The sequence below is a fragment of the Candidatus Nitrosotalea sp. TS genome, from assembly GCF_011319465.1.
GTDB lineage: Archaea > Thermoproteota > Nitrososphaeria > Nitrososphaerales > Nitrosopumilaceae > Nitrosotalea.
This window is the reverse complement of record NZ_RCMB01000001.1, coordinates 1-54,542: the sequence shown is the minus strand read 5'-3', so window position 1 is coordinate 54,542 and position 54,542 is coordinate 1. Positions and strand designations below refer to the sequence as shown.

At 40.2% G+C, this 54,542-nt stretch carries 73 protein-coding genes, 3 tRNA genes and 2 pseudogenes (1 of these 78 running past the window's edge); 42 read left to right on the top strand and 36 right to left on the bottom strand.

All coding sequences use genetic code 11. The features are described 5' to 3' along the window. The 5 genes from DYY67_RS00385 to DYY67_RS00365 all read left to right on the top strand — a co-directional run. On the top strand, positions 1-119 hold the end of the coding sequence (locus DYY67_RS00385) for a hypothetical protein (RefSeq protein WP_166389805.1). The gene continues 772 nt to the left of window position 1, outside the view; 119 of the gene's 891 nt are visible here — the last part of the coding sequence; its start codon lies beyond the left edge, outside the window; its stop codon occupies positions 117-119. 55 nt (positions 120-174) lie between these two features. Beyond that, positions 175-360 carry a hypothetical protein gene (locus DYY67_RS00380; protein ID WP_166389803.1) on the top strand — a complete coding sequence of 62 codons (186 nt, stop codon included), beginning with the start codon at positions 175-177 and terminating at the stop codon, positions 358-360. A gap of 49 nt (positions 361-409) precedes the next feature. After that, the gene (locus DYY67_RS00375) at positions 410-856 is read left to right on the top strand and encodes a hypothetical protein (RefSeq protein WP_218584669.1); all 447 of its coding nucleotides are present in this window, start codon (positions 410-412) and stop codon (positions 854-856) included. A gap of 393 nt (positions 857-1,249) precedes the next feature. Beyond that, positions 1,250-1,480 carry a hypothetical protein gene (locus DYY67_RS00370; protein ID WP_166389799.1) on the top strand — a complete coding sequence of 77 codons (231 nt, stop codon included), beginning with the start codon at positions 1,250-1,252 and terminating at the stop codon, positions 1,478-1,480. 241 nt (positions 1,481-1,721) lie between these two features. Next, positions 1,722-2,675, top strand: a complete 954-nt coding sequence (locus DYY67_RS00365) for a hypothetical protein (protein ID WP_166389797.1) — start codon at positions 1,722-1,724, stop codon at positions 2,673-2,675. Positions 2,676-2,722: 47 nt separating this feature from the next. Here DYY67_RS00365 and DYY67_RS00360 read toward each other — a convergent pair whose 3' ends face one another. After that, positions 2,723-3,448: a radical SAM protein gene (locus tag DYY67_RS00360; protein ID WP_320415871.1), complete on the bottom strand. Its 726-nt coding sequence runs from the start codon at positions 3,446-3,448 to the stop codon at positions 2,723-2,725. Positions 3,449-3,739: 291 nt separating this feature from the next. Between DYY67_RS00360 and DYY67_RS00355 the strand changes: the two genes are divergently transcribed. The 6 genes and pseudogenes from DYY67_RS00355 (at position 3,740) to DYY67_RS00330 (ending at position 8,921) form a co-directional block, all read left to right on the top strand. Beyond that, complete coding sequence (locus DYY67_RS00355; protein WP_166389795.1) at positions 3,740-4,042, top strand: ArsR/SmtB family transcription factor; 303 nt, start codon at positions 3,740-3,742, stop codon at positions 4,040-4,042. A gap of 27 nt (positions 4,043-4,069) precedes the next feature. After that, a complete protein-coding gene (locus DYY67_RS00350; RefSeq protein ID WP_166389793.1) occupies positions 4,070-4,354 on the top strand; it encodes a hypothetical protein in 285 nt (94 codons plus the stop codon). 35 nt (positions 4,355-4,389) lie between these two features. Continuing rightward, a complete protein-coding gene (locus DYY67_RS00345; protein ID WP_166389791.1) occupies positions 4,390-4,839 on the top strand; it encodes a hypothetical protein in 450 nt (149 codons plus the stop codon). Then, the gene (locus DYY67_RS00340) at positions 4,832-5,185 is read left to right on the top strand and encodes a reverse transcriptase-like protein (RefSeq protein ID WP_166389789.1); all 354 of its coding nucleotides are present in this window, start codon (positions 4,832-4,834) and stop codon (positions 5,183-5,185) included. The genes DYY67_RS00345 and DYY67_RS00340 overlap by 8 nt, the downstream gene beginning before the upstream one ends. Before the next feature lie 72 nt (positions 5,186-5,257). Continuing rightward, positions 5,258-7,361 (top strand): annotated as a pseudogene (locus tag DYY67_RS00335) (4-hydroxybutyrate--CoA ligase). Positions 7,362-7,412: 51 nt separating this feature from the next. Next, positions 7,413-8,921 (top strand): 4-hydroxyphenylacetate 3-hydroxylase family protein, encoded by a 1,509-nt coding sequence (locus tag DYY67_RS00330; protein WP_168711804.1) that lies wholly within the window; start codon positions 7,413-7,415, stop codon positions 8,919-8,921. Between the two features lie 11 nt (positions 8,922-8,932). Here DYY67_RS00330 and DYY67_RS00325 read toward each other — a convergent pair whose 3' ends face one another. Both DYY67_RS00325 and DYY67_RS00320 read right to left on the bottom strand, forming a co-directional pair. Next, complete coding sequence (locus tag DYY67_RS00325) at positions 8,933-9,568, bottom strand: signal peptidase I (RefSeq protein WP_166389787.1); 636 nt, start codon at positions 9,566-9,568, stop codon at positions 8,933-8,935. Between the two features lie 52 nt (positions 9,569-9,620). After that, complete coding sequence (locus DYY67_RS00320) at positions 9,621-10,340, bottom strand: hypothetical protein (protein WP_166389785.1); 720 nt, start codon at positions 10,338-10,340, stop codon at positions 9,621-9,623. Between the two features lie 227 nt (positions 10,341-10,567). On the opposite strand from DYY67_RS00320, the gene DYY67_RS00315 reads away from it, so the two are divergent. The 3 genes from DYY67_RS00315 (at position 10,568) to DYY67_RS00305 (ending at position 12,819) form a co-directional block, all read left to right on the top strand. After that, a complete protein-coding gene (locus DYY67_RS00315) occupies positions 10,568-11,836 on the top strand; it encodes a DEAD/DEAH box helicase (protein WP_166389783.1) in 1,269 nt (422 codons plus the stop codon). A 69-nt stretch (positions 11,837-11,905) separates the two neighbouring features. Further along, a complete protein-coding gene (trxA, locus tag DYY67_RS00310; protein WP_166389781.1) occupies positions 11,906-12,238 on the top strand; it encodes a thioredoxin in 333 nt (110 codons plus the stop codon). A gap of 65 nt (positions 12,239-12,303) precedes the next feature. Further along, positions 12,304-12,819: a zinc ribbon domain-containing protein gene (locus tag DYY67_RS00305; protein WP_166389779.1), complete on the top strand. Its 516-nt coding sequence runs from the start codon at positions 12,304-12,306 to the stop codon at positions 12,817-12,819. A 3-nt stretch (positions 12,820-12,822) separates the two neighbouring features. Here DYY67_RS00305 and DYY67_RS00300 read toward each other — a convergent pair whose 3' ends face one another. Continuing rightward, a complete protein-coding gene (locus DYY67_RS00300) occupies positions 12,823-13,191 on the bottom strand; it encodes a zinc ribbon domain-containing protein (RefSeq protein ID WP_166389777.1) in 369 nt (122 codons plus the stop codon). A gap of 74 nt (positions 13,192-13,265) precedes the next feature. Further along, positions 13,266-13,943: a fibronectin type III domain-containing protein gene (locus tag DYY67_RS00295; protein ID WP_166389775.1), complete on the bottom strand. Its 678-nt coding sequence runs from the start codon at positions 13,941-13,943 to the stop codon at positions 13,266-13,268. A gap of 208 nt (positions 13,944-14,151) precedes the next feature. Between DYY67_RS00295 and DYY67_RS00290 the strand changes: the two genes are divergently transcribed. Further along, positions 14,152-14,535 (top strand): response regulator, encoded by a 384-nt coding sequence (locus DYY67_RS00290; protein WP_166389773.1) that lies wholly within the window; start codon positions 14,152-14,154, stop codon positions 14,533-14,535. Positions 14,536-14,557: 22 nt separating this feature from the next. Here DYY67_RS00290 and DYY67_RS00285 read toward each other — a convergent pair whose 3' ends face one another. The 3 genes from DYY67_RS00285 to DYY67_RS00275 form a co-directional block, all read right to left on the bottom strand. Next, the gene (locus tag DYY67_RS00285; RefSeq protein ID WP_166389771.1) at positions 14,558-15,151 is read right to left on the bottom strand and encodes a hypothetical protein; all 594 of its coding nucleotides are present in this window, start codon (positions 15,149-15,151) and stop codon (positions 14,558-14,560) included. Positions 15,152-15,316: 165 nt separating this feature from the next. After that, positions 15,317-15,724, bottom strand: coding sequence for a response regulator transcription factor (locus tag DYY67_RS00280; protein WP_166389768.1), 408 nt, complete (start codon positions 15,722-15,724; stop codon positions 15,317-15,319). Positions 15,725-15,797: 73 nt separating this feature from the next. After that, positions 15,798-16,871, bottom strand: coding sequence for a sensor histidine kinase (locus DYY67_RS00275; protein WP_166389766.1), 1,074 nt, complete (start codon positions 16,869-16,871; stop codon positions 15,798-15,800). A gap of 244 nt (positions 16,872-17,115) precedes the next feature. On the opposite strand from DYY67_RS00275, the gene DYY67_RS00270 reads away from it, so the two are divergent. After that, the gene (locus tag DYY67_RS00270; RefSeq protein ID WP_166389764.1) at positions 17,116-17,559 is read left to right on the top strand and encodes a response regulator; all 444 of its coding nucleotides are present in this window, start codon (positions 17,116-17,118) and stop codon (positions 17,557-17,559) included. 104 nt (positions 17,560-17,663) lie between these two features. Here DYY67_RS00270 and DYY67_RS00265 read toward each other — a convergent pair. Then, positions 17,664-17,736: transfer RNA gene (locus tag DYY67_RS00265), tRNA-Ala, on the bottom strand. A 77-nt stretch (positions 17,737-17,813) separates the two neighbouring features. Between DYY67_RS00265 and DYY67_RS11305 the strand changes: the two genes are divergently transcribed. Genes DYY67_RS11305 through DYY67_RS11295 form a run of 3 tightly spaced genes read left to right on the top strand, consistent with a single transcriptional unit; the run spans position 17,814 to position 19,208 of the window. Then, the gene (locus DYY67_RS11305; RefSeq protein ID WP_320415869.1) at positions 17,814-18,077 is read left to right on the top strand and encodes a hypothetical protein; all 264 of its coding nucleotides are present in this window, start codon (positions 17,814-17,816) and stop codon (positions 18,075-18,077) included. Between the two features lie 5 nt (positions 18,078-18,082). Beyond that, a complete protein-coding gene (locus DYY67_RS11300) occupies positions 18,083-18,709 on the top strand; it encodes a hypothetical protein (protein ID WP_320415868.1) in 627 nt (208 codons plus the stop codon). Then, complete coding sequence (locus DYY67_RS11295; protein WP_320415867.1) at positions 18,696-19,208, top strand: amidohydrolase family protein; 513 nt, start codon at positions 18,696-18,698, stop codon at positions 19,206-19,208. Before DYY67_RS11300 ends, DYY67_RS11295 begins: the two co-directional genes overlap by 14 nt. On the opposite strand, the gene rpiA is transcribed toward DYY67_RS11295, so the two are convergent. The 8 genes from rpiA to DYY67_RS00220 form a co-directional block, all read right to left on the bottom strand. Beyond that, positions 19,200-19,874 carry a ribose-5-phosphate isomerase RpiA gene (gene rpiA, locus DYY67_RS00255; RefSeq protein ID WP_166389762.1) on the bottom strand — a complete coding sequence of 225 codons (675 nt, stop codon included), beginning with the start codon at positions 19,872-19,874 and terminating at the stop codon, positions 19,200-19,202. The two genes, DYY67_RS11295 and rpiA, sit on opposite strands and share 9 nt — an antisense overlap. After that, a complete protein-coding gene (locus DYY67_RS00250; protein WP_166389760.1) occupies positions 19,875-20,180 on the bottom strand; it encodes a hypothetical protein in 306 nt (101 codons plus the stop codon). It abuts the gene before it with no gap. After that, the gene (locus DYY67_RS00245; RefSeq protein WP_166389758.1) at positions 20,177-20,893 is read right to left on the bottom strand and encodes a hypothetical protein; all 717 of its coding nucleotides are present in this window, start codon (positions 20,891-20,893) and stop codon (positions 20,177-20,179) included. The genes DYY67_RS00250 and DYY67_RS00245 overlap by 4 nt, the downstream gene beginning before the upstream one ends. A 1-nt stretch (position 20,894) precedes the next feature. Next, positions 20,895-21,062 (bottom strand): 50S ribosomal protein L37e, encoded by a 168-nt coding sequence (locus DYY67_RS00240; protein ID WP_166389756.1) that lies wholly within the window; start codon positions 21,060-21,062, stop codon positions 20,895-20,897. A 7-nt stretch (positions 21,063-21,069) separates the two neighbouring features. Beyond that, positions 21,070-21,300, bottom strand: coding sequence for an LSm family protein (locus DYY67_RS00235; RefSeq protein WP_166389754.1), 231 nt, complete (start codon positions 21,298-21,300; stop codon positions 21,070-21,072). A 66-nt stretch (positions 21,301-21,366) separates the two neighbouring features. After that, positions 21,367-22,074 carry a creatininase family protein gene (locus DYY67_RS00230; RefSeq protein ID WP_166389749.1) on the bottom strand — a complete coding sequence of 236 codons (708 nt, stop codon included), beginning with the start codon at positions 22,072-22,074 and terminating at the stop codon, positions 21,367-21,369. Next, positions 22,071-22,928: a phosphoribosylglycinamide formyltransferase gene (purN, locus tag DYY67_RS00225; RefSeq protein WP_166389747.1), complete on the bottom strand. Its 858-nt coding sequence runs from the start codon at positions 22,926-22,928 to the stop codon at positions 22,071-22,073. The genes DYY67_RS00230 and purN overlap by 4 nt, the downstream gene beginning before the upstream one ends. A gap of 345 nt (positions 22,929-23,273) precedes the next feature. Beyond that, a tRNA-Leu gene (locus tag DYY67_RS00220) sits at positions 23,274-23,358 on the bottom strand. Positions 23,359-23,405: 47 nt separating this feature from the next. Here DYY67_RS00220 and DYY67_RS00215 point away from each other — a divergent pair. The 7 genes and pseudogenes from DYY67_RS00215 to infB all read left to right on the top strand — a co-directional run bounded on the left by DYY67_RS00215 (position 23,406) and on the right by infB (position 27,809). Further along, on the top strand, positions 23,406-24,332 hold the full coding sequence (locus DYY67_RS00215) for a hypothetical protein (RefSeq protein ID WP_255492555.1): 927 nt from the start codon (positions 23,406-23,408) through the stop codon (positions 24,330-24,332). A gap of 1 nt (position 24,333) precedes the next feature. After that, the gene (locus tag DYY67_RS10185; protein WP_255492554.1) at positions 24,334-24,753 is read left to right on the top strand and encodes a hypothetical protein; all 420 of its coding nucleotides are present in this window, start codon (positions 24,334-24,336) and stop codon (positions 24,751-24,753) included. A 60-nt stretch (positions 24,754-24,813) separates the two neighbouring features. Continuing rightward, the gene (gene rpl7ae / locus DYY67_RS00210) at positions 24,814-25,200 is read left to right on the top strand and encodes a 50S ribosomal protein L7Ae (RefSeq protein ID WP_166389745.1); all 387 of its coding nucleotides are present in this window, start codon (positions 24,814-24,816) and stop codon (positions 25,198-25,200) included. After that, entirely contained in the window at positions 25,197-25,403 is a 207-nt protein-coding gene (locus DYY67_RS00205; protein WP_166389742.1) for a 30S ribosomal protein S28e, read from the top strand. The genes rpl7ae and DYY67_RS00205 overlap by 4 nt, the downstream gene beginning before the upstream one ends. A gap of 7 nt (positions 25,404-25,410) precedes the next feature. Beyond that, on the top strand, positions 25,411-25,614 hold the full coding sequence (locus DYY67_RS00200; RefSeq protein WP_166389740.1) for a 50S ribosomal protein L24e: 204 nt from the start codon (positions 25,411-25,413) through the stop codon (positions 25,612-25,614). Between the two features lies 1 nt (position 25,615). Next, a complete protein-coding gene (gene ndk, locus DYY67_RS00195) occupies positions 25,616-26,017 on the top strand; it encodes a nucleoside-diphosphate kinase (protein WP_166389738.1) in 402 nt (133 codons plus the stop codon). Between the two features lie 27 nt (positions 26,018-26,044). Next, positions 26,045-27,809 (top strand): annotated as a pseudogene (gene infB / locus DYY67_RS00190) (translation initiation factor IF-2). On the opposite strand, the gene trxA (DYY67_RS00185) reads toward infB, so the two are convergent. Together trxA (DYY67_RS00185) and DYY67_RS00180 are read right to left on the bottom strand one after the other, a co-directional pair. After that, positions 27,803-28,186 (bottom strand): thioredoxin, encoded by a 384-nt coding sequence (trxA, locus tag DYY67_RS00185; RefSeq protein WP_255492552.1) that lies wholly within the window; start codon positions 28,184-28,186, stop codon positions 27,803-27,805. The pseudogene infB and the gene trxA (DYY67_RS00185) overlap by 7 nt on opposite strands. A gap of 39 nt (positions 28,187-28,225) precedes the next feature. Further along, positions 28,226-28,642, bottom strand: a complete 417-nt coding sequence (locus DYY67_RS00180) for an archease (RefSeq protein ID WP_166389736.1) — start codon at positions 28,640-28,642, stop codon at positions 28,226-28,228. 123 nt (positions 28,643-28,765) lie between these two features. Here DYY67_RS00180 and hisS point away from each other — a divergent pair, with 123 nt between their 5' ends. Next, complete coding sequence (gene hisS / locus DYY67_RS00175; protein WP_255492551.1) at positions 28,766-30,025, top strand: histidine--tRNA ligase; 1,260 nt, start codon at positions 28,766-28,768, stop codon at positions 30,023-30,025. Here hisS and DYY67_RS00170 read toward each other — a convergent pair. Next, positions 30,009-30,680, bottom strand: coding sequence for a translation initiation factor IF-6 (locus DYY67_RS00170; protein ID WP_166389732.1), 672 nt, complete (start codon positions 30,678-30,680; stop codon positions 30,009-30,011). The two genes, hisS and DYY67_RS00170, sit on opposite strands and share 17 nt — an antisense overlap. 158 nt (positions 30,681-30,838) lie before the next feature. Here DYY67_RS00170 and DYY67_RS11290 point away from each other — a divergent pair, with 158 nt between their 5' ends. The 4 genes from DYY67_RS11290 (at position 30,839) to DYY67_RS00150 (ending at position 33,420) form a co-directional block, all read left to right on the top strand. Beyond that, the gene (locus DYY67_RS11290; RefSeq protein ID WP_320415866.1) at positions 30,839-31,285 is read left to right on the top strand and encodes a 4Fe-4S dicluster domain-containing protein; all 447 of its coding nucleotides are present in this window, start codon (positions 30,839-30,841) and stop codon (positions 31,283-31,285) included. A 53-nt stretch (positions 31,286-31,338) separates the two neighbouring features. Continuing rightward, entirely contained in the window at positions 31,339-31,869 is a 531-nt protein-coding gene (locus DYY67_RS00160; RefSeq protein ID WP_166389730.1) for a 4Fe-4S dicluster domain-containing protein, read from the top strand. A gap of 118 nt (positions 31,870-31,987) precedes the next feature. Further along, positions 31,988-32,071 (top strand) — tRNA-Ser (locus DYY67_RS00155). 104 nt (positions 32,072-32,175) lie between these two features. After that, positions 32,176-33,420, top strand: a complete 1,245-nt coding sequence (locus DYY67_RS00150; protein ID WP_166389728.1) for a tyrosine-type recombinase/integrase — start codon at positions 32,176-32,178, stop codon at positions 33,418-33,420. A gap of 327 nt (positions 33,421-33,747) precedes the next feature. Here the strand turns inward: DYY67_RS00150 and DYY67_RS00145 are convergent, their stop codons facing one another. Further along, positions 33,748-34,746 (bottom strand): TFIIB-type zinc ribbon-containing protein, encoded by a 999-nt coding sequence (locus tag DYY67_RS00145; RefSeq protein WP_166389726.1) that lies wholly within the window; start codon positions 34,744-34,746, stop codon positions 33,748-33,750. 73 nt (positions 34,747-34,819) lie between these two features. Between DYY67_RS00145 and DYY67_RS00140 the strand changes: the two genes are divergently transcribed. Both DYY67_RS00140 and DYY67_RS00135 read left to right on the top strand, forming a co-directional pair. Next, positions 34,820-35,425, top strand: coding sequence for a hypothetical protein (locus DYY67_RS00140; protein ID WP_166389724.1), 606 nt, complete (start codon positions 34,820-34,822; stop codon positions 35,423-35,425). Between the two features lie 71 nt (positions 35,426-35,496). Next, on the top strand, positions 35,497-35,949 hold the full coding sequence (locus tag DYY67_RS00135; RefSeq protein ID WP_166389722.1) for a GNAT family N-acetyltransferase: 453 nt from the start codon (positions 35,497-35,499) through the stop codon (positions 35,947-35,949). Here DYY67_RS00135 and DYY67_RS00130 read toward each other — a convergent pair. Further along, positions 35,921-36,148 (bottom strand): hypothetical protein, encoded by a 228-nt coding sequence (locus DYY67_RS00130; RefSeq protein WP_166389720.1) that lies wholly within the window; start codon positions 36,146-36,148, stop codon positions 35,921-35,923. The genes DYY67_RS00135 and DYY67_RS00130 overlap by 29 nt on opposite strands. A 306-nt stretch (positions 36,149-36,454) precedes the next feature. Between DYY67_RS00130 and DYY67_RS10040 the strand changes: the two genes are divergently transcribed. Together DYY67_RS10040 and DYY67_RS00120 are read left to right on the top strand one after the other, a co-directional pair. Then, positions 36,455-37,237 (top strand): hypothetical protein, encoded by a 783-nt coding sequence (locus DYY67_RS10040; protein WP_168711803.1) that lies wholly within the window; start codon positions 36,455-36,457, stop codon positions 37,235-37,237. Positions 37,238-37,271: 34 nt separating this feature from the next. Next, positions 37,272-38,144, top strand: coding sequence for a ParM/StbA family protein (locus DYY67_RS00120; protein WP_166389718.1), 873 nt, complete (start codon positions 37,272-37,274; stop codon positions 38,142-38,144). On the opposite strand, the gene DYY67_RS00115 is transcribed toward DYY67_RS00120, so the two are convergent. Both DYY67_RS00115 and DYY67_RS10180 read right to left on the bottom strand, forming a co-directional pair. Beyond that, on the bottom strand, positions 38,104-38,403 hold the full coding sequence (locus tag DYY67_RS00115; protein ID WP_166389716.1) for an AbrB/MazE/SpoVT family DNA-binding domain-containing protein: 300 nt from the start codon (positions 38,401-38,403) through the stop codon (positions 38,104-38,106). The two genes, DYY67_RS00120 and DYY67_RS00115, sit on opposite strands and share 41 nt — an antisense overlap. A 482-nt stretch (positions 38,404-38,885) precedes the next feature. Continuing rightward, the gene (locus tag DYY67_RS10180; RefSeq protein ID WP_255492549.1) at positions 38,886-39,014 is read right to left on the bottom strand and encodes a hypothetical protein; all 129 of its coding nucleotides are present in this window, start codon (positions 39,012-39,014) and stop codon (positions 38,886-38,888) included. Positions 39,015-39,514: 500 nt separating this feature from the next. Here DYY67_RS10180 and DYY67_RS10045 point away from each other — a divergent pair, with 500 nt between their 5' ends. The 3 genes from DYY67_RS10045 (at position 39,515) to DYY67_RS00085 (ending at position 44,503) form a co-directional block, all read left to right on the top strand. Beyond that, positions 39,515-42,823: an Ig-like domain-containing protein gene (locus DYY67_RS10045; RefSeq protein ID WP_178084783.1), complete on the top strand. Its 3,309-nt coding sequence runs from the start codon at positions 39,515-39,517 to the stop codon at positions 42,821-42,823. Positions 42,824-42,831: 8 nt separating this feature from the next. Then, on the top strand, positions 42,832-43,893 hold the full coding sequence (locus tag DYY67_RS00090; protein ID WP_166389714.1) for a pentapeptide repeat-containing protein: 1,062 nt from the start codon (positions 42,832-42,834) through the stop codon (positions 43,891-43,893). Between the two features lie 154 nt (positions 43,894-44,047). Beyond that, positions 44,048-44,503: a hypothetical protein gene (locus DYY67_RS00085; protein WP_166389712.1), complete on the top strand. Its 456-nt coding sequence runs from the start codon at positions 44,048-44,050 to the stop codon at positions 44,501-44,503. Positions 44,504-44,594: 91 nt separating this feature from the next. On the opposite strand, the gene DYY67_RS00080 is transcribed toward DYY67_RS00085, so the two are convergent. Beyond that, entirely contained in the window at positions 44,595-44,735 is a 141-nt protein-coding gene (locus DYY67_RS00080; protein ID WP_166389710.1) for a hypothetical protein, read from the bottom strand. Between the two features lie 254 nt (positions 44,736-44,989). On the opposite strand from DYY67_RS00080, the gene DYY67_RS00075 reads away from it, so the two are divergent. Further along, a complete protein-coding gene (locus tag DYY67_RS00075) occupies positions 44,990-45,349 on the top strand; it encodes a hypothetical protein (RefSeq protein ID WP_218584668.1) in 360 nt (119 codons plus the stop codon). Between the two features lie 16 nt (positions 45,350-45,365). Here the strand turns inward: DYY67_RS00075 and DYY67_RS00070 are convergent, their stop codons facing one another. Further along, positions 45,366-45,641: a winged helix-turn-helix domain-containing protein gene (locus DYY67_RS00070; protein WP_166389706.1), complete on the bottom strand. Its 276-nt coding sequence runs from the start codon at positions 45,639-45,641 to the stop codon at positions 45,366-45,368. A gap of 247 nt (positions 45,642-45,888) precedes the next feature. Here DYY67_RS00070 and DYY67_RS00065 point away from each other — a divergent pair, with 247 nt between their 5' ends. Then, on the top strand, positions 45,889-46,314 hold the full coding sequence (locus tag DYY67_RS00065) for a response regulator (RefSeq protein ID WP_166389704.1): 426 nt from the start codon (positions 45,889-45,891) through the stop codon (positions 46,312-46,314). Positions 46,315-46,865: 551 nt separating this feature from the next. On the opposite strand, the gene DYY67_RS00060 is transcribed toward DYY67_RS00065, so the two are convergent. Then, positions 46,866-47,141 (bottom strand): DUF4364 family protein, encoded by a 276-nt coding sequence (locus DYY67_RS00060; RefSeq protein ID WP_166389701.1) that lies wholly within the window; start codon positions 47,139-47,141, stop codon positions 46,866-46,868. Between the two features lie 260 nt (positions 47,142-47,401). On the opposite strand from DYY67_RS00060, the gene DYY67_RS00055 reads away from it, so the two are divergent. Then, on the top strand, positions 47,402-47,845 hold the full coding sequence (locus DYY67_RS00055; protein WP_166389699.1) for a spherulation-specific family 4 protein: 444 nt from the start codon (positions 47,402-47,404) through the stop codon (positions 47,843-47,845). Then, positions 47,803-49,392 (top strand): hypothetical protein, encoded by a 1,590-nt coding sequence (locus DYY67_RS00050; RefSeq protein ID WP_166389697.1) that lies wholly within the window; start codon positions 47,803-47,805, stop codon positions 49,390-49,392. The genes DYY67_RS00055 and DYY67_RS00050 overlap by 43 nt, the downstream gene beginning before the upstream one ends. Here the strand turns inward: DYY67_RS00050 and DYY67_RS00045 are convergent. From DYY67_RS00045 to DYY67_RS00005, 9 genes are all read right to left on the bottom strand, one after another. Further along, positions 49,381-50,463, bottom strand: coding sequence for a sensor histidine kinase (locus DYY67_RS00045; protein WP_166389695.1), 1,083 nt, complete (start codon positions 50,461-50,463; stop codon positions 49,381-49,383). The two genes, DYY67_RS00050 and DYY67_RS00045, sit on opposite strands and share 12 nt — an antisense overlap. Further along, a complete protein-coding gene (locus DYY67_RS00040) occupies positions 50,460-50,678 on the bottom strand; it encodes a hypothetical protein (RefSeq protein WP_166389693.1) in 219 nt (72 codons plus the stop codon). The genes DYY67_RS00045 and DYY67_RS00040 overlap by 4 nt, the downstream gene beginning before the upstream one ends. A 9-nt stretch (positions 50,679-50,687) precedes the next feature. Beyond that, a complete protein-coding gene (locus tag DYY67_RS00035) occupies positions 50,688-51,419 on the bottom strand; it encodes a GvpL/GvpF family gas vesicle protein (RefSeq protein ID WP_166389691.1) in 732 nt (243 codons plus the stop codon). Further along, entirely contained in the window at positions 51,416-51,892 is a 477-nt protein-coding gene (locus DYY67_RS00030) for a gas vesicle protein K (RefSeq protein ID WP_166389689.1), read from the bottom strand. Before DYY67_RS00030 ends, DYY67_RS00035 begins: the two co-directional genes overlap by 4 nt. A gap of 6 nt (positions 51,893-51,898) precedes the next feature. Further along, on the bottom strand, positions 51,899-52,162 hold the full coding sequence (locus DYY67_RS00025; RefSeq protein WP_166389687.1) for a gas vesicle protein: 264 nt from the start codon (positions 52,160-52,162) through the stop codon (positions 51,899-51,901). Continuing rightward, a complete protein-coding gene (locus DYY67_RS00020) occupies positions 52,152-52,403 on the bottom strand; it encodes a hypothetical protein (protein ID WP_166389685.1) in 252 nt (83 codons plus the stop codon). Before DYY67_RS00020 ends, DYY67_RS00025 begins: the two co-directional genes overlap by 11 nt. Positions 52,404-52,424: 21 nt before the next feature. Continuing rightward, positions 52,425-52,631, bottom strand: a complete 207-nt coding sequence (gene gvpJ / locus DYY67_RS00015) for a gas vesicle protein GvpJ (protein WP_166389809.1) — start codon at positions 52,629-52,631, stop codon at positions 52,425-52,427. Between the two features lie 140 nt (positions 52,632-52,771). Next, complete coding sequence (locus DYY67_RS00010) at positions 52,772-53,140, bottom strand: response regulator (protein WP_166389683.1); 369 nt, start codon at positions 53,138-53,140, stop codon at positions 52,772-52,774. 49 nt (positions 53,141-53,189) lie between these two features. Further along, positions 53,190-54,542: ATPase domain-containing protein (locus DYY67_RS00005; protein ID WP_166389681.1), on the bottom strand; the 1,353-nt coding region annotated here is incomplete at its 5' end.

Genomic DNA, 54,542 nt, shown 5'->3' with positions numbered 1-54,542 from the left:
CTACTGGTACAAACGGCATCCAGATAACATCAGTGCAACCAACTGACCAAAACGGAAACCCCAGTCTCAACATTTACCCGAGGCCAAAACGGCTATGTCCGAGTAAATATTTCATCTAGCTATGCCGCTCCAACTCTTGTAACTATAAACCTCTTTGATTCTAACCTTGATACCTTGGGTGCGGGCTCTGCAGAATATACCATAAACCCAGGCGCATCTGAAGTAGTAATTCCATATTACGTACCAACCCAGGCCTCAACAGGCCTTGCCAGTATATACGCTGACGCGCTAACAGACTGGCCAAACAAGGGAGGCACATCAGATTCACACGAATTATCGTATTTTGTAGGGCTTTTGTAGGTATAACAAATTGAAAACATTATCATTGCTTGCAATTGCCATTCTGTCTTTGGTAACACTTGCTATACCAAGCTCTTACGCACAGCTTGACAACGAATCAATTACTATTAGCACATCAAAAACAGCATATGGCCCAGGGGATATTGTGAACCTTACAGGAATAATCAATGAGGGAACTCCGGGCCAGCTTGTTGCCATACAGGTAAAGGATGTAAAGGGAAACCTGATCTTGATTCGAACTGTACAGGCAGACCAGAATGGAAACTTTAACCTCCAGTTCAAGGTGCCAACTACTGCAACAGCAGGCAACCTGAACATAACAGCTAGTGCAAGAATCAACGGATTTGTCATTACTCAAAGTAAAGAAACAACAACTCCAGTGCCAGAGTTTCCAGCATCTGGAATTGTACTTGCTACAAGCATCGCATCGCTTCTTGTTTTTTATGTATTGGTATCTAACCGAGGACTTGGTATGAAATTGGGTGGAAGAAAATAAAGTCTCTAAATCTTTACATCATCACAGCAATAGGAATAGGTGTAATTGTAGCATTTGGAGCAATTGCATTGCTCTCTCCTCATACGTTCAACCTAAACCAAAACCATCAACCAAACTCTGCAATTACGCCTACGTCTGCCCTCTCGCTTAACGTAACTGTGAACGCCACCCAGATAAAGGCAGGACAAGGGATTGCAATGGATATTGTACTTGCCAACACATCACCAAATACACTTACCATCAATCCACAACATAATTGGCCTTTGAGGCAGTGGAGCATACATCCCTGTCTGTTTCATCTACCATTTGGCATGGCATTGTTTGCAGGGAATTATTCAGTAGATAACATGACTGAAGGCAAGCGTCCTGCCATTTTATCAAAGCGGTGTCTACATGTGCAAGACAATTGGTATCGTGGACTATGTCTTCCAGCCTTCCAGCAACAAAGCAGTAATTGAGACATTCAATTCGACAAACTATCAAGTCCCAATGCAGTATCATATTGCATTTGACGGATACTATCAGGATCAGAAATTTCAGACACTCACACCTGGGGTGTACACCCTAGTGGGAGATGACGAGTGGGGTCACCTCTCGATAAGTCATTTCACAGTAACAAGCTAGAGACTTCTGTACACTGGTAGAGAATCTACACTAGTTTTTTATACGTACTTGGTGAATTTGATGGTATCATGGTAGATTTGATAACTTTTGCACTGGCCTTTCTGGCAAACTGCATTCACAGCTGCGCTGGCTGCTAATCTTTAGAGTTTTACTAGGTTGGAGTTAATTGAAAATTATTGTTAAATATTATGAAAGAAATTTATGTTATTTTTTGTAAATAATTACAAGGAATAGTTTGTCTTTGAAACGAAATCTCACAATTCCACTTGTGGCAATAGCCATATCTATGATCAGTCTGATATTGGTATTCAATAGCGATAATAATTTCCAAACTGACCTGAGGCAATTAACCAACAGCGAAGTAAACCAATCTGATCAGATCGCTCTCTTAAAATCCCAATTGGGACAAAGTCAACAGGTCATAGAAGAACAGGTAAACAACATGACTCAAATGAGATCTATGGTGCATTCTATGAATGATACCATCAAATCCGAAGATGATAAAATAACTAACTTGACAAACCAAATATCTTCATTAAATGACCGAGTTACCTCTCTTGAAAACAATCACCAGATAGTTTTACCTCCACCCCCAATACCAAATGAGCCCAAGTATTTGCCAGAAACCGTGACAGATTCCAATGGAAATTCTTGGACATCACATTACATCAAAGAATCACTATATTATTCAGGAGATGATGGATTGGGATGCAATGTTCCACAAGCTGACTGTTATGTTCACATCTCAAAGATAAACACGCAGTATGGCTCTGGAGCAGAAGTAGATGCAATAAATTCCACTGATTATGCATACTGGGAAATAGCATATTCTCAGGAATTCACAACTCCACCTGATGGGAAAGTTACTGTATCTGGCTGGTTTCTAAAAAATGATACATTGAACATAACTGGCATGTCACAAGATATTCTTGACGGAACGCCTGGTCCAACCGGTATTGGATTTGGTTATAGTATACTTGGAGTACTTTTGCTCTCTGAAGATCCAAATAATGTCATCAAAGAACAAGTAGTTTTGAAAAATAATGACACAAAAGGAATCTGGATCTACAAGCAAACTACTTTCACACTTGATCCCGGCCAAATCTTTAGAATTGGTATAGGAAGACCAAATGATTGGGCTTCTGATTACAATCTATATGCATCCTGGTCTGACGTTGTGATAAACACATCATAAAAATAAATGTCATGGATATATCGTTAAGGCCCGAAACAAGTATTGTTCTAAAACGCCCTAAAGCCTACTGGTCTGCACAATTCCGGATGTTCTCTAAGATATGAAATTTTTTCAAGCATCTGCTGTCTTTCTTGCGGAAATGTACCGCCTATTGGATATGCATTGGAGCCGTGGTTTGCCCGAAAAACTACAGGAGTTACAGGTTCAATCTTGCTCACAAGGGATTCCAGCTCATCGAGTGCATCAGCGTCATCAATTGTCAGGAACGGCTCTTTGAACTTTGTAAGAAACTCTTCGCGTATTCCCTTGTCCAGGTGCAATGTAAGGGCTCCGACATAATGAGGAGAGGTAACGCTGAGAATCTTTGCGGTGTCCTCTATGTGCTGTTTTGAATAAGTTTTACCGCCAAGGCCCAAAATCACCATGCACGATATGGTATATCCAGAGTCTTTCGCTTTCTGGCATGCCTTGATGATTGTCTGGCTTGTTGCGCCTTTTGTTATTTTTTTCAGTATGATATCAGAGCCTGTTTCTATTCCGATATAGAACATGGTAAGCCCTGCGTCGTAAAGTTTTTTCAGGTCATCTGTAGATTTTTCCAAAATGTTTTTTGGCATCGCATAGCACGAAATTCTTTCAAGGTTTGGAAATTTGCCTTTTATGTAATCTAAAATTTGTAGCATTCTCTGAGTTGACAGGTTTAGCGCATCGCCGTCTGCAAGAAATATTCTTGTCGATCCAGGCATGTGTTTTGAAGCAAGATCAATTTCCATCTTTATCTCATCCCAACGGTCTCTCCTGGTATTCTTTTGTCCTATACATGTCACAGTACGAACATTTGTTAAACGAGCATCCAAGTGTCACCTGAAAAATAAGTGACTTGCCCTCTGATGGGGGCCTGTACAAAGGATAATCATAGTCTAGCATCAGATTCAATCATGATGCAATCCAATTTATCAGTTATTCTTTTGGCTTCAATTATTTTCCTAATCTTTATGCCTAAACTTTACAATTGACAATACCCGCAAAGATGTTTTAACTAGTAGTGGTACAGGAAGGCATCAATGCCTGCAGACCCATATGCAAAGCGCCTTCTCTGGTTTGTGTTCATGGGCTCAAAAGGTGGACTGAACAGGATGAGGCTCATCTCCGTCATACGCGAAAAGCCGCTTAACGCAAACCAACTTGCAAAAGAGCTGGACTTGGACTACAAGGCAATACAGCACCACATCGGCGTGCTTGAGAAAAACAACCTCATAACGCGCGTAGGGGAAAAATATGGCGCAGCTTATTTCATATCTACATTTCTGGAGGTCAACTTGGAGGCATTTGACGAAATTGTAACCAAATTGGAAAAAAGTAAATAAGCTCTGCGGGACTGAAGTTTTTTATCAATGGAACCAATAATGACTGCAAGTACAATTGTTTCAAGCGCCAACATGGTAGTGCTTGGAATACTGATGGCAGTCTTTGGCAAGATGTATTCAAAAACAAAGGCACAACTCCCACTTGGCATGATGTTTTTCTCAGGTCTGCTTTTCTTGCACAACATAATCGTAGTTTATGCATATTTCTCAATGATGGAACTTTATGCAGCAGCTCTCTTGCCATATCTTTTGGCCGTACATGTGGCAGAGCTTGCAGGAATTCTGATACTTTTGAAAATAACACTGCAATAGATTCAGTTTATTTGTAACTAGAACAAAGCCAACCTATGAAACCGCAATACAGAGAATATCTGAGGCTTAACAAAAATATTTTACTTGGATTTGCCGCATCAATTGTAATTTCTGCAGTTGTTGCTCAGTTACTGTCACACCAGCAAAGTTATGTCAACACAACAATAACTCTAGTTGTTGATTATATCGTATATTTTACAACTTTTGGTACCCTGTTCTATGTAGACAACAAAAAAAAGTACATGCTAGAGTCAGGCACGGTTGACAGGGTAAGCCTCAAACGAGATCTGATAAAAATAATTTCATCGCTTGGAATAGGTGAAGTCGTATATACAGTTTGCAGATGGTCACTCCAGTATTACTTGCTGACAGACTCCTATGAGGCATATCTTGCATCTCTGGTGTCACAATCGATCTCAACTTGCATCTATATGGTAACAATAAATCTCAGCGTCAAGCTAATGAGGCTGTACAAGGATGCTTAGTATATTTGTCGACGGTTCGGGAGGGCCTGATTCTGGTTTTGGATTTTTTGTCAAGGAGACTGGCGAGTCATTTTACAAAAAAGAGCCTGGTATAACTAACAACCAGGCAGAATACATGGCAATAATTGAAGCGTTAAAAAAGTATCACAATCTGCAAGACGAGATTGTAATATACAGCGATTCCAAAAACACCGTATCTCAGCTAAACCACGAGTTTGCAATAAACAACAGCCAGCTGCGGCTCCTTGCAATGGAGGCCTGGGGGCTGGTTGCAAAATACAAGAATCTGAAGATAACTTGGATTCCACGAGAGAAAAACATGGCAGGAAAAATGCTTGGAAGCTGATCGAGCAGCCAGCAACTGACAAGATCTTGGATAAACTTATTATACATAACAATTTGAAACCATCTCGTTAAAATGACTGATTCTCTCTTTCTCTCTCCAAAATCAATTGCCATCATTGGCGCATCCGACAAGGAGGGAAGTGTCGGAAGAGCAATCACGTCAAACATTCTAAAGGGTTACACTGGTAAAATTTTTCCAATAAGCCCAACTCGGGAAACAGTCTTTGATAAAAAGGCCTACAAGAGCGTCCTTGATGTTCCAGATACCATAGATCTTGCAGTTGTAGTTACAAAAAATGACGTAGTGATTCCAGTCATTGAGGAGTGCGGAAAAAAAGGAATTAGGGGAGCAATTGTAATCACCGCAGGATTCAAAGAAGTCGACGAGGAGGGCGCAAAGCTTGAACGCAAGCTGGCAGAGATATCAAAACAATACAACATCAGGATAATTGGTCCAAACTGCCTCGGTGTCATGAACCTGGCCCCACAAACAATGATGAATTCTACTTTTCTCAAGGTAACGCCAAAGTCTGGAGGGATTGCACTGGTTTCACAAAGTGGTGCTATCTGTGCAGCGCTTGTCGAAGATGCTAGCGCACAAGGAATAGGATTTTCAGCCGTAATCAGCATGGGAAATAAGGTAGACCTCAACGAGGTTGACATGCTCAAAATGTTGGCAGAACATGATCAAACAAAGGTCATTGTCATGTATCTTGAAGACATGGCAAACGGAAAAGAATTTCTCAAAGTGTGCAAGCAGATCACAAGGCTAGGCCACACTAAAAAACCAGTTCTTGTTCTAAAGTCAGGTCGAAGCCCGAGGGCGCAAAGGCTGCCATGTCTCACACTGGTGCACTGATGGGCTCTGACGAAATTTATGATGCATTGCTTACACAGGCAGGAGCAATCAGGGTTGATACAATGGAGGAATTGTTTGATTATGCAACAGCGTTTTCAAAGCAACCGCTTCCAACAAAAGGAGACCTAGTGATTGTGTCAAATGCAGGAGGGCCTGCAATCATTTCGACAGATGCATGCTCCAAGCTTGGAATCAAGATGGCAAACATAGAAGACATCAGGCCTCAGATCAACGCAGTTATTCCGCCATGGGGCACATCAAGAAATCCAGTTGACATTGTGGGTGACGCAGATTTTAACAGGTTTGATCATGTACTCAATCTAGTTCTGGCTCACAAAAATGTCGGCTCTGTAATTGCAATGTGCACGCCATCGGCAACACTTGACTACAACAAGCTGGCAGAGGTTATAGTAAACGTATCAAAAAAGCACAACAAAACCATCCTGGCAAGTCTTATGGGGCTTGACGAGGGAATAAAGAACAAGGAGATACTTGCAGAAGGCGGAATTCCCCATTACAAATATGCAGAAAGTGCAATCCGGGCACTCAAGGCAATGCTGAGATTCACACATTGGTCCCAGTCACCTGAGGGTAATGTGCAGCAATTCAAGGCAAACAAGAAAAAAGTAGAGCAAATTTTTGCCAAGGTAAGATCAGACGGAAGAAAGAACCTGCTAGAGGAGGAAGGACAAGAAGTACTCAAGGCCTATGGTGTGCCTCTCCCAAAAAGCATCTTGGCTGCAAAGAAAAAGAAGCGTTAGTTGCGGCAAAGAAGATTGGTTATCCAGTTGTTATGAAGATTGCATCGCCGCAAATAATTCACAAGTCTGATGCAGGAGGAGTAAAGGTAGGTATGAAGACCCCGCAAGAAGTAAAGGCGGCATTTAAGGAAATAATTAAAAATGCAAAAAAATACGACAAAAAGGCAATGATCAAAGGAGTCCTGGTACAAGAGATGGTAAGGGGCGGAAAGGAAACAATTGTTGGCTCAAAACAAGAGCTAGGATTTGGACCAGTCGTAATGTTTGGAATGGGAGGAATATATGTTGAGGTTCTCAAAGATGTTACTTTTAGAATAACACCTACCACTAATCTTGAAGCAGACGAAATGGTATCATCCATCAAGACACACAAGTTGTTGCAGGGTGTAAGGGGAGAAAAGCCCTCTGATGTGCAAAAATTATCAGAGTGCATCCAGAAAATTTCTCAGCTTGTGACTGATTTTGAGGAGATAAAAGAGCTTGACCTCAATCCAGTGCTTGTATTTGAAAAGGGCAAGGGCTGCAAAGTGGTTGATGTAAGAATTGGCCTCTCTTAGGGCCACACACTGGTTATAATATTTATATTACTTTGAGAGAGAATAGCAGATATGCCAATTAAGACAGGTGCCGAGTACATACAAAGTCTCAGGGGTAGAAAGATGAAGGTCTATCTTTTTGGCGAGCTTGTCAAAGAGCCTGTAGACCACCCAATGATTCGTCCATCAATTAACGCTGTGGCAGAAACTTTTGATCTGGCAGTACAAGACGGCGAGCTTGCAAGCGCAAACTCTTCACTTAGCGGCCAGCAAGTAAACAGGTTTTTGCATATTGTAGAGAGTGCAGATGATTTGGTGAACCAAAACAAGATGCAGCGAAAGCTTGGGCAACTCACGGGAACATGCTTCCAGAGATGTGTGGGAATGGACGCAATAAATTCATTATATTCTGTTACTTTTGAAATCGATGAAAAACACAAGACAAGCTATCACAAAAGACTAGTCGAATTCATCAAGATGGCACAGAAAGAAAATTTTGTAATTGGTGGTGCCATGACAGATCCAAAGGGAGACAGGAGCAAGGCGCCGTTTGAACAAGACGACCCAGATGTCTTTATGCATATTGTTGAAAAAAATGACAAAGGAATTATTGTAAAAGGTGCCAAGGCCCATCAAACAGGCTGCATCAACTCACACTGGATATTGTTCATGCCAACAATGAGGTTGCAGGAAAACGATCGCGATTATGCAATAGTTGGCGCAGTGCCAGCCGATGCGCCAGGCATCACATACATCTATGGTAGACAGTCATGCGATACTAGAAGCATGGAAGAAGGCGACCTTGATTCAGGAAATTCAAAGTTTGCAGGCCAGGAGGCAATGATAATTTTCGATAATGTTTTTGTTCCATGGGAATACGTATTCATGAACGGCGAGTATGAATTTGCGTCAATGCTGGTAGAAAGATTCACCTGCTACCACAGAAGAAGCTATGTCTGCAAGACAGGCTTGGGCGACGTATTGATTGGAGCATCTGCAGCAATTGCCGATTATAACGGAATACCAAACGTATCTCACATCAAAGACAAGCTGGTAGAGATGACTCATCTCAACGAGACAATATACGCAGCAGGTGTAGCGTCTTCGTATCAGGCCCATCGTACAAAGTCTGGCAACTGGCTAAATGACGACATGCTGGCAAACGTATGCAAGCACAATGTCACAAGATTTCCATATGAAATAGGAAGACTTGCCCAAGATATTGCAGGAGGGCTCATGGTCACACTCCCGTCTGAAAAAGATTTCAGAAATCCCGAGACAGGACCAATACTGAAAAAATATCTAAAGGGTAGAAAGGGTGTTGACGTTGAAAACAGAATGCGAATCTTAAGATTGATAGAAAACATGACTTTGGGAAGAAATGCAGTTGGATATCTTACAGAATCAATGCACGGAGCAGGCTCGCCACAAGCTCAGAGAATCAATATCGCAAGACAGATGCAGCTAGATTACAAAAAGCAACTTGCCAAGACTCTTGCAAATGTAAAAGAGGATGCAGAGTCTACACAAGAGCCGTCTGACTATTTCAAAAGAGTGTTTAAGATAAGCACTAGAAAATAACTGCAAAAAATCTATTCTTTCTTTTCTTCGGGTTTCTGGTCTTTGTCAGGCGCAGAGTATTCCTTGTCAGCCAAGTTTCTCGTCTCTGCCGCTGCACTTGAGTTGTCAGGGCTTGGCAAGTCCTTGCTTGAAAGTACATTTGCAGTATCAGTTTTGGGTTTTCCAAACTGCTTTACTATCATTATTCCAACTATTACAGCTATTATGATGTAGTTGATTGGCGGAGTAAGAATTCTGGTAACATAGCCTATCTGGGGAATGACATACACCACCTTTCCAATGTAATTCCCATGTGTTATTGGAAAGTCTACCCCTGGTATGGAGCCAGGATTTGCATCGCCTTTTGTCCTAATTGTGAGCGGATTCTGATTGAGTACCTCGGCAACCCTGTGAACTATGACCAAGTCCTCAGATGGCGCGTGGAAAACGATGATGTCTCCTATCTTGAGGTGGTCAAAGGGAATATTTCCGTTAACAACAATGACATCAAATATGTTCAGGTTTGGAATCATGCTTCCACTTGATACTACATAGAATGGATTCTCAGTGCCAAATGCAACCCTCAACCCTATCCATATTATTGCAATTCCTATAACTACAATTATGATATCTTTAACAAAACCTGATGTGGCAGAATATTTCTTCAATTATATTTTGTCCTTTAAACTAGTAAGATAAATCTTACTTAACATTGTGTTTCTACTTTAGCTTATTGCCACAACTTTCGCAGAACTTTGAGCCTGCAACGTTGAAATTTCCACACTTGCTGCACTTGAAATCGTTCTCTGATATATGCCCGCCAAGAAGAACAACCTCGCCTATCTTTCTTACCTCTTCCCATTTTATAGTGACATTTGTGTTGTCATTTTTTGTAACAACAAGAATTATTCCAGATTGTCCTGGCTGTATGCCGATCTCTTTTACTACGCCCACTCTTCTTGCCTCTGAATCATACACCACAAGTCCTGCAATTGAATTAAACGTCTTCACTGAAGAATCACTAGTTTGAAATGATTGCTGCGGTGCCAAATTTGCCGGAGGAGAGTATGTATCCTGAGCCGCAGCCTCTGGTCTTGCAGCGCCAACTTCAGCTTTTTCATCTGGCTTGCTAAAGTTTCTGTATTCTGCAAGAACTGATCCACATGTGGTGCATATGTATTGTCCTTTTTCCAAAAGAACCAAGTTCTCTGCCACAACCTCGTTTGGTGTTTCATAATCAATCTTGGGACCACCCTCGTATTCTTTCTCACAAGTGTTGCAATAATATTTTGTAATCTTTTCAGAGTCTAGGCGACCTACCGGTGCCAAGAACAGATCTGGTCCACCAAGACTTCCCTTTCTTTGTTGGTCGTCGTTGACATTTGCCATGATGTATCCTCCAGATCCTCTGAGTTTTTTCAAGCGCAATTCACTGCTCATGATTCTAGTCTATCAAAAAGTCATTTAAGTATGTATATGACATCGATTGGTCAAATCTCTAATACGTATAGACGCAACAGATTATACAATTTTAAAAAATAATGCGTTTTTTTTCAATAATTTGGAAAGAGTTAATAGAGCCAGATTGGAAAGTTAAACAAAAATAATGACGGAAATTAACAACAATACTTCTCTGTCATTTCAATAAAAAAAGATGATAATTAAAGTTGACAAAATTTGAAGAACTAGGGATAAAGAATCCGATACTGACAGTGCTAAGTGAGATACAATTTCATGAAGCATTTCCAATTCAGGCGGCCTCAATCCCTGTACTATTATCGGGCCAAGATGTTATAGGGCAAGCACATACTGGTACAGGAAAGACTGCGGCATTTTCATTACCAATCATACAAAATATTGTTCCAAAAGGAGGAATACAGGCATTGATACTTGCACCAACAAGAGAGCTTGCAGTACAGATAACAGGAGAGATTCAAAGATTTTCAAAGAATTCGCATGTAAGATACGTAACCATCTATGGAGGCCAAAGCATCAACGTACAATTCAATGAACTAGACAGGGGGGTGGAAATTGTAGTTGCAACACCTGGCAGACTAATAGACCACATAAAGCGAGGCTCAGTCAAGCTAAAAAATGTCAAGTATGTCGTACTAGACGAAGCCGATACAATGCTTGACATGGGATTCATTGACGATATACGATTCATCTTGGATCTTGTTCCAAAAGACCACCTGACGGCATTATTCTCTGCAACAATGCCGCCTGAGATACTCATGCTGGCAGAAAAATACATGCGCAGTCCACAGAAAATATTTATCGATTCTGATGACCTCAGCGGTGAGGGAATAGAGCAGGCCTTTTTGGTAATAAGGGACAGAGAAAAAATGGAGTTCCTTTTGAAGTTTATCAAAGAAAATACTACAGGCCAAACAATTGTCTTTTGTTCCACAAAGGAGCGAACAAGAAGAGTTGCACATGACCTTGAAAAAGAGAGATTCAACGTAGTATCAATTCAGGGTGACATGTCACAGTTTAGAAGAGACAAAGCCATGTACCTGTTCAGAAAAGGAAAGGCAGACATTCTTGTTGCAACCGACGTGGCAGCAAGAGGAATCGATGTTCCAGAGGTGGCACTTGTAGTAAACTATGATGTGCCAAGCCATGACATGGTTTATTTCCACAGGATAGGAAGGACGGCAAGGGCTGGAGCAAAGGGCAAGGCAATCACACTAGTATCATATTCTTCAATTGGCGATTTCAAGGCAATATCGAGCCAAACCAAGGTAGCCATGAAAGATCTAAACAAGGAGCTTGGAATTGTGGTAAACATACCCGATCCGCTGAAACGAGAAGTAAGTCACAGAAGAGGCGGTGGCAGATATGAACACTCAAAACCGTGGAAGAAAATACGAAGGAAGACGGGAGGCAAGAGAGGGAAGAGGCGACGGAAGGCGAAGATATGGCGACAGAAATAACTATTATGGCTTAAGAAGCCGCTGGTAAAAATCGTTCAATATATTTAGGGATATTATTCTCTGATAGGTATGGATAAAGCAAAACCTGTTAACGAAAAAAACTGGGAAACCGAGGTAATGCATTCTCAGGTTCCAGTGTTTGTAGATTTTTGGGCTGAATGGTGTGGCCCATGCAGAATGGTAGGTCCTGTTGTTGAGGAACTCGCAGGTGAATATGCAGGCAAGGTTAGCTTTGTGAAGGTAAACGTTGATGAAAGCAACGAACTTGCGTCAAAGTATAACGTGTTTAGCATTCCGACACTAGCTCTTTTCAACAAGGGTCAGATTATTGCACAACAGGTAGGCGCCGCATCAAAGTCGTCTTATAAGAACATGATAGACAAGGCTCTTGAAAAAGCCTAGAGACAAAAATCTCACCCATATTTTTAATCTAAAATAATTAATACCGGTCAGAGTCAACAGACCACATGTCATTTGGCGAAGTAGATACTCTTACTCTATTATTTGATAAACTGCAAAACCTACTCAACGATACCCAAGGTTACTATGAATCATTTCTTGATACCAATGGTCTGTACAAGCAAGGAAAATTATCTGAAAAAGAATTTTTCCAAAAACTGGGTGACTATGTTGTTGCATACTCGGCACTTGAATTTCTTTCAATCAAAGTGATTTTTGAGCTAAAAAAGGCACTTGACAAAATTGCAGGTGGACAAGCCTTGGGTGGACAAAGCGGTGGTACAATGCCAAGCGGAATGAGCTTTGGAGGCCAGCAGGCGTCTCGCGTAACAGCTGCCACATTGCCAGGGGCAGGTCAGCCGCCATCTGTTGTCTCTGCAGCAGCGGCCTTTTCAACACCTGGAGTCCTACCTCCGCCAGATCCGTCCCTTTTACCAAAAGGATCTTCTACAGGACCTACATGCAGCTCCTGCGGCTCTCAAGTAAAGGCAACAGCCAAGTTTTGCATCAAGTGCGGCAAATAAAATCTAATCTTGGGTTGAGCCACATTCTGTACAAAATCTGGCACTTGTTGAAAGTTTCGTGCCGCACTCGGAACAGAATTTTGAAGAAGCGCCTGTCTCGGTATTTACACTTCCATATAGATCACTATTGATTGTCTTCACAGCTCCTGTTGGGACAAACGTGTCATCATCTACTATGGGAACTGGAGCAAAGTCTTTCTCTTCGACAAAAACCATGATTCGCGGCACCTGCTGCCCGGGATTTTTGGGATCTGGAACCATGTCGCCAAGCCATGATGCAAACCTAATCAGAGTCAATTCCGGCGTGGAAAAAGTCAGGGTATGGTTTGACATGTAATCTTCTGCTGATACTTTTCCGTTGAATACTTTCATCACTGTAACTATTTGCAATGGATGTATATTGTTTTTTGTGTTACAACCTCTGAGGTGTGTCTAACGCCAGACATTCAATTACAAAAGGCGCCGCCGTCTCCAAAGCAGCTGACCACAACTGAGACTTCACTTGAGGACTGCGATGATCCTGCCGCATTTGCAGCAGTGACATAATAATAGTAGGAATTGCCAGGGCTTGTGGAACTATCCAAGTATGTTGTGGTGCTGCCAGATACCATGGAAAAAAATGTCTCTGTTCCCTGTGATATCCCTCTGTAAATGTAATAATCTCGAACAGGTGAACCGCCGTTAGATGATGGCGCCTGCCATGTCAACGTGACAGGACCTGTCCCAAATGACGCAGCACTTGCCTGGAGGTTTTGTATCTGTGATGGCGCAACAAGTTTTGCTAACATGATGTGTATGGCATTTTGTTGCACACTCAGCGGTATGCCTGTTACGGTTCCAACATTGCCGTCAGTACCTGTGCAGCTAACATCTACCGTACTATCGTATGTTATGGAATCTGCAGCTTGTGTTACGCCGCTTGAATCAGTCGTATTTGTGACAATATTTCCAGATGGATTGAAGGTAAACGTACATGTGGAACCGGACTCGGAAAATCCAGTCTGAGAATTTTCTACATGTACATTAATTTGATATTGAGAATCTGCATATGTTGTCCTTGTAGTTAATGGTACCGTGGCAAACACGGCAACAAGTAGTATCGACAAAACTACCTTAGAAATCATTTACTAAATCGTATTTGTAAAAACCGATATTTACGTTTAATCATGTTTCTCAGCTGGCTATATCAAAACAAGACAAATAGTAATAACTAAAAATTAACCAACGCAATTATTGCAAAATATTGCGGTTACATACTGAAACCCAGTTTGTTGTTAGCTTGTTTGAAAACAACAACCGTATATCTAATATAAAATTGTCCGGGAATGAAATATGGTAACCCAAGTACACAATGTCAGTGGTGCTAGTGCTATAGTAGTAGATGACAATCAAGATCTACGCGAAATCTTTGTGGAATTGCTCCAGGCTCATGGAATTAATGTAATCGGCAGTGGCGTTAATGGAAAAGATGCAGCTGAGCTATATCAGAAATTTCATCCCGATATTGTTTTCATGGATGCTCTGATGCCAGAGTATGATGGATTTTATGGAGTAGAAAAGATCAAGGAATCTAATCCTGATGCAATAGTGTTTTTGGTAACTGGTTCTGCCAACATTGAGAAAAAACTAGACAACTGTCATGCAACTGCAGTTCTTGAAAAACCAATTGACATGAACAAAATCATGAACGTGATAAACCAATTTTGTACGCATTAGAGAAACCTGAAAACGCGATGATCTACTTGTTTGTTCTAGTCATTTTGTAGCTTTCAATAATGGTAACTACAAATGCAGCCGCAAACAAACCTAATGGCATTGAAAGCCACATTGCTTGCCTGAAAAATGCAAGATTTACTGTTTCTGCCGTAAGTATGCATGCACTTTCTGCAGTAACCAGAATGTAAAGACTGGTCTTGATTACATGTTTTACATCTGGTAATTTGTGCAAATGCGGAATCTTTTTCATTCCAATGCCGCAATATCGAAAAGTGTTTTTGAGATTTGAAATAAAGCTGATGCTACTTCCCTGTTCTATTGCAGAGCAACACGCACCCAGTCCCTGCCTTGAAGTGTATCTTCCTATTATGGTACCAAACGTAGTAAGACTTGCAAGGCCATAACCTAGAGCATACGACATGACTATCCCAAACAGATTGTGGTATCCAAATAGTACAAACGATATGCTTTGTCCTACCTGTGATGACAGGATGCACAAAACTATAATGCCAACAGCAGACGGATATGATTTTTTAACTTGGACCCAAAATGAAGGCGTTTGTATTTTAATCTCTGAAGCACAACAACATGTTCCTGTAGGACATATTTCGCACATGGTATCTTCCGTACATTTGCAGTCAGTACATGAACAATTCTCCATCGCGTGATAATTACCTGAAATCATATTTTAACACTTTTGTAGATTCTGTGTCTAGATCTCAAATTATGTAAGACCTGCAATGATCAACTGGCAAAACCCCCGAACAAGGGAGACATATTCTCATTTTACATTCATTATGCAGACCATCTTGTTAATTGTGCTGATCACATCGTTAATCTCGATTGGTTTCTTAAGAACGACACTAACTAAATTATCCGATCTTCCTTTCTCAATATATGACCCAGACACCAAGACTATTTTTGCATGAGGATCAAACTCTTTAATCTTCTTTGCACCATAGAGCCCATCGTATTGAGGCATGATGTAATCAATAAATACAATGTCTGGATTATGAAGTTTATACAATTCCAGCGCATCTTTACCGTTGGAGCCAATTCCTAAAATATTAATCTCATTCATTTTGAGCAATTCTATAAAGAGGTCTCGTACATCTACATCATCATCTATTACGATGGCATTTATGCTTGAGTGAGCCCTGTTTGTTTGTAATTGGCCGTCTATTTCCATGATCATGTACAGTACAGATCTATAAAATAATGTAGCTTGTACGGGGCTGACAAGCTAATCCTAAAGTCACGCATTAACAAACCTGTCTATTCTGTGCCATATTTTTTGGAAGATTTATTGTAAAAATGGTAGGCGGTGACTTTACTGTGATTGTGCCACCATGTTGTTCTATGACGTTTTTACATATTGAAAGTCCTAGTCCTGTTCCCGTAAGTTTTGTTGTAAATAACGGTTCAAACATTTTGGAAATGATATTGGATGGGATTCCAGGGCCAGCATCTTCAAATTCGATTTTTATACTGGAACCAAGGTCATTTACTCGTATCTTTATCTCACCTTTCTCATCCATAGCTTGTATTGAATTCATTATCAGATTGGAAAATACGGCTTCCATTTTTCTTGACTCACAATTGATTTGTATGTCTTGTGGTGGTTTGCTTATTCTTACATTTGACGGAATAATTAGTCCACTAATCGCACTTTCCATAATTGAAAATAGCGTCGTTGGCTGTAATACCAAGTCAGTTTTTTTCACAAATTCTAAAACGTCATCAATCTGGTGTGACATACGTTGAACCGCTCTCTGAAATCTTGCAGCGTACTGTAGCCGTTCCTCAATTTTCATATTAGGTCTGGCAGACATTATGTCCATGGTGTTTTTGATAACTGAGAGCGGATTTCTCAAATCATGAGCCAATCTTGCCGCAAGTTCACCCACTACGGCAAACTTTTCTGCTTTGACTAGATCCTTTGTTGTTGCTTCCAATTGGCGTGTCAGAAAATCACGTTGTAGTGATAATTCCTTTTCTTTTTCGAGAACTTTTTCTAGCTTAACCTTGAGTTCTAAACTTATTTGATGGTTGTAATTCTTCTGCCTTTCGAGTTCTTGGTTGGCTCTTTTTAGCTCATCATTTTTAGCATTTACCGACATGCTTAGATCTTGCAGTGATCTCACCCTATTCTGTAGATCTTGGTTAATCTTAGATACCTCTCTTAATTTTACTATAGACTCAGAGGTAAGATGATTGAGGTGTTTCTCTTTCTCTTGAAGTTCACGCTCAGCTATGCCTAGTTCATCAAGTTCTTTTTCTATTAGATTTCCTCCTGCCATAATTTTTTGTGGTGGTTCCTTTGTCTGTGAACTCATTGTTTTTTCTTTATGGATGACAATTTAACATCTAGTTGTGTGATTAAAACAGACGAACCTGCTTTGAAAGTAAGTTGAAGAACTTTATGTGCAAGGACATTTCTTAAATTTCAATATTACAAGAATAGGTATTGTTGAATAAAAAGACATTTTGGGCAGTGGATGAAAGGTTTTCTCATATTTTGTGCACTACAAACAAACAAGTAGTTAATCGCTGATAATTTTTCTATATTAACGGGTAAAAATGTCTCTTAAGATATTGATTGCAGAAGATTACAAAGATCTTGCAGATTCGTATCGTATGATATTCGAGGGAAGAGGTCATGAGGTGATGATAACAAACAATGGCGTAGAGTGTCAAAACATATACAAACAATACACAAAACAATCTGATGGAAAAATTAAACCGTATTTTGATGTAGTTATACTGGACCAAAAAATGCTAGGAATGGACGGAATTGAGACTGCAAAAGAGATACAAAGAGTAATTCCTAAACAAAAAATAATCTTCGTAACCGGCTATGGCAAGGAAGTATTACAAAAACTTCCACAACTTTCAGAGAACGCATTAGTGGTGAATAAACCTTTTACAGTACAAGCATTACTTACAGAGGTTGAAGGATTTGCAGTTACTAAATTTCGTGAAATGGTAAAAAACCGTCAGTCAACAACCAGCCTTAATTATTAAAAACCACTAGTGCTAAGAATCAAAAAATGAAATTGCAAAATATTTCAAAAATGTTCGAGATATGGTAAGATTGAATCCTGTAAGATTCAAACCCTGTATAAAGGTGGACCGAGGGGGATTTGAACCCCCGACATCCTCGTTGCGAACGAGGCATCACTACCACTAGACTACCGGCCCTTTTGTTATCAAGAATGGCATCTGCTTTTATTCATTTTTACTCAAAGAATAATACTGGGATTTTGGCAAAGTTCTCGATGACTTTTGATAGTATAATACTCAATTCACATGTTGTCCTGCCAAGTGGTACAGTCGATAAAAATATTGTAATAGATGACGGAAAAATTGTCGGCCTAACAAATGACACTCCACAATGTGACACAAAAATTGATGGAAGGGGACTGGTTGCACTGCCTGGCCTAATCGATCCACACGTGCACTATGGCGTCTATTCTCCAATCGAGCAGGCTGCAGTGACAGAGTCTCGAGTTGCGGCAGTTGGGGGGAGTTACCACCAATGATGCGGATGCTGCGCCTTGGCGGATCATACAAAAAAAACCTCGACTTGCATCTTGCAGAGAGTGCTCGGTCACACCATATTGATTATTCAATTCATGCATCAATTCTCCGGGAAAGTCAAATTGACGAGATGGAATTTTGCGCAAAAAAAGGAATCACGTCATTCAAGTTGTACATGAATCTTGGAGACGAGGTAGGTCATGTCTACATGGACATGAATCCAGGACAGAACTTGCTTGTAGAAGAAAAAGTAGAGATAAATTCAAAAATTGTCGAGCAAGTCATCCATAACGCATCAAGGCTTGGATGTACCGTGCTTGTCCATGCAGAAGATTACCAGATGTGTTCTTGCGGTATACGGGAGGCAAAGGACAAGAACAAAAATGGACTTGGAGCATGGTCAGAGAGCAGGCCTGGAGAGTCCGAGGTCAAATCAATAACTACTGCATCTGGCATGGCAAGAAAACAGGATGCAACTCTATTTTGTACACATTGGCTCACAGGCCGCAATGGATGCAATATACAAGGAAAAGAAAAATGGCACTGCAATTTTTGTGGAAACATGCCCGCATTATCTCACACTATCACACGAATCTCAAAAGGGGTATCTTGCAAAAGTAATGCCGCCTATTAGATCAGCAAACGATGCTGCAAGAATCTGGCAAGAGGTGCAGGGCGGCAACATTGATACAATTGGCACAGATCACGTGGCAAACCGACTAGGCCTCAAGCTTGGGGGGGATACAGTATGGGATGCCTTGGCAGGATTTCCAGGGATAGGTACCATGCTGCCAATATTGCTAAGCGAGGGTGTCAACAAAGGCAGAATAACACTGCAACAGTTGTCAAATCTTACCAGCCTGAACACCGCAAAAATATTTGGAATGTACCCAAAGAAAGGAATAATCCAAAAGGGCTCTGATGCCGATATTGTTCTAGTTGACATGAAGGCAGAAAAAAAGGTCAGCCACGAGCTCCTAAACGGCTACTCTGATTATACGGTATATGACGGATGGAATCTCAAGGGCTGGCCTGTGAAAACTCTAGTTCGAGGAACAGTTGTCGCAGAAGATTTCAAAGTAATAGGAAAAGCAGGATACGGAAAGTTTGTCCAAAGGCCAGTCTTAGCGTAATATCTCAAACTTGCCGTTCTCTTTTGCCTTGTAAATCATGTCAGGTTTTGAAAATATTCCAACCTCTATGACGCCAGGGATTGCTATTATTTTTGCAGCCAGTTTTTTGGGATTTGAAATTTTGCCAAACTCACAGTCAAGTATGATGTTTCCATTTTCGGTCACATATGGATATCCTCGCTCTAACAATCGTATGTGTGGCCTGCCTCCATGCTTTTTAATCTGAATTGTTGCCGTGTTTCTTGCAAACTGGTGCACCTCTACTGGCACACTGCGGTCAAGCTGTTTTACAAACTTGGACTCGTCAGCTATGATTACAACTTTTTTTGCCATGCTGATTAGTATTTTTTCCCGCAGGAGTGCGCCTCCTCCGCCCTTTATCATATTACCCTTGGTATCTATTTGGTCTGCTCCATCAAAAACCAAATCCACGTGATTTATCTGATCAGGCTCGATTATTGATATTCCTCCCTTTTCTGCCTCCATCTTGATCTGCAGCGATGTTGGAATTGCTTTGACAGTGAGATGATTTTTCTTCAGATATGATGATAACAACTTTACAATTGCAGTTGCAGCCCTGCCGCTTCCAAGGCCTATGATATAGTTGTTCTTTACCATTTTTAGCGCTTGGGGCGACAATGCCTTTATGGCATCATCCACTGTCAATTATTCTACCTCTACTTGTTCCAGTTTGGACAGGGCTTTCATTATTTCGCTTTTTATTTTATCTAAATCCTTGTCATCGTCTTCAATTTTTTCTTCCTCTGGTATTTTTATTGGAGTTGGAAGCTGGACCTTCTTTTCAACCTGTATCACTGCCTCAGGCTTTGGTATCTCTGTTACAACTTGAGGCTTTGGCACATCTATTGTTACAATCTCTTCTTTTGGTACAAGAGGAGTGGGCTCTACTGGAATTATTGACTGTGGAATCTCTAGTGTTTCCTTGACTGGCTCAATAATTTTCAGGCTCATATGGTTTTCTGAGGTCTTGTTATCTCTGGAAAATCTGGCATCCTGCTTGGAATCTCTGTCAATGTGCTCAGCTCAATTGATCTGCGCCTTGCCTGGGCAGGAATCTCAATTGGTGGAAGGATGGTTTCTTTTGGAACTTCGATTACTTTTGGTATCTCGATTATTTCTTTTTGAATCTCAATTCTTTCTTGCTGGTACTCTATTTTTGGCTCTATCTTTTCAGTTCGCGGCCTTTCCTGCACTATTTGTTTTGGTTGTTCTTGTTGCTTGACTTGAGCAGGCTGTACGATTGTCTGCACCGTAGGCTGGACAGTATTTACTGATATCTTGGAGGAGATCTCATGCAGCCTCTGGTCCATCTTTGACAGCTTGTTGTCCATCAGGGTTACCAAGCTGTCCCCTATTGGTCCAAGATCTGGATATTTGCTTGCAGTCTCTAGCTTTTCTATCTTGGAAATGGTAGCTCCTAGTTGGTGCTGGTATCTAATGAGAAGCTTGTCTCGCTGAACTCTTGAGACGCTTGACTCTTCATGGTGAAGCCTTGCAATTGTTTTTGTTAGTATGTCTTTTTCAATTTTTAAAGAATGTAATTGATCTTCTACTGCAGAATTTATTGTAACGGTCTGTTTGTACTTTCGTTTCGGAATTTTATCTAAAGCAACTGCAGTACAAGCGCCCGCCAGAGAACTAAAAACGAGAGCTATTTCTTCCAATTTATGTATACCATTTGATCCAGTTGTACTTTCTTATTCTTGCATCTGGATAACCACAGCTTGCACACTTGTCATGTCTTGCATGAAAAGAATTCTTTCCACATCTTCTGCATCTTACGTGGACATGTTTCTTTGTGTATCCTCCCATGGAGGTTGTGCCTTTAGTCATTGTACTTTCACTTTGGCGGAGGAGATATGATAACCACGTTATCTCCTCTAACTACTATGGTTCCTAGACTTTTTGTCTCGCCTTCGGAAGGGATCTCTTCTGAAGAATCAAGTAGCAGGTTCATGTGCTGATCAAAACCATGCAAGTTTCCTCTTATCACTTTGCCCCCTTTGAGCTTGATAAGAACAACCTTGTTGAGGCTTTCATCAAGTACTTTTACTGCCATATCTACTGACATTTATTTCACTTATTACCCACTCTATCGAGGGTATATATTAAAATTTCATTGGTGTAATTTTCGGCTTTACCCGGTAAGGCAAGTTTGACTCTCTTTTGCTATGGCTGCAATCACTTGGGTCAAAATCTTTCTTCCATCTTTTGCAGTAGCTCGTCTTGGGTCTCCCCAGACACCATTTTTTGTTACAGAGATGAAGGACTTGCTTGCTGCCTTGCCTAGTCTATATAGCTCCTCCCTTGACAATCCGTCCTCTACCAACCCCTTTTGTGCCGCGCTCATCTTCACATGTCCTGATATGGCACGCATAATTGAGGTCTCAACAAATCCAGCATGATCAAATCTCTGCTTCATAAAATGCCAGTAGGAGTAGACCAAGATCTTCTGCCTGATGCCATGAATCTTGGCAACCTTTGACGGTATGCCATTTAGCGCCTTTTGGTTGCCATGGTGCCCGTTGAGTATTATTATTGTCTTAATCTTATTCTTCCAAAGCGATGCACATATCTCAATGAGATATTTTTGCAGCGTACTTGGTGTTATACTCAAGTTAAAGAAAGGATGATGCTCAAATGATACCCCATATTCGATGGTGGGCAAAAGAAGAAAGCCAGTCTTTTCTGACACTTTTTTTGCTATAAATGATATGATATCAGAATCAGTTGATACAGGCAAGTGTGGCCCATGTTGTTCAGTAGACCCTACCGGTATTATGGCAACAGGCTTTTTTCTTATTTGCTTTACAAGATGCGAATTTGAGAGATCTCTTGCTATCATTTGGATCGTCTTGGCTTGACATGCACCTTTCCCCAGTATACTTCTAGTCTGCCGTCAAGGTGCATCTTTACTGCCTCAAGAAGTGTTCTTGCCTCCAGCTTCTGACCCTTTCTTTTCAGGGATTCCAAAGTCTCGTCTTCATCAATTGCAAAAGCGTCCTGAAATATTATTGGCCCCTGGTCCAAGTCTTCTGTGACGTAATGTGCAGTGCAGCCAACAATCTTTGCCCCGCGCTCATATGCCTGAACATATGCAAAGGCTCCAGGAAATGCAGGCAACAGAGAAGGATGAATATTGATTATCCTATTTGGATATCTCCATACAAAGTTTGGAGAAAGTATCCTCATGTATCTTGCAAGAACTATCAAATCAACATTGTATTTTTTTGAGATCAAAATTATTTTCTCTTCTGCACTTGTCTGATCTTTTTCGTTAACAACCACAAAGGGAATCTTTGCCTTCTTGGCCAACTTTGACAAAGTGTTTTCTGTACCAATTATTACGGCAATCTCCCCCTTTAGCTGATTTTTTGTCCTAGCATCAAGTATTGCTTCAAGACAATGCGACTCCTTTGTTACCAATACTGCAACTCTTTTTCTCTTTGACACTTCATAGTGTATGTTGACTTCCATTCTCAGGCTCTTTGCAAGTTTTTCTGCCTCCTGATTGAATTTTACAGTGTCAATTTTTTTAGTAAATGACGCTTCTAGGTACATGCCAAAGAGGCTTTTGATTACATTTTGATTTATCTTCTCAATGTTTCCGCCGTTTTGGAAAATGAAATTAGTAAAACCTGCAACCACTCCCTCGTGGTCCTTTCCAACTATTGTAATCTCTACAACTATTTTTTCCATTTTAATTGGTACGTATTTCGCGCTTTATTAATGCTTAAATACCCTTTTGAAATATAGCGTATTATCAAATGCTAGTAGAACTAGATATCTCAATTCTGTAATGAGTGATTGAATGGAAGAAGATTTTTCAATTTTATACTCTGAGGCAAAATAATGGACAGATCAAAAAATTCTAGCAAAAGCCGTGGTAGAGTAAACAGTTATGATCATAACAATCCAGTGAAGACCTGCAGGGTCTGCTCTACAATTGGTGACTGGCATTGCTATGAGTGCTCAAATGACTTTTGCAGCACCCATTTTCACGGTCATAAAGAAATGCAGCTTTGCATAATTCATTAAAAAATATGCGGGAGGTGGGATTTGAACCCACGAACTCCTAAAAGACAGGGTCCTAAGCCCTGCGCCTTTGACCAGGCTTGGCAACTCCCGCATGCACCATGACTTTTAAGACAAATTTATCTATTGTTGATGGTATCAATGGCAAGATTATTTGGCACTAATGGGATTAGGGGAGTCTTCGGAGAGGGCCTAACCCTAGACTTTGTTTCAGATATGGTATCATCACTTGGAACTTTCTTTGGAAAAGGTCCAATCCTTGTTGGATATGATGGCAGAGAATCAAGTGTAATAATGTCAAAAGTGGTATGCGCATCTCTTAGTGCAATAGGGCTTGGCTCTTCGATATGCGGCCTTGTGCCAACACCATGTCTGCAGTTTGCCACAAAAAAACTGGGATATGGCGGAGGAATAATGATTACCGCATCACACAACCCTCCAGAGTATAACGGATTAAAGCCCACTGCAAAAGATGGTGTTGAGATCTCACGAGAAGATGAGCTCACAGTAGAGGATATTTATTTTAAAAAAAAGTGGAACACTTCAAACAAGCCACGCCGGATTGGGCGCGAAACAAGATCCATTAGGACATATCTTGATGGAATAAAGTCACAGGTAAATCTCAAGAAAATAAAATCTAGCAGATTCAAGGTAGCGCTAGACCTGGGAAATGGTGCACAAGCCGTAACAGCTCCCGTTCTCTGCAAAGAGCTTGGATGTGACATTGTTACCATAAATGATACCATTGATGGCATGTTTTCTGGGAGAGGCTCAGAGCCCACTCCGCAAAACTTGAACAAGTTATCGCAAGCTGTAGTAAAATCAAAGGCAGACTTTGGCATTGCATTTGACGGAGACGGGGACAGGAGCATCTTCTGTGACAACAAGGGCAAGATTCTCACAGGTGACAGATCAGCTCTTCTCATCTCAAGATTTCTTTTGAACAAATATCCAAAATCCAAGGTTGTGACAACACTCAACTCCACCTCTGCAATTGAGGAAATAGCAGAGAGGACCAAGTCAAAGGTGCTAAGGACAAGAGTGGGAAGTGTTAGAGGTATCGCGTAAAATGGTTCAAGAAAAAGCACTGATAGGATTTGAGGAAAATGGAGGATTCATGTATGGAAAACACAATCAAGTCAGAGATGGTTCCATGACAATGGCATTGATGCTTGATCTGCTGTCAAAAACTGACAAGGCCTTGTCAGAGGAGATGAGCAGCTTGCCCAAATCGTTTACGACAAAGGGTAAGATAGATTGTTCAAAGGACAGTTTTAAAAAAATACTTCAGGGCCTAAAAAGCGAATTACACAAAAAAGATCTTACCGATGGAATCAAGATTTTTCTTGACAAATCAAGCTGGGTCATGGTAAGGCTGAGCGGGACTGAACCAATAGCAAGAATATACGCCGAGTCTGGCACTGAAGATAATTTGGATGAAATTTTTGATAAATACATGTCAAAAATAAAGCGGATAGCTGGCAGATAACACTTTTAAAACCAATTGAAAGCACCCAAGGAATGGAAATGATCCCAATGGGTGATACCTATGACTAAGGCTTATTACGTAAAGTTTCAAGTCCCCGCTGACCTAGTTAGCCCAATCTACGAAGCAGTGAGGGTTGCTCATCAGAGTGGTAAAGTAAAGAAAGGTACAAACGAAGTCACAAAGGCAATTGAGAGAGGAATTAGCAAACTCGTAGTTATAGCTGAGGATGTCGAACCACCAGAGGTAGTAGCACATCTGCCAATACTCTGTGAGGAACATAATCTGCCGTATAGCTTTGTGCCAAGCAGACAAGAATTAGGCAAGGCACTAGGAATTGATGTCACCTCTGCAGCAGCTGCGATAATAGATTCAGGAGATGCTCAACATATCGTTGACCAAATTGTGGCATCGCTGGCGCAGATAAAAGGTGGTCAAGCTAGCAAATGAGCAGCGAAGTACCAATTCCCGCCGAAGTAATACAAATTGTTGGCCGAACAGGCATTGCAGGAGAGGTTATACAAGTTAGAGTAAAGATTTTGGATGGAAAAGACAAGGGCAGAATTCTAACAAGAAATGTAAAGGGTTCAGTTAGAATGTCTGACATACTCATGTTACGTGAAACAGAGCGTGAGGCAAGGAAGATAAAGTGATTAGAAATTGAGCGTTCTAGTAAAACCATGCAGTTTTTGCAATAGGCCTGTAGCAAAGGGATCTGGTACAATGCTTGTAAAAAATGACGGCACAGTATTTTGGTTCTGTTCTTCTAAATGCAAAAAGAACATGCTTGTACTCAAGCGTGATCCTAGAAGACTCAAGTGGACAAACAAATACGTCAAAGGCGGAATAAGGGTCAAAAAGTAAAATGACTGAACAGACATTGTTTATAGTAAAACCTGACGGTGTAGAAAGAAAAATTGCAGGAAAAATTATTGCAAGATTTGAAAAGAAGGGCTTTAGCATAGTAAAACTAAAGATGTTTACTTTTACAAAACAGATGGCAGAGGAATTTTATTCAGTGCATCAATCAAAGCCATTCTTTGGCGAACTTGTGTCTTTTATCACATCAGGAAGAGTTGTTGCAGCAGTGATTGAAGGAAACAACGCCATTGCCACAACAAGACTCATGATAGGCTCTACCAAATCCTTTGAGGCTACTCCAGGAACAATCCGGGGCGACTTTGGACTTGGAATATCAGATAACATAATTCATGCCTCCGATTCTAAGGAAAGTTTTGAAAAAGAGGTAGCTGTAATATTCAAGTGAAAGTGGTTGCAAATACGACAGCCGATAGTGGCAGTTCTAGGTCACGTAGATTCTGGTAAGACCTCGCTATTAGACAAGATAAGAGGTACGGGTGTCCAGGCCCGAGAAGCAGGAGGAATCACGCAACACATAGGGGCAAGTTTTCTTCCAACTGACGCAATCAAAAAAGTATGTGGGCCGCTGTTTGCAAAGATGGCAGGTGAGGGCCAAGAAATTCCTGGATTGTTAGTAATTGATACGCCAGGACACGAAATTTTCACAAACCTTCGAGCACGTGGAGGCTCTGCAGCAGACATTGCCATCTTGGTAGTGGATGTTAATCGAGGCTTTCAGCCGCAAACTAACGAAAGCCTGAAAATATTGCAGAGCAGAAAGGTTCCGTTTGTAATTGCACTCAACAAGGTAGACATGGTTTCAGGCTGGAAAAAGAACCCAAAAACGCAGTTTATCACCCAGTCAATAAAAGAACAGGATCCTTTTGTGCAAACTGCACTTGACGAGCTGCTGTATAACGTTGTGGGGACTCTTTCCATACTTGGCTTTAGCTCTGAGGCATTTTACAGAGTCAAGGATTTCACAAAAGAAGTTTCAATTGTTCCAGTTAGCGCAAGGTCAGGAGAAGGAATTCCTGAACTGCTGGCAGTACTTGTAGGCCTTACCCAGCAATATCTGCAAAAGAAACTTGACCAGACAGAGAAACCCACAAGAGGCATAGTTCTTGAAGTAAAAGAAGAGATAGGCCTTGGAGTAACTGCCAACATTATCTTAATTGACGGCAATCTCAAAAAGAGCGACTCGATAGTTCTTGCCAAAAGAGATTCTGTAGTAATTACAAAACCAAAAGCAATACTGTTGCCAAAGCCATTGGATGAAATGCGAGATCCAAGGGACAAGTTCTTGCCAGTAAACGAAGTCTATGCTGCTGCCGGAATAAAGATTGCATCGCCTGATCTTGAAGGTGTCTTGCCTGGAAGTCCAGTTTATGCATCTGCTGACGAATCAAAGATTGAAGAATTTAAAAAATTAATCGAGTCTGAAATGAAGTCAGTCTTTGTAAAGACTGACAAAAAGGGCGTGATTCTAAAATGTGATACCATTGGTTCTCTTGAGGCAATCACTGACATGCTAAAACGACAAAATGTCCCAGTGTCAATGGCAGACATTGGTCCTGTAACTAGACGTGATGTTGTAGAAGCACTTGCCATAAAAGAAAACGACAGGCATCTTGGAGTGGTGCTTGCATTTAACGTAAAAATTTTACAGGATGCCCAAGAAGAAGCCGATGCAAACCACATTAGAATTTTCCATGATCAAGTCATATACAGTCCTGATTGACAATTACACAAACTGGGTTCAAGAGGATACTGCAAATGAAGAAAATGCCATATTTCAGGAACTGACTCCTATTTGCAAACTGACATTTCTGAAGGGATACATATTTCGAAAAAGCAATCCTGCTGTTTTTGGAGTCAGGGTGGATGTTGGCACACTCAAACAAAAAATTACAATAATGAATGCAGATGGAAAAAAAGTTGGCCTGGTTCACCAACTTCAAGATAATGGAAAGAGCATAGACACTGCCAAGAGGGGCCAGGAAGTGGCAATCTCAATCCAAAATGTAACTGTTGGAAGACAGGTCTCAGAAGAAGACGTGTTCTATTCATTACCTCCATCAAAAGAGGCAAGACTTTTGCTCAAGGAATTTTCCCACAAGCTCAACCCAGAAGAGCTTGATACATTGAAGAAAATAATCGAGCTTCAGAGAAAAATAAATTCTGTTTACGGCTATTGAGAGTATTTCTGTGCAAGCATGTGCAGGCCTGGCTCGCCTACTGCCCCAACTGCTTTATCGACAAGTTTGCCTCCCTTGAAGACCAAGAACGTAGGTATTGCGTATACTTGGTATCTCTGGGAGATTCCTTGTGCCTCATCCACATTTACGCGGGCAAACCTGATGCTCTTGTATTTTTTTGCCATTCTTGTAAATATGGGCAGCATGAACTGGCATGGCCCACACCATGTGGCCCAAAAATCAACTATCACTGGAGTGTCGCCAGCTATTCCCTTGTCAAAACTTGTGTCAGTTAATTCTAAAATTTCCTGTTCCTTGTGAGAAGTCATCTCGGCTAGTTTCTTTTTCATTATCTTCTCAATTTCTTCGTCTACCAACTTGATAAAATAAATTCAAACGATATTTAATAATTTGGCCTAGAGATCAAGAAGAAATCTCATCACAATTGGTTTTTCCTGTTTTATTTCCATGAGGTGAAAAGTAGGCGCCTTGATTTCCAGTTTAAAGTGGTGTTTTTGAAAATCAATCTCTTCGCCATGTATCGTTGCATGCAACACATATTCTTGTGATTTGTCTATACTGACTTCAAAGCTTGCTCCAACAAATCCGTCCGTTATTGTAAGTATGATTATCTCTTCTAGCCAGCTATAAAGCAAGTTGTTCAGATCCCTTGTCTTTATCTCAATTTTTTTTACAGTTTTTTTTTCAACAGATTTGATATCAAAAATTGTATCAACCACGGCCGTTCCAGCTGTCTCAAAGGCTTCCTCCAAGGTTTGTCCGGTCACTTCGATGAACGCGTCTGTCATGTGTTCTAGATGGCGATATGTCATATGGTAGACCTTTGGTAGGTTTCCCTTGTGTTATTAATTTATCATGATTGCAATTTCATAAAATCAGAAAGTCTAAATGCATTGGAACAAGAGTGAGTCTTGAATTTGGACCTACCACGTGGGATGAGAGACATTGAACACAAGGAATCTGCCACAATAGAATACGTACGACAAAAATTCATAGAAACATCAAATCTGTTTGGATTTCAATTCATGGAACCTTCTCCAATAGAGCTTGTCTCGGTGATAGAAACAAAGAGCGGGCCATCTATAAGAAATGAGATTTATTATTTTACTGACAAGGGAGACAGGGAAATTGCTCTGCGCTTTGACTTTACTATAGGCCTAACCAGATACGCAACATCTCAAAAATCAATGAGGCTTCCTGCAAAGTTCTGTACCTTTGGGGGAGTGTGGAGATATGACGAACCACAAAAAGGTCGGTACAGGTTCTTTCACCAGTGGGACGTGGAAATATACGGCGAGCCAAATACAGAGTCTGATGCAGAAATAATAGATTTTACTTCAAAGTTTTTCTCAAACCTAAAACTTGAAAATATTGTAATCGATGTCTGTGACCGCGGACTGGTTGAATCATATGTGAAAAATCTCTTCAAGACTGATTTGCCTGATGTAATAGGCGATATCCTAAGGGCGGTAGACAAGATACAAAAGAAGAGAAAGCAGGAAATAATTCAAGAGTACAAAGAAAAGGGATATTCTGTTCCTGATTTGGAACAAGTTTTGGAATTTTCCCAAATGAAGGGGACTCCGCAAGAAATTGAGAAAATGATCGATACAAGCCAGCTCAAAAACTGGGACAAGATACTGCAGCTTTTTGAATCGCTAAAAAATAGGGGAGTGGAAAATGTCAGAGTAAATTTTGGCATTGTGCGAGGCCTTGACTATTACTCTGGAATTGTTTTTGAGGTGTTTGACAGCAGTTCAGACTTGGGAGCACTTGTTGGTGGTGGTCGTTATGACACATTGACAAAAGCATTTGGACGAGACGACATGGGTGCAACTGGCGCAGCAGGTGGCGTGGAACGCATAGTAAATTCCTTGGAAAAACAAGGGATTACAAATCTATCAAACAATGAGGAACATGTATGGGTGGCGTCTGTCAATGATGACATGAAGAAGATTGCCATCAACATTGCATCTGCACTAAGGCTCAAGGGTATACCGTCAGAGGTGGATCTAGCAGGCAGGTCGCTTCGGAAACAAATGGACATGGCATCAAATTCAAAGTATGTGGTAATAGTAGCTCCAAAGGAGTATGGCGAAAAATCGGTTCTAGTTAGAAACATGAAGGACGGCTCTGAGAAACAGGTTAAACTTGATTCTCTTCTAAGTGATCCGCTGTCTAGTCTTCAACCTTGAATGCCTTTGTAAGCATCATTAGCTCAGGGCCGTTTGTGAGTGAGCCAACTACCATGGATTTGTTGTTTGCCAAAATTCCTGAAGACACAAAAGGAGATCCGCCATTGATAGTAGCAGGCTCAAGATCCACCCCTAAAACTTGGGACATTACTTTGACATCTTCTTCTTCAGTTGCAGGATGTATTATTCCGCCATGTGAATTGGCCTTTGCCATGGCACCAGTTTGTTGATATCCTGCAACTTTTTTCCTTATCACTTCTATTCCTAAAACATCCTCCACTTGTTTTACATATTCAGATGGAATCAGAGGAGACATTATTCCGCCTTTGTCATTTACGCATATCAGATTGCCAATAGCTGTGTGTTTTGTATCAAGTATGTCTACATTGAGGCCAGTTGATTTTTTTAGGTGAACTACTTCCTCCTCAAGAGAATTTCGTGGCAACAATATTCCATTGTTGTTCATCACCATTAAAACCCCAAGAAGTCTGGTGTTAGCTACTGATGTGAAGACATGATCGGTTTTGAGGAACTCGCACAAATTTTTAACTTTTGTTATGGCAAAACCATTTGGAATAAAGACAAAACTGTCGTTACATTTTGCATAAATGCCTACATTGGGGCTGCGATACACATCATACTTGAAAATTCCCACGCTTACAACCGATTTCTGAAAGATATGAATTTATCTTGTATGGGTAAAAAATTGTAGGAACATAAACTTGTCACCTGTCAAGTTGAATGGCCAGGTTAGATCATTTGCCCCGTATTCTTGTACACACTTTAAATAAGTAACAATATTTCTGCAATATCGTGCCAATAGATCCAAATTTTCCTCAGAACCACAAAGTGAAAGAAAAATTCAAGGATCCATCAAGTGAGAGCTATTATCTAGTTTGGGGACCTGGACGTCTTGCAGAAGCTGCATCCGATCCCAAAGTCATGGCAGATTACAAGGCAACAGGTGAAGAAATCAAACCTATGGGGATACATGGGACATATGTCGCAGTAGACTGGGATTCTTGCATAGCAGATGGAATATGTCTATTGAGTTGTCCGGTTAAAGTATTTGAGTGGTACAAAAATCCCGGAGAAACAGGCAGAAACGATAGAAAAGACTTTACTGATAAGGCAAACCCTGTACAAGAAGCTAATTGTATTTGGTGCATGGCATGCGTAGAAGTCTGTCCGACAAAAGCAATCAAGGTTGATCAGGCAAATCAAGAAATTCACGAAAAAGAGATAGCTAACATACCTTAGTTTTGACTAACTTTGTCTAGGTTTAAATAACATATCCTGTGACAAAAAACCATATGCCAATACCCGAAGACTTTCCAAAAGGATACAAACCAATTGGAAAAATAGATCAATCAGACGGTCACTTTCACTTCAGATGGGGTCCTGGTAGATTAGCCGAAGCATCAAAAGATGAAAATTGTATAGCGGCATTCAAGGCCAGGGGTGAAAAGATAGAACCAGTAGGTGTCAGTGGCACCATGGTCGCAGTAGATTGGGATTCTTGTGTTGCTGATGGTGCATGCATAGAGGCTTGTCCAGTACAAGTTTTTCAGTGGTATAGAACAGAGAAAGACATCCCGGCAAAAAAAGCAGTAGATATTGCAATGGCTGGAACTGGTAGTTCAGTAAAAGAAGAACGAAAGGACTACACAGACAAGGCTGATCCAATAAGAGAACACGACTGCATTTGGTGCATGGCATGTGTTTCAGTTTGTCCTCCACAGGCAATCAAGGTAGATCAATCTAACCTAGAACACCATGAAAAGGCAGCAGGAACCTTTACTAAAATGGAGACCGGTTCTGCTAATCCACACGCACACCACTAGAATTTTTCGTCTTTTTTATTTTTCTTACTTGCTATGGTATATTGTACAAATACTTGTTATTTGCCAGATAATGTTTGTTCTTAAACAAATTTTAACAAGTCTCTTCTGAAAAAGTATTGCAGAGGTCGCCTAGCCCGGCATGGCGTGGGCCTTGAGAGCCTATGTGCGCAAGCACCCGGGGGTTCAAATCCCTCTCTCTGCGCTATACTCTACTATGAAACCCCACAATGAACAAATTCTTCGTAAATTTTGGTCACAATACTTGTGTTCTTTTTTTAATTTTCTTTGTTGCCTTGAGTTGGTATTATGACAAAAACAACACTAGATATTCATAATACAAAGTATAGGCTTGAACAAGCCAGAACCAGGTTTTGGAAAAGATTCAGACCAGAAAATGCTAAGGTCGTGTGTGGTTTTTTAGATCGGCTAAGGCTTGAAAACAAGTCCCATGGAAGAATAGCTAACTATGCTGAGTGCTGCCAGCGAATATTGCAGATCAGAGATGACAAGAACATATCCGAATGGACCAAGAAAGAAATTGAAGCAATACACAAAACAATAGCCGATGCAGATTATGAAAATTCAACCAAGAAAGACACTCTCACAGCTTTGAAGCGATTATATCATTACGCAAAACACGATGAAATTGCTGACAAATCAAAAGACCGAGATTATGATCCGAATGTATCTTGGATTTCTCCAGGATCATTTCATAACAAGTACGAGACTATACAAGCCAAAGATCTTCTTACCGATGAAGAAATTCTAAATCTCATCCAAGCTGTGAAAAAAATCGGCGGCAGGTATGTTAAAAGAAATATTGCAATGCTATTTTGTCTCTTTGAAGGTTCCTATAGGCCAGGTGAGCTGCTTGTGATAAAAATGGATGGAGTTACATTCAACACAGATTTTGTTAGGGTCCACACAACGGGAAAAACAGGACCCAAGTCGCTGGCACTAGTTGCTTCATTTGTTACACTGAAAGAATGGATTGCAGAACACCCCAAAAGCGATGAACCAGATGCTTATCTCTGGTTTCATGACAACGAGGCTGGTGTCATAACATATCTTCAATTCTATAATCTGATTGCAAAATCTAGAAAAATTGCTGGAATCAAAAAACGAATCTGGCCTTATCTTTTCAGACATTCTTCATTGACCTATTACTCTAAGCGGCTAGGAAATGTGGCAAAACTCTACGGTAACTGGAGCCACTCAAGTCATATGCTGTCAAGATACGAACATCTGGCAAGTTCAGATCAAGAAGACGCCATTCTGAAACTTTATGGTCTTAAAAAAGAGGATGACTCTAATTCAATTCTATTTTCAAAGATATGTTCAAGCTGTAAAGAGCGAAATTCTGCAGACAAATCTCACTGTATAAAATGCGGTGTTATATTATCAAAGGATCTTGCCCAAGAACGGGAGGTAAAAAAGCTGAATAAAAGCAGGAGGATTGAAAAGAATTTTAGCTTAACAATTACGGAACTACAAAAAGCCATATTGGAGCAACAAGGGAAGCTTGATGAACTACTCAAAGAAATAAACTAGCTTTTCTCCCTCAGAGTTTTCTCAAGTTTTAAGAGGCATTGTAGCATCTTCTCGTTTTCAGATTTGAGCTGAATGATAATGTCTCTTGGAATTGTTATTGTCTCTTCGCTCATGTATGGTATCACATAATGATAAAATTAAAAGAAATTTTTCCATGGTACCATGAATGCAGTTTTGTAACCTGCATGTAATCATGTTTTTAATTTCATTTTTTGTGATTATAATGGTACCATATGTGACACATGTTTTGCCTCAGATAATGCATGGTTCCATGACAGAATCACAAAAACTCAAAATTAAAAAAGCATTTTGCGAAAAATCACAAAACTAGACTTTCTTTTGGCCTATCTTGCGTTGCTGTAAGATGCATGCCCTCCATCTTCCGGTACAATTGTCTTTATGTCTTGCTACAATTCGTGACACGATATCTATTCTCTCTTTTTTTGCAACCTCGATTCGTGGATATCTCTTGATTATCGCATTAGGTATATCACAGTGGATGCATGGGCCCCTCTCCTGACTCTCTAATTCCTCCCCTTTTGCAGCAGAACAGTCAACTATTGCATCTTCAAGTCTTGCAGACCGCCTCACGTACTGTTTTCTTTTGTCAATATACTGGTGGTAGGGGACGCTGCTGTGGTATTCTCTATGATGCCTTTTTGCCTTATAATTTGGAATCTCGACCCTACAGAGATTGCAATGCCCGATTCTTCCTTCCTTTCTGTTTTTTCCTATCTGGTTACCGCGCCCAGAGATGTTTTGTGGCCCTTCTCTCCTATGGCGTATCTTTACGTGCAACAGGTCAAGCTTGAAATATTTTTTCAGTTCTGGATACTTGGCAAGCTTGACTCTTAGAAACCTGCGAATTATCTTCAGTAAATCAAGTTCTGCCTGTCTTTGCCCTGTAGCTTCTGTCATGTTTTTGGCACGTCTCCTGAGAATCTGTAGATCACCCTTTTTCAGACCGTCGTCATATGTGGGATATGTAACGGTATCATAAAGCTCGGTTATGTGCGATACTGCGGCTTGTTCATGCTCTGCCTGTTCTCTGTCGTACTTTGAGGCAACAAGAAGATCTGACCTGACACGGCTATCTATCCTATTTTTAGCATAATCCACACTTGAAAAGGTAGATCTTCTGTCAGAGCCTAGGCGGTATACCGTGACATTCAGTGGTTTATTCTCACTCGCATGGACTGGTTCTGTCTCTGTAAGGGGCAGGACAAGACCGCATCTTCTGCACCCAAGTTCCCTGTTTGCAGGATCTTCTATCATCTTGTCAATGCCACAGCCCGGGCAGATGGTATCAGGATCAAAGAATGTCATCTCTTACACCTTAATATGATATACATGTATATTCTATATAAGACTTAATATACATGTATATTGTAATATGCTTGTGGACAAGACTGTACAGATCCTAATCGAGTGCCACGATGGAAGAAAACAGGACATGATATCGCGCAGTCTTGGGTGGAAGGAAGGGGCAACAGGAACCGCAATCAGGCGCCTGGTCGAAAAAGGTCTGCTGGAAAAGACAGAACGCGGAACCTACAGGACCACCGAGAAGGGTAGTGACTATATTGCACAATGCATGAAAGACTATGAGGAACAAGAATCAAGGCGGATTGACTTTATCGTCTATAATGCATACCGTTTTCCTGAGAGCGTACTGCAAAGCTCGACTCCATATATATCGATGTTCACAGGAATAATAGATCTGTTACATATTGACAAAAGTACACGGGCAATACTTGGAAACATAAAAAAGATCTACACAAACGCAGTTGATGCACACCTGAAAGATGAGCTTGTAATAGCTGCCATGTGGGCAGATCATGCCAAACCTGTCTGTATACGCCACAAGTTTGACTATGCAAAAAGTTATGACGCATATGCATCAGAGAAGATACAAAGTCTCTGCAGCAGGGAACAGTTGTTTACAGTATTGCATAGATATTCCAGAGTAAGCTTGTCACTGAAACGATACTGGATTAAAAAATAGATTGGCATGACGGTAATGGTATAACATGACAGAAGATTCAAAACTATGTAATACAATCTTGAGGGTGGGTCATGCCAGAGCAACCTGAACTTCCACATGGATTTAGGTACATCAGACATACTGACACCAAAAGATCTCTCAAGTCTTTTGTACCAGAGATGGACAGGTACACACTTGAATATTACTATCAATGGAGCCTTGAACCCAACTCCCTTGTGGTACTAAGGGAGGTTGAGGAAAAGATAGCTGCAGTAGCCCATGTTACCATACATGATGATCATGTAATGCTTGAGATGCTGGTGCGAAACAAGATTCATTCATACCATGGCTCTGCAGGAGACCTGGTGATTCTTGTTGAAAAGCTGATAGCTCCGCATTATGGAAAAAACGAGATACGCCTTGAAGCTTTGAATCATATAGTTTCCTACTATGGTACAAGAGGATACGAGATTTATGGCAAATCATACCGTGACGTTACCTGGGAAGATCTGACACCTATGAGGAAACGGCTAGGCTCTTCTTAGAATCTTTGAGGCGCTTGGGATTTGCTGCATAGACTCCTGCGTCTGGCTCGGACCTTATCTCGTTGATGTATCTCATTATTACAGGATGCTCCTTGAGGTATGTCTCTATCTGACGTGACACGCTTGTACCGCTGTCAAGTGAGGCCCGTATCAGCGCAGAATGCAGCTCGGGCGAGATGGAGACGGATATTTTTTCCATACTCTAGTATGACTCTGGTAGGATATAAAAGTAGGGATAAACCAAACAAAAACGAGACGTGTGTTAGGAATCGATCAATAAAATTACAAAACTGATCCTTTTTCTCTTTTTAATTTCTGGCAGATTGTTTCCAGATTGATATAATGTATTTTATCAGGAAGATAAAGAAGACAAAAAAGAGTACACGCAAGAGCTCGTTTATCATATCCTTTCCAAAAAAGCTACAACAAAAGGTAGAGACGCATAATGACGAGATATCAAAAAGGCTTGAGAACTTTGCAAGGTTTCGTTACTTTTACTGATAACATGGAAGGCTCGAGATGTTTTCTGCTCAGTATATGGAGCAGCGAGCTGCAGCCAAACTCTATACACGACAAGAAAATTACAACAACCATACAAAGGAGCGGCAGGACAAGCAGATATGTAATCATACCAAAGAAGGTGTGCTACAAGTACGGATGGGGAACTGGGACCGAGCTTGTAATAGGGCTTGATTATGACATGGACGAATATGTGCATGGTACAATATACAAAGACGATGATTTTGTGCCAGTAGAGGGCAAACAACCGCAGGCCTGTGTGATAAAGTTCCAAAGGTATCAGGACATGAAAAAGCTCTACCAGAAGAAGCTTGCAAAGAAAAAGGAAGATCTTGCAAGACAGGAAAGCGATGCATACTGGAATACGCGCAACAGGCCTTCCTACTATGATGTTATCATGGACAGGATAGGGTATGAAAGAAAACACGTGCACAAGCTTGTCTGGAACCGCTTATTCCAAATGAACCTTGTTGCGGTATCATACACTGACTTTGTAAAGCTTCGAGCAACGATGGAAAGGGAGAAGAAGAAAAAGAGGAAACAGTTTTTACAGAAAAGGTATGGCAGCCGGGCAACATGGCGCTACAGAAGAGATCTTGTCAGGTATGGTAAAAGACACGGATACGATTATGATGCACGGATGGAAAACATGCTTGATGACCCTGATGCATACCGCGAGAACATGCTTGACGATCCCCAAACCTATGGCAAAAATGAGATGAACAATGCTGACGGATACAACGAGGACGAGCTTGACAATCAAGACTGATTTTTTAATTTTGATACCATTGCATTGAGATACAATGGTATATGAAACCAACAATGGAGTAATTGCAATAGACGCTGGAACAGGATTTGTAAAGTGTGTCTCTGCACACATGCGGGCATCATTTCCTTCCATATGCGGAATCAGGAGGCTGAACAGCTGGGAGAGTAGCAAGGAACGAACGGCTGAATCAGTAGGGTATGAAGCAGCAAAGATGGCAATATATCCTGATGCGGTTCTGGTGCGGGCAGTACTTGAAGGCAGGATGGTACAGGAGAAGGCCTTTGTAGCTGTAATAAAACAAGCAGTAAGGGAGCTTGGATGCGAGAGAGAACTTGGCTCGCTCTTGATTGTAATGGGACTACCATATGGCGCATCATTGCAGAAAGGCCATCTTGAGAAGATCATAGAGCGAAGCTTAAAGCCGCGAAAAGTACTTGTGATACCTCAATCAATAGGCACCTTACTTTCCGAGGATGCAAGGACTGGCATTGTACTATCAATCGGACAGGGAACAACAGAGCTTGTGCTCTTTGAGGACCTAAAACCAGTTGCCGGAGTGTCGATTCCACAGGCCTGCGACTATCTGTATGATGGCGAGCTAGATTACATCGAGCACGAGAAAAATAAGATAGACAAGAAGAGGATTGATGCACTGGCTGCAATTCTTGCAAACAGGCTTGCAGTCTTTAAGACAAGACTGGACAGGCAGTACGAGATCTATGTATCAGGCGGAGGCGCGCTCATTGCAGGATTGTACGAGTCTCTGCAACAAAAGGTACCAGACAGGCTAAGAATAGCAAAGGACCCAGTATTTTCAAATGCGGCAGGGCTCTACAAGCTTGGTCAGCTGATATCGTCGCCATCATCTAGTACTGAAGGTCAGCAAGGGATATTCCGTCCACAATGATCTCTTTTTCTTTGCTTCCATTTTCTTTTTTTGTGGATTCAATTGTTTCAACAGTATTATTATCATTACACATGGCATCCTCAAGAGACTTGATGTCTCTTGATACGACAAACTTGCAGCCTTCAAGCTTGAAGTAGAGTCTCGTATTTTTTTCTATCTGTAAAGCTTTGCAGATCTTTTTTGGTATTGTAACCATAAGTGAATATCTGGTTTGATGACCCAGTCGCATTGCATGTCTTTCATAAATTTTCTGTGTCATGATGTATTATGATGCAATCACAAGAAATTAAAAATGGTCTTGTAAAATCATATGGTTTTTTGCTGCTAAAATCATATGATTTTCTTGGTTTATGTTGTTACTACACAAAGCTTTGAGAACGACTACACAATGAAACTGGCAAAAGTAGGTAAGGAAATCAGATATCCACGAATAACCCATGCGTAAAAATTTCCTTGTTTTTGACTAAAAACCACGTTACCGCCATATTATACGTATTTTCTTTTTTCTTTTCTTTTTTCTTTCTGTAGCTTGCGCAGCATCTTACTTTCTCTCTAGTTTTCTGTTACTTGAAAACCATATAGTTTTTAGACTATGATCTTTTTGCTGTTTTGATTATTATTTTAGATCTCAATCCTCTGTAGTTTTTCATCGAGTCTGTTGTAATAGAATCATAAATTTCATTCAACACCCTTTCTTTTGTGATACCTTGTAATACTCTTCTCCGTTCTCTCTAACAATTTCTAAATGCTCTCCACTCTGTCGTATTTTACATTCAAGACTTTGTGTATCTCATAACTGCTTGTAGACCTTGTTACATGCATGACATGCAAGCTGTTAATTCCATCTGATGGTATCACTGCATGTATCATTGCATGCATCTTGACATAAATCGAACAATCTCTTCTGGACTGAACCTTGCGCTCCGGTGCAATATCTCTGCAGCCTTTGGATTTCTCATGTTGGAAACCATCTCTTGCACATCAAGTATGCATCTTCCATATATCAGATTTCCAAAAAGGGTCGTAGTGTAAACCGATTCACTATGAGTTTTTCTTCCTGTTGTATATTCAATTTTTTCCACCAGGTTCAGGTCTACCAGCTGTCTCAATCTTGTATAGTACTGTTTTTTTGTCAGACCTCTAGATCATACAATATCCTATATGAAAAATATCACAAAAACAAAAAATACCTCGATGGAAAAGAGTTACAGAAGATTCCTACGCAACTCTTTTAAATTATTGGCAGAGGTATTCGATTCATAATTGAAAGTATTCATATCTCTACGAGAGAGTTTCACGTGTTGGAAAATCAACACTATGAGAATCTCGAGTTATTTCATATGCGCCGTATCTTGGGAAGAACCGTGGTCATGAACAAAACTCTGATCATTACAATATTTGGAATCTCTTCATTTCTGATGTTCTTTACAACCTATGATGCCGCCGCTACCGACTTTATAATATCTGACGACTCGGGAGGCCAGACAACATGTCTTACGCTGCATGGGGTTTGGAGCTCTGATGGAAACAAGACTACATGCTCAATCAGCACTAACATCTCACTTGATCAAAACGATTCTGTTACTATAGGAACAGATGTAACACTTGTAAACAATGCCAACATGAGTGACCATGCCACCATAATCAACATGGGAACGGTAATCAATAACGGACAACTTGCAATAATTGGCACAAATTCAGAAAACGGTCAGGGAGGAACTGTAACTAATTTTGGTGCAGTTGACAACAAGGGTGTTCTCTCATCAACTGGCTCATCAGGCGCAATCTTAAATGAATACTCGGGAACCGTGACAAATGAGGGTGCTCTCAAAATTGATAACTTTCTTGACAACAGCGGTGGACTTGTCCTAAACCAACAAGGAGGGACACTTGCAAACCTTGGCATAATAGAAATTGATAGTGGAACCTTTGACAACAAAGGCTATTTTGCAAACACAGGACTTCTATCACTACCACATGAGATATCAAACTATACTGCACTTGATAACGTTGGAACGGTAACACTGCTTTCCAACATGGTCATAAACTCAAGCGGTGTCCTTGTCATAGGCAGTGGCACCGTCCTTGATATCAGTCCTGACATAAATATGACAAACTCGGGAAACATTACCAATACAAACACAATCACAAACTCTGGCATAATTGAGAACAAGAACATTTTAGAAAACGATGGAAATGTATTGGACAACTGCGGATCAACTTTTGCAAGTACTGGAACTCTGAAAGGAAATCCGCCAACACCTAGATGTACTACCATAGTTAACCTAACGCCGAATCCCGCCTCTGCACCTTTAAAATCACCAATAACATTTACTGCGATGATCTATGACGCAAATGGCACCAAGACCAAACCCTCAGGCTCCGTGGCATTTAACGATGGAAATTCTGGCGGCTCGTTTGGCTTTACAGCATGTTCTCCACAAAACAATGGGTCGCTTGCATGCAGTGCAGTTTACACAACGCCTTCTGTGTCAAAATCAATAACCATTACTGCAAACTATGGCGATGACTTTGTGCACAAAGCAGGAACCGCAAACACAAGCCTTATCGTAAAATCGTCCACTAGTACTACCATGGTAGTCTCTGCAAACCCCTCAGTATCAGGTCAATATCTGACATTTACATCAACTGTATATCCTCCTTCGTCTGCAGGAACTGTCCAATTCCAAGTTGATGGGGCAAACGTGGGATTGCCAGTATCGCTAGTAGGAGAACAGGCAGCATGGAGCACATCGTCTCTTCCCGTGGGATTGCATGTGATAACAGCTGTCTACTCAGGAAACTCTAACTTTTTTTCAAGCACAGGCATTGTGACGCAGATAGTAAACCAAGCCAATGTTGCAACAATACTGCTATCATCCCAAAATCCATCGACATCGGGACAATCAGTAACCATGACTGCCACAGTTAACGCTGAATACCCAGGCTCTGGAACTCCGACAGGGACTGTAACGTTCTATGAGGACGGACAAAACATTGGTACTGATAATTTAAGTGGGCACACTGCGTCTGTTAATATGACTCCGTATGGCTCTCACACAATATCTGTAACATACTCGGGCGATTCCAACTTCAGAGTAGGATACTCTGCTCAGCTTTTACAGATGGTACGCCAGACAAGCACTGTTACTGTAACTTCATCGCAGAATCCGTCAGTATCGGATCGACCAATAACAATTACTGCAGCAGTATCTCCAGCATCACAGAGCTTAAACATACCAACCGGTAATGTGCAGTTTACAATTGATGGAACAAACTCAGGCTCATCTGTTGCACTGAGCGGAACAACTGCCTCACTTAACACCACGCTTTCAGGCGGCAACCACACCATAACTGCAACTTATCTGGGAGACTCGAGCTTTCTTTCAAGCACATCGCCTACACTTTTGCAGGTTACATTAGAACCTACAACTATGACAATATCATCCTCTCAAAATCCGTCTGTTGTTGGACAACAGGTATCTCTTACTGCTACCATTTCTGCAACTACCCCGGGAAGTGAAAACCCAACAGGTATAGTAACATTCTATGATGGCCAATCAATTATGGGGACAAGCACGATATCTAATGGTCAGTCTAGATTTGATACCTCGTCTCTCTCAGAAGGCTCTCACAATCTCAGCGTAGTCTATTCCGGGGATGAAAACTTTGACTCTAATACCTCAAACTCTATAACCCAAGTGGTTAATCCAACTCCAATACTTCCACAAAACTCGACTCTGCCACAAAACACGACAACCACTACACCTCCTCCTGCACAACAAAACCCTTCAAACACTCAGACCACTACACCTACACAGAGCACAGCAACTACCCAAGACCCTACGAAGACAGCGCAGCCTCCAATTATAATGGAACAAAATTCCCGTCATCATCCTTTTTGGCATAGACATCGCGGACAGGAACAGAATTTTGTGAATGACAACGGATGGACTAATGGTATCACAAACAACCCAAACAATCCAGACTCTGAATTGCAACAACAGTGGCAGACATGGGGTGAGGATAATAAAATTTCCAACGGTCCAAACAATCAAGATCCTACCGTAAGTCAACAACAAGAACAGATCTCTGTTTCACAACAGGAAGAACAGCAGCAAAAACAATCATCTACACAAGAATCTTCGTTTGAACAACAAAATCAACAACTATCATCTCAGCAGCAAGAACAGATTCAATCATTGCAACAATGGCAGAAATTAGAACACAAGCACGGACCATATCATGGATGGGAGTTACAACGGGAACAATCTTTGCAGCAATTGCAACAACAAAATGTACAAGACACTTCTCAGCAACAGCAGCAGCAACAGCAACAGCAACAGCAACAGCAGCAACAGCAACAGCAGCAACAGCAACAGCAGCAACAGCAGCAACAGCAACAGCAGCAGCAACAGCAACAACAACAGCAACAGCAACAGCAGCAACAACAACAGCAACAGCACAGCAGCAACAGCAGCAACAACAACAGCAACAACAGCAGCAACAGCAACAACAACAGCAACAACAGCAGCAACAGCAGCAGCAAAACGACCATGGAAATGATCACGGTTGGAGAGGAGATCACGGTGACCATGGAGGACATGACCATGGTGGACACTAGGCTGTTTAGCGTGAAAGTTTTGCATACGGTTAATTCAGATTGGAGGAAACTATGAAAAACATAATGAAATTCTCTCTTATACTGGTAATTTTGCTAGCAGTGTCCGTCTTCACCCAATCATCCTATGCATATTCTTCACAAAACGCAATCCTGCCTGATTCGGTAAAGAAAAATGCCAAGTTGTGGGTAAACGGTCAGATAAGTGATAGTGATTTTCTGAAAGTTTTACAACAACTTGTGAATAACGGAATGCTAGTTCTATCAACGCAAAACCACATCTCACAATCTTCGACCCATACTAATCAGAATTGCTTGAATGTGCCTACAGCTGGGATAAATTGGAGTGGGTGTGATCTCTCTGGAAGTGTCTTATCTGAAGTAAACCTTAGTGGTGCGGATCTTTCAGGTTCAATACTCAAGGGAGTAGACCTTTCAAAATCTGATCTCAGTGGTGCTGACCTCTCAGGGGCTAATCTCTATGACGCAAACCTAGAAGGTGCAAATCTTCAGGGAGCCAAGTTTTATGGAGCTAATTTCATGAATGCAAATCTTGATGGTGCAGTCCTAACAGATGCTAAATTTGCAGGGGCCAATCTTAATAATGCAAACCTGCCAGGAGTCAACCTGGCTTTTGAGAGTCTAGTTGACGTAAAACTAAGTGGCACCAATCTCAGTGGTGCGGATCTTTCTGGCGCTGATCTAAGCCGAGCATATATTGTCGACGCAAAACTAACTGGCGGCAGGTTCTATGGTACGAGCTTTGTTGCCGCAAATCTAAAGGGAACTGATCTGTCAAACTCGGAACTGGCAGGTGCAAACTTTTTCAACGCTAATCTGGTAGGTGCAAATCTAACATCCACTGATCTCCCAGATGTGAATCTTTCATTTGCTGACCTTACCGGAGCCAATATTTCCGACGCAAATCTTGTAGACTCAAAGTTGACATGGTCAAAGCTTGTGCAGGCAAAACTTGAAGGGTCTGACTTGTCAGGAATTGACCTTAGCAATGCAGATCTTACTGGGGCTGACCTAAAAGGTGCTGACCTTACAGGTGCTAAACTAGATAACGCAAAACTTGTCAATACAATCAGACAATGCCTCAACAATCCTATCTGCCTTGATTAAATGGAGATCACTGGACCTACTTTTAGACTCTGACCAAACTACACAAACTACAGAAGATTCAGCCCATACCAAGATAGACCATTAGGACCATGAAATAATCTGAGTGGACTTGTATAGAACAAAAAGCCATACTCATCGTGGCAAAAACCTACTCATGCTAGGTTTTGCGATGATCCTTGTGGTATCACTTGGCATATCGGCAAACGAAGCGTTTGCAATGGGACAGGCGCCATCAACATGCAACAATAGATATGATGGTACTATCACGGCCATGAAAATAACAGTAGGGTACAGGACATACAATCCAATGGCAAATCCAGAAGTATCCTTCCAACTGAAAAATGATAGGTCGTATACCGTGACATTTACCATTCACACACCAAGCCAGAGTTCTCAGAACAATACACTTGCCGGAGACACATGGTACGATACAAGCGCTCCAGGATATCAACTGGGCACATGTGTGAGCGGTGCGGCTCCAAACCAAGACATTACACTGACTGAAACTGAGAGCCATCCGGGCAACCTTGCACCTCAGACAACACAGAACGTAACATGGAACACTCTAGTACCAGGTCATGCAGCATATTGCATAAAATGGATAAACTAAGCCATTATCCAAAACCCTTTTTCCCATTTTTTAAATCAGTTTCTAACAACTCTGTAAAAGGTAATCAATATTCCAATACCGCATACAAGAATCATATCAACTGTGGGAAACTCTGGATATCTGGCAGGCCTGGCTGGGATCCTGTTACCGGACTGGGAACTCCAATAGCAGATAACCTGACTGCCGCGTTGACTGGAGGGTTATCATGCATCCAGCATTCCAGAATTTCCATTTACACAGGCAGTGCTTGTCTTATCAATTATAGCATTAATTGTATTGTACAATGTTAAACTATTAAGACAAGGAAAAAACCTGCAGTAAATTTTTCCGATTGAAAATCACATGTGTTGCAAGATAAATCATTGAATTTTTAATTGGTAATGTGAATGCAAACATGAATTAATTATGAATTCTTGTTTTTAAGGATCGAAAACCTAGAAGATTCTTGCATGGCACTTTAAATAAATTAACGCAGTGTAAAAAGATGTGACCAAAGACCATAAGATAATGCGATATTCAGAGGATATGATATGGATGATATGGTCAAAAGGAGAGATTTTTGCCGGAAATGACCCAGTTTTTTGGCGAAAAGATAGATTTGGAGCCTGGATCTTTCGTGGTCATTATGGAAGGACAGATTCAGAATATGGATGGGTGATTGATCCAATACGGCTATTATCTGACGGAGAAACAGTCGACATTTCAAATCTAGCTCCTGTCCACTGGGAAAACACAATAAAAGCAGGTGGTAATACTGAACGCCATGTAACCTCCACTGGCATTCATAATGAAAGGCCGCTGGAACCCAAGGCCATAGAAATACAAAATATGTGGAACTTGTACTAGTGCATTCTTCCAATATCTATTTTGAAAATTCCGGTGGTTTATTTAATTTTGAATTAAACATTTTACTAATTTCTCCATACATGCGCGTGAATTTCTTTCCTTCTTCAGTTGTTTTGTAGCGATGTATTTTTTCCTCGTATACCACCATGTTGTTTTCCATTAGAAAATTAACGTACTTTTTGGTAAGGGTGTAAGACAGATATGAGCCATACATGATCCTAGTTATGCTTGCACCAGAGTCTGTTGTTTGCAGGATGGCAGAAATAATTTCTGCCTTACTTCGATAAATCATACTTTATCATACAGTTCAGGTATTGTAAAGCAATTTGCAATAATCTTATAATGAATTCTTATAGAAATTTTATATTAAATACTGTTCTACGTGTGTTATTTGGATAATCTGTTCACTGACAAGTTTTTCAAAATTATTGTGTTGCAGTAGAATAATGATGTATGTTACTAAAGATTGCAATAGATAGATGAGTAATTATTAATAGATTGAAACAGTCCATACTTGTATATAAAAAGTGATAAAAAATATGACGTATTGTGAAAAGATAAAGTGTGTCAAAATATTGCTTGTAGATGAAGACGATAATCTTACTAAAAAGATTGAAAAGATTCTCGAAGAAAAAAACTTTGAGTGTGTTATATCTAATGAAATCAGCACCGGTTTATTGATGATACTTGAGCAGAAATTCGATATTGTCGTGCTTGATCTGAACATGTTTAAACCTCTTAGCAACGACATGATAGAATTTCTTGCTATCATTAGAAAACTAAACGAACAGAAACTAATCCTGACCACTAAATTACTTCTAAATAAGGACTTGATGTTGAAAATCATGAGAAATGGATTTGATGCTTTTCTAGTAAAGCCATTAAACATAGAAACATTCTGTGAGATAATAAACAGAAAAGATAGTCCGTCAGAGACAGGTGTAAACACTGCGTTTGATAATTGATTCTGAATGTAAATATATTACAAATCTCTGTAGGTATATCCGTCATTTTTAGTACAGAAGAATCTTACTTTAATAATAAATTGATGATCAAGTATTAGTAAGTATAGACCAAAAACATCCCAAAAAAAATAATGGGCGTTCGGCGGGTTCAAAAGACGCCATTGACATTATACAAGTGAAGAGTATAGCCAGGGCTTTTCTTCAACAACTGTATTCTACTATAATATTCAAAAATGCCGTTTTACAGGGAATGTCTGGACTGCAACAATGGATGTTGGGTTGGTAAGGGAGCGGATTATCCGTGTCGAGATAGATGCCTCAACAGGGATCATATTGGGATACTCGTAAATTGTTATAGAAAATTGTTGTACTAGTTTTTTATGGTATCTGTGTGAAGTATTGTGGATGCAAAAACAGCTCAGATTATAAAAGTTGACATTTAGGCAATTTTAAAAAAATCACAAATTCGATTCTTGGTACGCTGAGAATTAAAACGCAATAACCATCAGGATGTGGGCAAGCTATAATTTAAGGTTGAATAAAAAGTGGTTTTAAATTACTATCTTTGCCATTGCAACATCTTTTGAAGAGGCCAATTCTCCAATCTCTTCATACAAGTGCATCAATTTTCTACCCTTTTCTGTGATTCTATAGAGCTGAGTTCCCTCTTCGTATTTTATCATCTCGCCTTGTTCTAGATAAGCCAAGTATTCTTTTAGTTGTGTGTATGACAAATATGCTTGGTACATTATCCTTGTCTTTGTAGCGCCTGAACTCACAGAATCTAAGATCATTGATACAATCTCATTTCTACTACGATACTTCATAAGAACAGGTTCATACTGTGCTATAAAAGGGGATTGTAGGAATCTACTAGAAGATTGTTACATTTTTGTTCGATACCACGCACGAAAATTTAGCATGGACCAAGAAATTTGAAAAACTGATACAGAATTTTTCTATAGTAAATTTTTCCTATATTGAGATAATTGCTAGTCTCAATATGGTACAGTGTAAATCTATTGATAGTCATGTATTGGTTCAAGGGACATACTGTATTCCATAGAGATATCTGGTGTATGGGACAATGATATCTTCAAGAATTAACTTTGGCGTTTTTTCTTTATCGTGGATACTGATAATATCTGTGGTCTGTGTTGCTATCTTGTCTCATCCCCCGAGTGCAGATGCGATTCAGAAACCCACTGGAATCATAATTCCTCTTTATGTTTATCCTGGTCCATCGTGGGATGAGCTTGTAAAGGAAAAGGTTGCTCATCCATCAATTCCAATAATTGCAATAATAAATCCTGATAGTGGACCGGGAACACAGGATCCAAATTACAATACGGGCGTACAAAAGTTACAAAGTGCTGGAATCTCTGTCGTGGGTATGTATATACCAAAAATGTTGCATTTGACACAGTTACAAATTACATTGACAAATACAAAAATTGGTACAATGTTAACGGAATCTTCCTCGATGGAATGTCATATGTATCAGGAAATGAAGATTATTACAAACACCTAAGTAATTATGCAAAATCATTAGGTCTTTCACCTATCATTGGAAATCCAGGTACTGACACAATACCATCCTATGTTGGTACCGTTGATAATCTTGTAATATATGATAATTCTGGGTTGCCGTCAACTGACTTATTTGGTGGATGGCATACAAATTATGACAAGTCAAACTTTTCAGTTATTTCTTATGCTAATGATGGTATAAACAGTACATACGTTAAAAATATAATTCCATATGTCCAGTACATGTATATTTCAAACTCAACCATGCCGAATCCTTTTGATACTCTTCCCAGTCAACTAGATGATTTGTTAACAACCCTTGATAATGAACAGGATCAAAATGGAGTTTCTACACAACAGAAAATGGGAACAATAACAATTGATTTAATGTCTATTAATGGAGAAAGGGAAGACTACCATGGGGTTTCTCTGAAAATATATCATGACAACTCAGATACTTTATTTCAAACAATAAGTTCGATTACAGGAAATCCATATGATCTTTCTCTCCCTACAGGTCATATGTATAAGATTGAACTTTATGTGAGCGGCATGTATTCTGGCGTTCAGTACATAACACTTGATAGCGATAGCAACGAACTTCAATTCCACATACCGTCGCCGGGAAGTATTCTCTTTAATGTTGTCTACAATGACAGATCTACTCCGATAAATAATGCAACCATAATGGTAAGATCAAACAATGGCTCCTATCAGTATTGGACAAATAGTACCACAGATAATAATGGAAACAGCATTAGGTTTTGGTTACAGCCAACCATAACAGATGAGCAATATTATGTTGCAACTATATTGACCACAAATGGCTTGACCTATAGCTATCCATTTGATATCTTGCCTAGCATATCAACTAATGTTAAAATAGTCACACCGTGGCCAAGCAAACTGCCGATAATAACCGTCTCAGTTTACAAATCTAGTACACAGAAGATAACAAAATCCGATGGAAACTTTGCGGTGCAGTTGTATGACAGTGCAGGAAACAAAGTGGCAGAATCAAAAGTAGGTATAATTGGGGAGGTCCATTTTCCAGGTCTCGAAGCTGGCAGCTATGTTTTTCGTGTAATTGATTTGAATAATGCCACGGAATCGCAGTTGAGTGCAGATAAAATAATACTTGATGGAAACCAAACAGACGTTCAAATATTTACGAATACCACCACGGACAATATACCTACACTAGACAACGCATCTGTAGTGCCTGATCATATCCCCTCATGGGTACGAAACAGTGCAAAGTGGTGGGCAGAAAATCAGGTTAGTGACTCAGATTTCATATCAGGGGTTCAATATCTGATCCAGCAGCATATTGTGACGATCCCATCGGTACCACCTACATCCGATTCATCATCTATACCGATACCGCATTGGGTCAAATTAGATGCGGGGTTATGGGCTGAGGGACAAATATCTGATGATGATTTTATACGAGGTGTTCAGTATATGATATCAAATGGAATAATGAAAATATCAAGTGATTCAGTTCTGATGTTGGCTGATGAATTCTCTATAGTGTCAAACAGGTAAAGTAAAGAAAAAGATTGCCCCTTTTTCTGGTTCATTATTGTTTTCTGCCCAGATTTTACCGCCATGAGCTTCGATAATTCCCTTGCAGATGTAGAGCCCAAGTCCGGTTCCCTTGTCAGATTTTGTTACAAACTTGGAAAATAAAATTGAAAGTATCTGTGAATCTATTCCTCTTCCATTGTCTTTTACACTGACTAGTATGTCTTCGTTTCTATGTTTTAGGGTGACAATTATCTTACCAGCATTTGTAAATTTTATTGCATTGTGCAGTAGATTGGAAACAACCTGCGAGATTCTATCCTTATCTGCTTCTACCAGTACTTTCTTGGCATCTGTGTCGTAAAGTATCTTGATGTTTTTGTTCTCCATCTGAATTGATTCATCTCTAATGCAGGCAGAAATAACCTCGTTGAAATCAAAAGATTCTTTTTGAAGTGTAAGTGTTTTGCTTTCTAATCTGGTAACACTTAGTATGTTTTCCGTGAGACGCTGTAGTCTTTTTGCATTTCTTATTATTATTTTAATCTCTGGGTTGTCTCTACCAACAGTTTCTTCTAATATCTCAACATTTACCAGAATTGGCATGATGGGGGTACGTAATTCATGAGCTGCTATGTTGATAAACTCGGTTTGCATAACAAGCTGTTTTTGGATTGATTTGAAAAACTCTGATGTTAAAACTTTGGTTGCCTCGGTTCTAAGGGAGCCTGATATTATAGGATCACGAATTGCCTTTTTGAACATCTCTTCCCCACTCTGTGTATCCCTTAAAATCTGAATGAAATTCTCAAGTGCCTCAAGTCCTCTGTTGACCCTGATGTTTGCTTCTCTGAAAACTGCTTCCTGATTTAGCCTTGTTCTTATGCTGGCATGTCTGTTTTGAATTTCCAGAGTGGTCTGATTTAGCTTCTCTCTTACCTGTTCTATCTTCTCTGCTCTTTTTTGAATCATTTCATCGCGTGCAACAAATGCGTCTTTTTTTATCTTCTCAACCTGCTCTTTGATGAAAATCTGAATTTGTTTTACTTGGATGGCGTGAAGTACTGCTCTGTCTGACTCTTCAATTATCATCCTGAGATCCCCTTAAGTTCACGCAAGATCTCATTTTGTTTTGTGTTGTATGTTGTTTCATCAATTCGCCCTGTTTCATATTCAAGCCTAATCTTTAGCAACCTGGATTTCAATTGTCTGATCTCTTCTTTTGATTGTTGTTCTAAGGCAAGCTTATTACATTCATTTAAGATTGACTGGAATGTTAATTTCAAAATAAGAAAAGTTATGAGCATTTTATCTCCTCAACAAAATGAATATGGCGCCCATGGTCCGCTCAGGTGAAACGTAAAGCCTTGTGTTTCATATTTTGTCTTAAGTTGATCTAGTTTTTTGTGAAACAGACTAGATTCGTCTCGATTTACCAAATATGCTGCATTTAACACTATTTCATCAAAATCTGATTTTAAAAGACAACTATCCTTGGCAGTCTTGGCAAGATCTTCATGTATATGTCCGCTTAACATCTCGATTTTCTTGTATGTCTGATTTCTAATCGCCTCATCCATCTTCATCTTGAGAAAATATGCTGTTCCTTCTCCAGCTGAAGCCATCTCTTTTTTTAGTTTTTTAATCTCGGGAGTATTGTGAGATGCTAATTTAAGATTATTCAGGTTTGACTTGTCTATTATTATTTTCAATCCGTACTCGTCTTTATCTTTTAATTTTGTAATCTTTGATCTTAGATCCTTGTATGATTGAATTAGCATCTTTTTTACACCGTCATCGGATCTAAATATCGTTCCAAATCTTGCTGGCAAAATAGTGCCGTATGATCTTACCTCATCTATTATTTTTTGGTGTGAGGTTATGGCTTCAATCTCGGGTTTTATCTCCTTGAATGGAATGTTGCTTAATACGGCGCTGATGTCTTTGTAAGAAACGGCATATGTTTTCTTGCCAAACAATCCGATATTTCCAAAATTGCCGCCTTGTGCACCCTCTAGAATGCAGTAAAGATACTTGCCATCAATCATTGTTTCATCTTCGTTCCATCTGTAACGCTTGGAATGGCAGAAAGTGTTGCAAGAAGATCAAGGGCCACAAGGTCAATGTCTGCAACTGATACCGTTATTCTGCCCCCTATTACTGCGCCCTTTACTAGTAAACTATCAAGCACATCAACAAGTGATGTTCCCTTAAGCTGAGAATCTCTTGAACTTAGGACTCCCTTTAACGTACCCTCAAGCTCATCCGGCTTTAGTTCAAACTGTTCTGATATTTGTCCTACCTTCTCCTTTATCTGCATAAAGGCAAGCCCTAACCGCTCTACTTCTTCTTCGGATAAGGTTCCTAAATCTATCCTTCTTTGAGCTTGGCGCTCTAGAATTTGTCGTAATAGCTCAACTACCACCAGGACTAACTTTGCAAGACCTTTCTGGAGCTTATCCCCATCGAGATTCACTTTCTGTAGTGACTGTTCTTCGATTTGTATGTTAGATCCTTTCAACCAAGATCATCTCTTTGAACTTTTCAAGGGTACCTTTTTCACTGATACCTTTCTTGGTTGTGTCTGTTCCCATTTCTCCCAAGGAAGTTTTACTCCATATCGCTTGGCGGTTTCAAGTGATGCTATTACGAGATTTATTTTCAACGATAGAAGATCTACCCCTACGATTGATATTGTGATATCGCCTGTCAAAACTACCCCCTTGTCCAAAATTCTGTCAACAAGATCTACAATGGTAAGCTGTCGTGGGGAAAGTTCTTTAGACGACATTCTCTGTGTGTCCCTCTCGCCTCATCTTACAATACCCACAAATTCCAGTATCTTTAAACCAGTGTCTATCACAAAAACCATCTAAATATTCTTCAGTTCCTGTTTTTGATAGGTATGTTATTACAATATCAAGCGGAGTTCCACGTTGACATTCAGGACATCTTGTAAAGACCCATCCTGCACCCATTGCTTTTTTCAGACCCATGTCAGCGAATTTGCCGCAAACTAGACATACTGCCAATGCGTATCGATTTCCTGATTTTTATTTTTGTGGCAGTCCCGGTGGAGCCGCTAGTCCTAGTGCCGATGCATATCGTAAGAACGTGTCAATTCCTGATACAACAATTCTTGCCCTTATGACAAGAATTTCAATTCCTACAAGTGATACAGAGAGGTTTGCATCAATGACCAAGCCTTTGTCTAATACTCTATCTACCAGATCGTAAATGTTCAACATGGGTCTGTACATTTGTTGCTGTGACATTTTCTAGACTATTGCCATAGCAGATTATTAGATATAAGTCATTATGGTAAATTGTTCTATAACATTGTTCTATTTACAAAAAAACTGGGGTAAACATGTGGTCGGCATCCTTTTGTGGAAAAGAGCTATTTTTCGTTCAATTCGCCGTTTATGTGGGATATCAAATCACTAATTGTGATTGGTTTTCGTATGAAACACTTTACGTGCAAGTCTGGAAACATTTTTCTGAATTCATCATAATACACTTCAAAAGCAGTAAAAAAGCAGATCTTAATGCTGTCGTTTTTCTTAATAATTTCACGATAAAGCTCAAAGCCATTCATTTTTGGCATTCTAATATCAAGTAACAAGAGATCATGTGAACCTGGAACATACTCGTCAAGTGCCTTCACCGGATCATTATATGCAGTAACCTCAAATCCCTTCCTTGTCAATCCATTTTTTATAGATTCGGTAATGTCGTATTCATCATCGACTATCATGATCTTTTTCATAGCTTATTATTTCTCCAACTGAACATAAAAGTCTGTCCCATCATATCTCCTATACTACTGGTTCCAACTCTATTCCATTTCCTTTCTCTTGTGGTAGTTCAATCGCATAAAGCTGGGACCATGGTGTTTCTGACTGCAAAAATACGGTGCCGTCAATCTCAAGAATCGACAATCGAATGTCCGAGATTTCAGACAAGTGACTGTGTTTGTTAACGTGTGATCTTCTAGATATGAAAATAGACAAGTCAGAATTTGATTTAATCAGTCCAAAAAGGTCCAAGGTTTTTGAATCAGAATCTATTTTTGAAAACAAGTTTACAATATCGAATCCAAATATGCTTAGCAGATGTTTTTTGCGATATTTCTTTTTAATTGCTAGGATGGCATCTTCTATGGGTTTATGATGTTTTTTGTTTTTGGCTTGAGTATTTGGATTAATTGTATTTGAAAGTATTTTTACCAAATCTTTTTGGGCGCTAAATAATTTTTGATAGTGAGATAGCAATTCTAGACCTGATTTTTCGAATGGATGAAATAGAATCAGATTCTTAGTTGCAATAAAATTTGCAATAGTTTTGCTCAGAAACGCGAGTGCAATCTTGGCATTAATATGAAAATCAAGTTCGATGCTTATGATACTGTTTTTGGGAAAACCCCCTCCAAACACTTTGTCTAATTCCTGGTATCCAGTGGTAAAATAAGACTCATTATTTGACAGATCTTGTTTCTCTATATCTTTTGCTGAAGTAGGAAAATACATTGAATCTTCAAGTTTCCATGGCTGAAAATGTTCATAGCTATGGAACTGGCTGTTGTTTACCGAAAAGATGTAAGAGGGTTTGTTAATTCGCACTCCGCGTAGTTTGGACAAGAAGATCTCTCGTACAATTCTCTCGTTGTCCTGTCGCTGCCTGAGCTCGACTATGCCATCAACTAGAAAGTCAAATATCTTGTCTTCTGAATTCTCTGTTACAAAAATCATCCTTGCACCGGCACGCTCTCTCCATGTTTGAAGTACCCTCAAGTTATTCAACAGTGTCTCTTTATCCATCAAAAATCCAACTGCATCCCAAGTATCAATAATAATAGTTGGTGCCCTTACATCCATCAATTCATTTGTAATGCGTTCAAAAAGAGGGCCTGATTCGTCAAGCCGCGCGTCAACAAACATAGAACTATCCGTAGTATCAACTGATTCAGTTGGTTCTATCTTTTTTATTTGATTAAAGAATTTTGCAACCCATGGATAATACTGGAAAATCTGGTCCGGAGAAATTCTAGTCGAAATGTAAAGGCAGTTCTTATTTACTCCAAACTCTCGTAAAATACTTAGAGCAAGTGTAGTTTTTCCAGTACCAGTATTGCCTTTAATAATTAATGAATAAGTTTCTTGTTTTAGAAA

Bases quoted from the DNA above. Each gene is read 5' to 3' on its own strand.
- DYY67_RS00060 (WP_166389701.1), bottom strand. From the start codon at position 47,141: ATGAAGTATCGTAGTAGAAATGAGATTGTATCAATGATCTTAGATTCT.
- DYY67_RS10180 (WP_255492549.1), bottom strand. From the start codon at position 39,014: ATGATACATGCAGTGATACCATCAGATGGAATTAACAGCTTGCATGTC.
- DYY67_RS00355 (WP_166389795.1), top strand. From the start codon at position 3,740: ATGCCTGCAGACCCATATGCAAAGCGCCTTCTCTGGTTTGTGTTCATG.
- DYY67_RS00115 (WP_166389716.1), bottom strand. From the start codon at position 38,403: ATGACACAGAAAATTTATGAAAGACATGCAATGCGACTGGGTCATCAA.
- hisS (WP_255492551.1), top strand. From the start codon at position 28,766: ATGAGAGACATTGAACACAAGGAATCTGCCACAATAGAATACGTACGA.
- DYY67_RS11305 (WP_320415869.1), top strand. From the start codon at position 17,814: ATGACTTTTGATAGTATAATACTCAATTCACATGTTGTCCTGCCAAGT.
- DYY67_RS00345 (WP_166389791.1), top strand. From the start codon at position 4,390: ATGAAACCGCAATACAGAGAATATCTGAGGCTTAACAAAAATATTTTA.
- DYY67_RS00285 (WP_166389771.1), bottom strand. From the start codon at position 15,151: ATGTGCGAAATATGTCCTACAGGAACATGTTGTTGTGCTTCAGAGATT.
- DYY67_RS00320 (WP_166389785.1), bottom strand. From the start codon at position 10,340: ATGAGCAGTGAATTGCGCTTGAAAAAACTCAGAGGATCTGGAGGATAC.
- DYY67_RS00085 (WP_166389712.1), top strand. From the start codon at position 44,048: ATGCTAGGTTTTGCGATGATCCTTGTGGTATCACTTGGCATATCGGCA.
- DYY67_RS00160 (WP_166389730.1), top strand. From the start codon at position 31,339: ATGCCAATACCCGAAGACTTTCCAAAAGGATACAAACCAATTGGAAAA.
- DYY67_RS00330 (WP_168711804.1), top strand. From the start codon at position 7,413: ATGCCAATTAAGACAGGTGCCGAGTACATACAAAGTCTCAGGGGTAGA.
- DYY67_RS00180 (WP_166389736.1), bottom strand. From the start codon at position 28,642: ATGACATATCGCCATCTAGAACACATGACAGACGCGTTCATCGAAGTG.
- DYY67_RS00120 (WP_166389718.1), top strand. From the start codon at position 37,272: ATGGTATATGAAACCAACAATGGAGTAATTGCAATAGACGCTGGAACA.
- DYY67_RS00230 (WP_166389749.1), bottom strand. From the start codon at position 22,074: ATGATAGCAAGAGATCTCTCAAATTCGCATCTTGTAAAGCAAATAAGA.
- DYY67_RS00280 (WP_166389768.1), bottom strand. From the start codon at position 15,724: ATGGAAATAGACGGCCAATTACAAACAAACAGGGCTCACTCAAGCATA.
- DYY67_RS10185 (WP_255492554.1), top strand. From the start codon at position 24,334: ATGGTTCAAGAAAAAGCACTGATAGGATTTGAGGAAAATGGAGGATTC.
- DYY67_RS00360 (WP_320415871.1), bottom strand. From the start codon at position 3,448: ATGGAAATTGATCTTGCTTCAAAACACATGCCTGGATCGACAAGAATA.
- DYY67_RS00135 (WP_166389722.1), top strand. From the start codon at position 35,497: ATGCCAGAGCAACCTGAACTTCCACATGGATTTAGGTACATCAGACAT.
- DYY67_RS00010 (WP_166389683.1), bottom strand. From the start codon at position 53,140: ATGAAAAAGATCATGATAGTCGATGATGAATACGACATTACCGAATCT.
- rpl7ae (WP_166389745.1), top strand. From the start codon at position 24,814: ATGACTAAGGCTTATTACGTAAAGTTTCAAGTCCCCGCTGACCTAGTT.
- DYY67_RS00270 (WP_166389764.1), top strand. From the start codon at position 17,116: ATGTCTCTTAAGATATTGATTGCAGAAGATTACAAAGATCTTGCAGAT.
- DYY67_RS00045 (WP_166389695.1), bottom strand. From the start codon at position 50,463: ATGATAATTGAAGAGTCAGACAGAGCAGTACTTCACGCCATCCAAGTA.
- DYY67_RS11300 (WP_320415868.1), top strand. From the start codon at position 18,083: ATGCTGCGCCTTGGCGGATCATACAAAAAAAACCTCGACTTGCATCTT.
- DYY67_RS00145 (WP_166389726.1), bottom strand. From the start codon at position 34,746: ATGACATTCTTTGATCCTGATACCATCTGCCCGGGCTGTGGCATTGAC.
- DYY67_RS11295 (WP_320415867.1), top strand. From the start codon at position 18,696: ATGCCGCCTATTAGATCAGCAAACGATGCTGCAAGAATCTGGCAAGAG.
- DYY67_RS00295 (WP_166389775.1), bottom strand. From the start codon at position 13,943: ATGATTTCTAAGGTAGTTTTGTCGATACTACTTGTTGCCGTGTTTGCC.
- DYY67_RS00035 (WP_166389691.1), bottom strand. From the start codon at position 51,419: ATGATTGATGGCAAGTATCTTTACTGCATTCTAGAGGGTGCACAAGGC.
- DYY67_RS00340 (WP_166389789.1), top strand. From the start codon at position 4,832: ATGCTTAGTATATTTGTCGACGGTTCGGGAGGGCCTGATTCTGGTTTT.
- gvpJ (WP_166389809.1), bottom strand. From the start codon at position 52,631: ATGTACAGACCCATGTTGAACATTTACGATCTGGTAGATAGAGTATTA.
- DYY67_RS00235 (WP_166389754.1), bottom strand. From the start codon at position 21,300: ATGTCAGTAGATATGGCAGTAAAAGTACTTGATGAAAGCCTCAACAAG.
- DYY67_RS10040 (WP_168711803.1), top strand. From the start codon at position 36,455: ATGGAAGGCTCGAGATGTTTTCTGCTCAGTATATGGAGCAGCGAGCTG.
- DYY67_RS00025 (WP_166389687.1), bottom strand. From the start codon at position 52,162: ATGTCGTCTAAAGAACTTTCCCCACGACAGCTTACCATTGTAGATCTT.
- DYY67_RS00305 (WP_166389779.1), top strand. From the start codon at position 12,304: ATGTCATTTGGCGAAGTAGATACTCTTACTCTATTATTTGATAAACTG.
- DYY67_RS00080 (WP_166389710.1), bottom strand. From the start codon at position 44,735: ATGGAAATTCTGGAATGCTGGATGCATGATAACCCTCCAGTCAACGCG.
- DYY67_RS00090 (WP_166389714.1), top strand. From the start codon at position 42,832: ATGAAATTCTCTCTTATACTGGTAATTTTGCTAGCAGTGTCCGTCTTC.
- DYY67_RS00250 (WP_166389760.1), bottom strand. From the start codon at position 20,180: ATGAGCCTGAAAATTATTGAGCCAGTCAAGGAAACACTAGAGATTCCA.
- ndk (WP_166389738.1), top strand. From the start codon at position 25,616: ATGACTGAACAGACATTGTTTATAGTAAAACCTGACGGTGTAGAAAGA.
- DYY67_RS00290 (WP_166389773.1), top strand. From the start codon at position 14,152: ATGGTAACCCAAGTACACAATGTCAGTGGTGCTAGTGCTATAGTAGTA.
- DYY67_RS00300 (WP_166389777.1), bottom strand. From the start codon at position 13,191: ATGAAAGTATTCAACGGAAAAGTATCAGCAGAAGATTACATGTCAAAC.
- DYY67_RS00065 (WP_166389704.1), top strand. From the start codon at position 45,889: ATGACGTATTGTGAAAAGATAAAGTGTGTCAAAATATTGCTTGTAGAT.
- DYY67_RS00370 (WP_166389799.1), top strand. From the start codon at position 1,250: ATGTGCAAGACAATTGGTATCGTGGACTATGTCTTCCAGCCTTCCAGC.
- DYY67_RS00350 (WP_166389793.1), top strand. From the start codon at position 4,070: ATGGAACCAATAATGACTGCAAGTACAATTGTTTCAAGCGCCAACATG.
- DYY67_RS00205 (WP_166389742.1), top strand. From the start codon at position 25,197: ATGAGCAGCGAAGTACCAATTCCCGCCGAAGTAATACAAATTGTTGGC.
- DYY67_RS00040 (WP_166389693.1), bottom strand. From the start codon at position 50,678: ATGCTCATAACTTTTCTTATTTTGAAATTAACATTCCAGTCAATCTTA.
- DYY67_RS00130 (WP_166389720.1), bottom strand. From the start codon at position 36,148: ATGGAAAAAATATCCGTCTCCATCTCGCCCGAGCTGCATTCTGCGCTG.
- DYY67_RS10045 (WP_178084783.1), top strand. From the start codon at position 39,515: ATGAACAAAACTCTGATCATTACAATATTTGGAATCTCTTCATTTCTG.
- DYY67_RS00070 (WP_166389706.1), bottom strand. From the start codon at position 45,641: ATGATTTATCGAAGTAAGGCAGAAATTATTTCTGCCATCCTGCAAACA.
- DYY67_RS00275 (WP_166389766.1), bottom strand. From the start codon at position 16,871: ATGAGTTCACAGACAAAGGAACCACCACAAAAAATTATGGCAGGAGGA.
- DYY67_RS00055 (WP_166389699.1), top strand. From the start codon at position 47,402: ATGATATCTTCAAGAATTAACTTTGGCGTTTTTTCTTTATCGTGGATA.
- purN (WP_166389747.1), bottom strand. From the start codon at position 22,928: ATGGAAAAAATAGTTGTAGAGATTACAATAGTTGGAAAGGACCACGAG.
- trxA (WP_166389781.1), top strand. From the start codon at position 11,906: ATGGATAAAGCAAAACCTGTTAACGAAAAAAACTGGGAAACCGAGGTA.
- DYY67_RS00150 (WP_166389728.1), top strand. From the start codon at position 32,176: ATGACAAAAACAACACTAGATATTCATAATACAAAGTATAGGCTTGAA.
- DYY67_RS00050 (WP_166389697.1), top strand. From the start codon at position 47,803: ATGTCATATGTATCAGGAAATGAAGATTATTACAAACACCTAAGTAAT.
- DYY67_RS00215 (WP_255492555.1), top strand. From the start codon at position 23,406: ATGGCAAGATTATTTGGCACTAATGGGATTAGGGGAGTCTTCGGAGAG.
- DYY67_RS00240 (WP_166389756.1), bottom strand. From the start codon at position 21,062: ATGACTAAAGGCACAACCTCCATGGGAGGATACACAAAGAAACATGTC.